Origin of the sequence: Serratia sp. CY74737 (assembly GCF_052166775.1) — a bacterium.
Lineage (GTDB): Bacteria > Pseudomonadota > Gammaproteobacteria > Enterobacterales > Enterobacteriaceae > Serratia > Serratia ureilytica.
The window spans coordinates 114,094-171,550 of record NZ_JBJNOF010000007.1 but is presented as its reverse complement, the minus strand read 5'-3'; the positions used below and the strand labels follow the sequence as shown (position 1 = coordinate 171,550).

The 57,457-nt window shown below is 60.9% G+C and carries 48 protein-coding genes and 1 riboswitch (2 of these 49 running past the window's edge); of the genes, 26 read left to right on the top strand and 22 right to left on the bottom strand.

Annotated features, from left to right (window positions below; translation table 11 throughout):
• Positions 1–1,620, top strand: partial view of a glutathione-regulated potassium-efflux system protein KefC gene (gene kefC, locus ACJ8PE_RS12125; protein ID WP_033651689.1) — the 3' portion only. It extends 234 nt beyond the left edge of the window; the window shows 1,620 of its 1,854 coding nt (coding positions 235–1,854); its start codon lies beyond the left edge, outside the window; its stop codon occupies positions 1,618–1,620.
• Between the two features lie 34 nt (positions 1,621–1,654).
• On the opposite strand, the gene ACJ8PE_RS12120 is transcribed toward kefC, so the two are convergent.
• Entirely contained in the window at positions 1,655–2,269 is a 615-nt protein-coding gene (locus ACJ8PE_RS12120; protein WP_015376619.1) for a LysE family translocator, read from the bottom strand.
• 128 nt (positions 2,270–2,397) lie between these two features.
• Between ACJ8PE_RS12120 and ACJ8PE_RS12115 the strand changes: the two genes are divergently transcribed.
• From ACJ8PE_RS12115 to ACJ8PE_RS12100, 4 genes are all read left to right on the top strand, one after another.
• Positions 2,398–3,198 (top strand): threonine/serine ThrE exporter family protein, encoded by an 801-nt coding sequence (locus ACJ8PE_RS12115; protein ID WP_197793041.1) that lies wholly within the window; start codon positions 2,398–2,400, stop codon positions 3,196–3,198.
• The gene (locus tag ACJ8PE_RS12110; protein ID WP_033651687.1) at positions 3,195–3,659 is read left to right on the top strand and encodes a threonine/serine exporter; all 465 of its coding nucleotides are present in this window, start codon (positions 3,195–3,197) and stop codon (positions 3,657–3,659) included. The genes ACJ8PE_RS12115 and ACJ8PE_RS12110 overlap by 4 nt, the downstream gene beginning before the upstream one ends.
• A 143-nt stretch (positions 3,660–3,802) precedes the next feature.
• Positions 3,803–4,285 (top strand): type 3 dihydrofolate reductase, encoded by a 483-nt coding sequence (gene folA / locus ACJ8PE_RS12105; RefSeq protein ID WP_033637073.1) that lies wholly within the window; start codon positions 3,803–3,805, stop codon positions 4,283–4,285.
• 180 nt (positions 4,286–4,465) lie between these two features.
• Positions 4,466–6,355, top strand: a complete 1,890-nt coding sequence (locus tag ACJ8PE_RS12100) for a PhoX family protein (RefSeq protein WP_197760855.1) — start codon at positions 4,466–4,468, stop codon at positions 6,353–6,355.
• A 46-nt stretch (positions 6,356–6,401) separates the two neighbouring features.
• Here the strand turns inward: ACJ8PE_RS12100 and apaH are convergent, their stop codons facing one another.
• The 6 genes from apaH to lptD form a co-directional block, all read right to left on the bottom strand.
• Entirely contained in the window at positions 6,402–7,253 is an 852-nt protein-coding gene (gene apaH / locus ACJ8PE_RS12095) for a bis(5'-nucleosyl)-tetraphosphatase (symmetrical) ApaH (RefSeq protein ID WP_033641832.1), read from the bottom strand.
• Between the two features lie 2 nt (positions 7,254–7,255).
• Entirely contained in the window at positions 7,256–7,633 is a 378-nt protein-coding gene (gene apaG, locus ACJ8PE_RS12090) for a Co2+/Mg2+ efflux protein ApaG (protein ID WP_015376624.1), read from the bottom strand.
• A 12-nt stretch (positions 7,634–7,645) separates the two neighbouring features.
• Complete coding sequence (rsmA, locus tag ACJ8PE_RS12085) at positions 7,646–8,464, bottom strand: 16S rRNA (adenine(1518)-N(6)/adenine(1519)-N(6))-dimethyltransferase RsmA (RefSeq protein WP_033641833.1); 819 nt, start codon at positions 8,462–8,464, stop codon at positions 7,646–7,648.
• On the bottom strand, positions 8,457–9,449 hold the full coding sequence (pdxA, locus tag ACJ8PE_RS12080; protein WP_197793052.1) for a 4-hydroxythreonine-4-phosphate dehydrogenase PdxA: 993 nt from the start codon (positions 9,447–9,449) through the stop codon (positions 8,457–8,459). Before pdxA ends, rsmA begins: the two co-directional genes overlap by 8 nt.
• Complete coding sequence (gene surA / locus ACJ8PE_RS12075; RefSeq protein ID WP_033641834.1) at positions 9,436–10,737, bottom strand: peptidylprolyl isomerase SurA; 1,302 nt, start codon at positions 10,735–10,737, stop codon at positions 9,436–9,438. The genes pdxA and surA overlap by 14 nt, the downstream gene beginning before the upstream one ends.
• A 65-nt stretch (positions 10,738–10,802) precedes the next feature.
• A complete protein-coding gene (gene lptD, locus ACJ8PE_RS12070; RefSeq protein ID WP_021505352.1) occupies positions 10,803–13,163 on the bottom strand; it encodes an LPS assembly protein LptD in 2,361 nt (786 codons plus the stop codon).
• A gap of 228 nt (positions 13,164–13,391) precedes the next feature.
• Here lptD and djlA point away from each other — a divergent pair, with 228 nt between their 5' ends.
• Complete coding sequence (gene djlA / locus ACJ8PE_RS12065) at positions 13,392–14,213, top strand: co-chaperone DjlA (protein WP_025301546.1); 822 nt, start codon at positions 13,392–13,394, stop codon at positions 14,211–14,213.
• A gap of 45 nt (positions 14,214–14,258) precedes the next feature.
• Here the strand turns inward: djlA and rluA are convergent, their stop codons facing one another.
• The 3 genes from rluA to ACJ8PE_RS12050 form a co-directional block, all read right to left on the bottom strand.
• Positions 14,259–14,909, bottom strand: a complete 651-nt coding sequence (gene rluA / locus ACJ8PE_RS12060) for a bifunctional tRNA pseudouridine(32) synthase/23S rRNA pseudouridine(746) synthase RluA (RefSeq protein WP_099785583.1) — start codon at positions 14,907–14,909, stop codon at positions 14,259–14,261.
• 57 nt (positions 14,910–14,966) lie between these two features.
• Entirely contained in the window at positions 14,967–17,873 is a 2,907-nt protein-coding gene (gene rapA, locus ACJ8PE_RS12055; protein WP_197793038.1) for an RNA polymerase-associated protein RapA, read from the bottom strand.
• 247 nt (positions 17,874–18,120) lie between these two features.
• Positions 18,121–20,487 (bottom strand): DNA polymerase II, encoded by a 2,367-nt coding sequence (locus tag ACJ8PE_RS12050; RefSeq protein WP_197793037.1) that lies wholly within the window; start codon positions 20,485–20,487, stop codon positions 18,121–18,123.
• Between the two features lie 215 nt (positions 20,488–20,702).
• Here ACJ8PE_RS12050 and ACJ8PE_RS12045 point away from each other — a divergent pair, with 215 nt between their 5' ends.
• A complete protein-coding gene (locus tag ACJ8PE_RS12045) occupies positions 20,703–21,473 on the top strand; it encodes a DedA family protein (protein WP_046688224.1) in 771 nt (256 codons plus the stop codon).
• A 27-nt stretch (positions 21,474–21,500) separates the two neighbouring features.
• Here the strand turns inward: ACJ8PE_RS12045 and ilvN (ACJ8PE_RS12040) are convergent, their stop codons facing one another.
• From ilvN (ACJ8PE_RS12040) to sgrR, 7 genes are all read right to left on the bottom strand, one after another.
• The gene (gene ilvN, locus ACJ8PE_RS12040; RefSeq protein ID WP_033641839.1) at positions 21,501–21,794 is read right to left on the bottom strand and encodes an acetolactate synthase small subunit; all 294 of its coding nucleotides are present in this window, start codon (positions 21,792–21,794) and stop codon (positions 21,501–21,503) included.
• A gap of 3 nt (positions 21,795–21,797) precedes the next feature.
• Positions 21,798–23,492, bottom strand: coding sequence for an acetolactate synthase large subunit (ilvB, locus tag ACJ8PE_RS12035; protein ID WP_197760851.1), 1,695 nt, complete (start codon positions 23,490–23,492; stop codon positions 21,798–21,800).
• A 111-nt stretch (positions 23,493–23,603) separates the two neighbouring features.
• The gene (gene ivbL / locus ACJ8PE_RS12030) at positions 23,604–23,717 is read right to left on the bottom strand and encodes an ilvB operon leader peptide IvbL (protein WP_154747116.1); all 114 of its coding nucleotides are present in this window, start codon (positions 23,715–23,717) and stop codon (positions 23,604–23,606) included.
• Between the two features lie 88 nt (positions 23,718–23,805).
• Complete coding sequence (gene thiQ, locus ACJ8PE_RS12025) at positions 23,806–24,510, bottom strand: thiamine ABC transporter ATP-binding protein ThiQ (protein ID WP_047025195.1); 705 nt, start codon at positions 24,508–24,510, stop codon at positions 23,806–23,808.
• The gene (gene thiP, locus ACJ8PE_RS12020; protein WP_197793035.1) at positions 24,497–26,104 is read right to left on the bottom strand and encodes a thiamine/thiamine pyrophosphate ABC transporter permease ThiP; all 1,608 of its coding nucleotides are present in this window, start codon (positions 26,102–26,104) and stop codon (positions 24,497–24,499) included. Before thiP ends, thiQ begins: the two co-directional genes overlap by 14 nt.
• Positions 26,080–27,066 (bottom strand): thiamine ABC transporter substrate binding subunit, encoded by a 987-nt coding sequence (gene thiB / locus ACJ8PE_RS12015; protein WP_197793034.1) that lies wholly within the window; start codon positions 27,064–27,066, stop codon positions 26,080–26,082. The genes thiP and thiB overlap by 25 nt, the downstream gene beginning before the upstream one ends.
• A gap of 57 nt (positions 27,067–27,123) precedes the next feature.
• Positions 27,124–27,242, bottom strand: a riboswitch (TPP riboswitch).
• Between the two features lie 37 nt (positions 27,243–27,279).
• Positions 27,280–28,941, bottom strand: a complete 1,662-nt coding sequence (gene sgrR / locus ACJ8PE_RS12010; protein WP_047025197.1) for an HTH-type transcriptional regulator SgrR — start codon at positions 28,939–28,941, stop codon at positions 27,280–27,282.
• 90 nt (positions 28,942–29,031) lie between these two features.
• Here sgrR and sgrT point away from each other — a divergent pair, with 90 nt between their 5' ends.
• The 3 genes from sgrT to ACJ8PE_RS11995 all read left to right on the top strand — a co-directional run bounded on the left by sgrT (position 29,032) and on the right by ACJ8PE_RS11995 (position 32,175).
• Positions 29,032–29,205, top strand: coding sequence for a glucose uptake inhibitor SgrT (gene sgrT, locus ACJ8PE_RS12005; RefSeq protein ID WP_071883530.1), 174 nt, complete (start codon positions 29,032–29,034; stop codon positions 29,203–29,205).
• 156 nt (positions 29,206–29,361) lie between these two features.
• The gene (locus ACJ8PE_RS12000; protein WP_197793033.1) at positions 29,362–30,558 is read left to right on the top strand and encodes an MFS transporter; all 1,197 of its coding nucleotides are present in this window, start codon (positions 29,362–29,364) and stop codon (positions 30,556–30,558) included.
• A 144-nt stretch (positions 30,559–30,702) separates the two neighbouring features.
• On the top strand, positions 30,703–32,175 hold the full coding sequence (locus ACJ8PE_RS11995; protein WP_197793032.1) for a DASS family sodium-coupled anion symporter: 1,473 nt from the start codon (positions 30,703–30,705) through the stop codon (positions 32,173–32,175).
• A 37-nt stretch (positions 32,176–32,212) separates the two neighbouring features.
• Here the strand turns inward: ACJ8PE_RS11995 and leuD are convergent, their stop codons facing one another.
• From leuD to leuA, 4 genes are read right to left on the bottom strand one after another with little or no spacing between them, the layout of a single operon-like run.
• The gene (gene leuD / locus ACJ8PE_RS11990) at positions 32,213–32,815 is read right to left on the bottom strand and encodes a 3-isopropylmalate dehydratase small subunit (RefSeq protein ID WP_025159634.1); all 603 of its coding nucleotides are present in this window, start codon (positions 32,813–32,815) and stop codon (positions 32,213–32,215) included.
• 9 nt (positions 32,816–32,824) lie between these two features.
• A complete protein-coding gene (gene leuC / locus ACJ8PE_RS11985) occupies positions 32,825–34,225 on the bottom strand; it encodes a 3-isopropylmalate dehydratase large subunit (protein WP_197760837.1) in 1,401 nt (466 codons plus the stop codon).
• Between the two features lies 1 nt (position 34,226).
• A complete protein-coding gene (leuB, locus tag ACJ8PE_RS11980) occupies positions 34,227–35,318 on the bottom strand; it encodes a 3-isopropylmalate dehydrogenase (RefSeq protein ID WP_197793031.1) in 1,092 nt (363 codons plus the stop codon).
• 2 nt (positions 35,319–35,320) lie between these two features.
• On the bottom strand, positions 35,321–36,895 hold the full coding sequence (gene leuA, locus ACJ8PE_RS11975) for a 2-isopropylmalate synthase (RefSeq protein WP_033641848.1): 1,575 nt from the start codon (positions 36,893–36,895) through the stop codon (positions 35,321–35,323).
• A gap of 872 nt (positions 36,896–37,767) precedes the next feature.
• Between leuA and leuO the strand changes: the two genes are divergently transcribed.
• The 5 genes from leuO to cra all read left to right on the top strand — a co-directional run bounded on the left by leuO (position 37,768) and on the right by cra (position 44,741).
• A complete protein-coding gene (gene leuO / locus ACJ8PE_RS11970) occupies positions 37,768–38,715 on the top strand; it encodes a transcriptional regulator LeuO (RefSeq protein ID WP_033641849.1) in 948 nt (315 codons plus the stop codon).
• A 465-nt stretch (positions 38,716–39,180) separates the two neighbouring features.
• A complete protein-coding gene (locus ACJ8PE_RS11965) occupies positions 39,181–40,989 on the top strand; it encodes an AMP-dependent synthetase/ligase (protein WP_197793029.1) in 1,809 nt (602 codons plus the stop codon).
• A 316-nt stretch (positions 40,990–41,305) separates the two neighbouring features.
• Complete coding sequence (ilvI, locus tag ACJ8PE_RS11960) at positions 41,306–43,024, top strand: acetolactate synthase 3 large subunit (protein ID WP_028127857.1); 1,719 nt, start codon at positions 41,306–41,308, stop codon at positions 43,022–43,024.
• 2 nt (positions 43,025–43,026) lie between these two features.
• Positions 43,027–43,518 carry an acetolactate synthase small subunit gene (gene ilvN, locus ACJ8PE_RS11955; RefSeq protein WP_004932806.1) on the top strand — a complete coding sequence of 164 codons (492 nt, stop codon included), beginning with the start codon at positions 43,027–43,029 and terminating at the stop codon, positions 43,516–43,518.
• Positions 43,519–43,736: 218 nt separating this feature from the next.
• Positions 43,737–44,741, top strand: a complete 1,005-nt coding sequence (cra, locus tag ACJ8PE_RS11950) for a catabolite repressor/activator (protein WP_004932801.1) — start codon at positions 43,737–43,739, stop codon at positions 44,739–44,741.
• Between the two features lie 34 nt (positions 44,742–44,775).
• Here cra and ACJ8PE_RS11945 read toward each other — a convergent pair whose 3' ends face one another.
• Positions 44,776–45,216: an L-alanine exporter AlaE gene (locus ACJ8PE_RS11945; RefSeq protein WP_033651675.1), complete on the bottom strand. Its 441-nt coding sequence runs from the start codon at positions 45,214–45,216 to the stop codon at positions 44,776–44,778.
• 863 nt (positions 45,217–46,079) lie between these two features.
• Here ACJ8PE_RS11945 and mraZ point away from each other — a divergent pair.
• From mraZ to murC, 11 genes are all read left to right on the top strand, one after another.
• Positions 46,080–46,538 (top strand): division/cell wall cluster transcriptional repressor MraZ, encoded by a 459-nt coding sequence (gene mraZ, locus ACJ8PE_RS11940; RefSeq protein WP_004932796.1) that lies wholly within the window; start codon positions 46,080–46,082, stop codon positions 46,536–46,538.
• A gap of 2 nt (positions 46,539–46,540) precedes the next feature.
• Positions 46,541–47,482 carry a 16S rRNA (cytosine(1402)-N(4))-methyltransferase RsmH gene (rsmH, locus tag ACJ8PE_RS11935; protein ID WP_004932794.1) on the top strand — a complete coding sequence of 314 codons (942 nt, stop codon included), beginning with the start codon at positions 46,541–46,543 and terminating at the stop codon, positions 47,480–47,482.
• On the top strand, positions 47,479–47,799 hold the full coding sequence (ftsL, locus tag ACJ8PE_RS11930) for a cell division protein FtsL (protein WP_033651674.1): 321 nt from the start codon (positions 47,479–47,481) through the stop codon (positions 47,797–47,799). Before rsmH ends, ftsL begins: the two co-directional genes overlap by 4 nt.
• Positions 47,800–47,841: 42 nt before the next feature.
• On the top strand, positions 47,842–49,605 hold the full coding sequence (locus ACJ8PE_RS11925) for a peptidoglycan glycosyltransferase FtsI (RefSeq protein WP_004932790.1): 1,764 nt from the start codon (positions 47,842–47,844) through the stop codon (positions 49,603–49,605).
• A complete protein-coding gene (murE, locus tag ACJ8PE_RS11920; RefSeq protein WP_197793028.1) occupies positions 49,592–51,079 on the top strand; it encodes a UDP-N-acetylmuramoyl-L-alanyl-D-glutamate--2,6-diaminopimelate ligase in 1,488 nt (495 codons plus the stop codon). The genes ACJ8PE_RS11925 and murE overlap by 14 nt, the downstream gene beginning before the upstream one ends.
• A complete protein-coding gene (gene murF / locus ACJ8PE_RS11915) occupies positions 51,076–52,437 on the top strand; it encodes a UDP-N-acetylmuramoyl-tripeptide--D-alanyl-D-alanine ligase (RefSeq protein ID WP_197760820.1) in 1,362 nt (453 codons plus the stop codon). Before murE ends, murF begins: the two co-directional genes overlap by 4 nt.
• Positions 52,431–53,513, top strand: coding sequence for a phospho-N-acetylmuramoyl-pentapeptide-transferase (gene mraY / locus ACJ8PE_RS11910; RefSeq protein WP_004932782.1), 1,083 nt, complete (start codon positions 52,431–52,433; stop codon positions 53,511–53,513). The genes murF and mraY overlap by 7 nt, the downstream gene beginning before the upstream one ends.
• 2 nt (positions 53,514–53,515) lie before the next feature.
• Positions 53,516–54,835, top strand: a complete 1,320-nt coding sequence (gene murD / locus ACJ8PE_RS11905; protein ID WP_197793027.1) for a UDP-N-acetylmuramoyl-L-alanine--D-glutamate ligase — start codon at positions 53,516–53,518, stop codon at positions 54,833–54,835.
• A complete protein-coding gene (gene ftsW, locus ACJ8PE_RS11900; RefSeq protein WP_015376649.1) occupies positions 54,832–56,034 on the top strand; it encodes a cell division protein FtsW in 1,203 nt (400 codons plus the stop codon). Before murD ends, ftsW begins: the two co-directional genes overlap by 4 nt.
• 3 nt (positions 56,035–56,037) lie before the next feature.
• Positions 56,038–57,102, top strand: a complete 1,065-nt coding sequence (gene murG / locus ACJ8PE_RS11895; RefSeq protein ID WP_004932773.1) for an undecaprenyldiphospho-muramoylpentapeptide beta-N-acetylglucosaminyltransferase — start codon at positions 56,038–56,040, stop codon at positions 57,100–57,102.
• Positions 57,103–57,186: 84 nt separating this feature from the next.
• Positions 57,187–57,457, top strand: partial view of a UDP-N-acetylmuramate--L-alanine ligase gene (murC, locus tag ACJ8PE_RS11890; protein WP_094143818.1) — the 5' end (the start) only. It continues 1,205 nt past the right edge of the window; only the first 271 of its 1,476 coding nucleotides appear in the window; its start codon is at positions 57,187–57,189; its stop codon lies beyond the right edge, outside the window.

The following is a 57,457-nucleotide window of genomic DNA, read 5'->3' as shown; positions in this document are numbered from 1 at the left end:
CGGCTGTGGACGCTGCGCGCCTCGGTGTTCGGCGGCGGCAGCATTCAGATGGTGGGCTGCGGCCTGGCGCTGAGCGCCTTCTGCTACTTCCTCGGCCTCAACTGGAAGGTGGCGCTGCTGATCGGTTTGACGCTGGCGCTCTCATCGACCGCCATCGCCATGCAGGCGATGAGCGAACGCAATTTGACGCCGTCGCCGATCGGCCGCAGCGCGTTTGCGGTGTTGCTGTTCCAGGATATCGCGGCGATCCCGCTGGTGGCGATGATCCCGCTGCTGGCCAGCAGCGGCGCCACCACGACGCTGGGCGCTTTCGTACTGTCGGCGGCCAAAGTGGTGGGCGCGTTGACGATGGTGGTGCTGCTTGGCCGCTACGTCACCCGCCCGCTGCTGCACTTCGTCGCCCGTTCGGGCATGCGCGAGGTGTTCAGCGCCGTGGCGCTATTCCTGGTGTTCGGCTTTGGCATCCTGCTGGAGATGGCCGGGTTGTCGATGGCGATGGGGGCGTTCCTCGCCGGGGTGCTGTTGGCGAGTTCGGAATACCGCCACGCGCTGGAGAGCGATATTCAGCCGTTCAAAGGGTTGCTGCTGGGGCTGTTTTTCATCGGCGTTGGCATGTCGATCGACTTCGGCACGCTGTTCCATCATCCGTTGCTGATCGCCTCGTTGTTGCTGGGCTTTATGCTGATCAAGGCGGCGTTGCTGTGGCTGATCGGCCCGCTGCTCGGGGTGCCGAAGCGCCAGCGCGGCCTGTTCGCCATTCTGCTGGGGCAGGGCAGTGAGTTCGCCTTCGTGATCTTCAGCGCCGCGCAGCTGGCCGGCGTCTTGCCGGTTGAATGGGCCAAGTCGCTGACGCTGGCGGTGGCGCTGTCGATGGCGGCCACCCCGCTGCTGTTGGTGATCGCCGCGCAGCTGGAAAAAAATGCGCCGAAAGAGGATCGCCCGGCTGATGTCATTGATGACGAGAACGCCAGCGTGATCATCGCCGGCTTCGGCCGTTTCGGCCAGATCGCCGGTCGTTTACTGTTGGCCAACGGCGTGCACACCGTGGTATTGGATCACGATCCGGACCATATCGAAACGCTGCGTAAATTTGACACCAAGGTGTTCTACGGCGACGCCACGCGCGCCGATCTGCTGGAGGCGGCTGGCGCCGCTCACGCCAAGGTGCTGATCAACGCCATCGACGATGTGGAGGACAGCCTGGCATTAACCGAGCTGGCCAGGCAGCACTTCCCGCATCTGAAAGTGGTGGCGCGGGCGCGCGACGTCGATCATTGGTATCAGTTGCGGCAGTTGGGGGTGGAAAAACCGGAGCGCGAAACCTTCGAAAGCTCGCTGCGCGTCGGCCGTGAAACGCTGGAGCTGCTGGGGCTGGACGCCTATGAGGCGCGCGAGAAAGCGGACACTTTCCGCCGCTATAACCTGAAGATGCTGGAAGATACGCTGGATAATTACCAGGATACTGAATTCCGTATCGCCAGCCTGCAGCGGGCCAAGGAGATGCTCAGCGCGGCCATCGAGCAGGATCAGAATCGGCTGGCGCGGGTGCAGCAGACCGGCTGGCGCGGCAGTATCGACGGCAAGGCGCCGGAAGACGAAGTGGTGGAAGCCAAAGGATAAGGGGAGGGGCGCCGTGATGGCGCCCCTTTTTTGCTTAGCTCAGCGCGACCTTGATGCCTAAGGCGATCAACATGCCGCCCAGCAATTTGTCGACGATCTTCTGCGTCTTTTCCAGCCCGCGGCGCACCGGCCCGCTCTGGATCAAAAACACCAGCAGCGGCCACCAGATGACCGACAGGCCGAGAATAATCCCCGCGTACCACAGCTTGTCACCCAGACCGGAATCGATCTGCAACACCTGGGTGAAGACCGCCAGGAAGAACAGGGTGGCTTTCGGGTTCAGCAGGTTGCACAGGTAGCCTTGCGCAAAGGCGCTCTTCAGGCTGACCTGTTGCTGCGGCAGATTGCTGACGTTCATTTTGCCGCCGCCGCGCGACAGCAGCGCCTGGATGCCGATCCACACTAGATAGACCGCCCCGGCGTATTTCAGCAGGTTGAACAGCCACGGTGTGGTGGTGATCACCACCGCCAGCCCGGCGACGCAGTAGGACATGTGGGTGGCGACGCCGCAGATCACGCCGAAAGCGGTCATCATGGCGGCCAGACGCGGGTAGCGGGCGGCGTTTTTGATCACCAGGAAAAAATCCGGGCCGGGGGAAAGCATGCCGAGGGCGGCAATGCCGGCGACGAACAGTGAAGTTTCAAGCATGGGAGGCGTCTCGCGCAAAAGGCAGCATGTTGGCGATAATAACGCCGCTTCCTCTGATGCGCATCAACCCAATGAGGTATTGTTAGGCTCTATGATAATAATTCATCTATCGCCAGCGACGGAGCACCATGCAGCAGACTACCGCCACAGACAGGCCGGAACCGCACCGGCAACAGCGTGAAATCACCCGCTTGTGCATTCAATGCGCGCTGCTGCTGTTGCAGCACGGCGCCGAGAGCACGGTGGTGGAGCAGTTGTCCACCCGCCTGGGGTTGGCGCTGGGGATGGACAGCGTGGAAAGTTCAATCTCCGCCAATGCGGTGGTGTTGACCACCCTCAGCCACGGCGCCTGCCTGACCACGACCCGCAAGAATGTCGATCGCGGCATCAATATGCAGGTGGTGACGGAAGTGCAGCATATCGTGATCCTCGCCGAGCATCACCTGGCGGATACGCACGACGTGGCGCGGCGCTTCGAAAAGATCCGGCCGCTGCGCTATCCGCGCTGGCTGGTGGTGCTGATGGTGGGGTTGTCCTGCGGGTGTTTCAGCATGCTCAACGGTGGCGACGGCGACGCCTTCCTGGTGACCTTTATCGCCAGCGGCGCGGCGATGCTGGTGCGCCAGATCCTCACCGCCCGCCATATGAATCCGCTGATCAATTTTTGCCTGACGGCGTTTGTCGCTACGTCGATATCCGGGCTGCTGCTGCGCCTGCCGGTGTTTAAAGAGACCTCGAGCGTGGCGATGGCCGCCAGCGTGCTGCTGCTGGTACCGGGCTTCCCGCTGATCAACGCGGTGGCCGACATGTTCAAGGGGCACGTCAACACCGGGCTGGCGCGCTGGGCGATGGCCAGCCTGTTGACGTTGGCGACCTGTATCGGCGTGGTGATGGCGATGTCGCTGTGGGATCTGCGGGGGTGGTCATGAGTCTGCTGTGGGCATTGTTGCAGGAGATGCTGTTGGCGGCGGTGCCGGCGCTGGGCTTCGCCATGGTGTTCAACGTGCCGCTGCGCGCGCTGCGCTATTGCGCGTTGCTCGGGGCAATCGGGCGCGGCTCGCGCATGCTGATGATGCACGTGGGCATGAACATCGAGTGGGCGTCGCTGCTGGCGGCGATCCTGATCGGCATCATCGGTATCTATTGGTCGCGCTGGCTGTTGGCGCACCCGAAGGTGTTCACCGTGGCGGCGGTGATCCCGATGTTCCCCGGCATTTCCGCCTATACCGCGATGATAACTGTGGTGGAGATCTCGCATCTGGGCTACAGCGAGGCGTTGATGGAGACCATGATCACCAACTTCCTCAAGGCCAGTTTCATCGTCGGCGCGTTGTCGATCGGCCTGTCGTTACCGGGTCTGTGGTTGTACCGCAAACGCCCCGGCGTGTGAAATTCCCCGGCAAAAGAACGTTGGTTATTAGATATGCTGATAAGAGCTATCTTATATATTCATCTTGCTTGATTAGCCTATCGACGGCACTCAGGCCTTTACGTATAGTGTCACCAATTTTGCTGCCTACACAGGGTTAAACAATGATTATCAGCCTGATCGCTGCCTTGGCGGCGGATCGCGTTATTGGCATGGAAAACGCCATGCCGTGGCACCTGCCGGCGGACCTTGCGTGGTTTAAACGCAACACGTTGAATAAGCCGGTTATTATGGGCCGCAAGACCTTCGAGTCCATCGGCCGCCCGTTGCCGGGCCGCCACAATATCGTTTTGAGCAGCCGCCCAGGCAATGCCGCCGGGGTGACCTGGGTGACCTCGCTGGATGAGGCGCTGGCCGCCGCGGGTGAGGTGGAAGAAGTGATGGTGATCGGCGGTGGGCGCATCTATACCCAGCTGCTGCCGCGCGCCGATCGCCTGTACCTGACGCACATCGACGCCGAAGTCGGCGGCGATACTCACTTCCCGGATTACGAGCCGGACGAGTGGGAAACCACGTTCAGCGAATTCCACGACGCCGACGATCTGAACTCGCACAGCTACTGCTTCGAAATCCTGCAGCGCCGCTGATCTCAGCGCGTTAGCCAGTCATCCCCGGGGGCGCAAGCAATTGCGCCCCCGGTCTTTTTGCGCCGGTCATTCGTAACCTTTCCGTCACATTACCTGATTAGTATGAAGCCCAACTCCGAGCGTCACGGCAACTCTGGTGAATCTTGACCGCGGCGCCATAACTAAAAAGGTAACCACGTTATGACCAAGCAAATTGAGCAATTAGACGCCGACCGCCTGATCGATCCCACTCGCCGCAAGCTGCTGCTCGGCAGCGCCGGCGCCGTCGGCCTGGCCGGTTTTCTCGGCGGCGGCATCTGGTCGGTCTCCGCCGAGGCGTTAGCCGAGGATCTGCCGCCGAACACGCTGCTGGGCTTCCGGGGCATCGCCGCGTCTACCGCCGATGAAGTGACGATAGCGCCAGGCTACCGCGCCGAGGTGCTGATCTCCTGGGGCGAGCCGCTGATGGACGGCGCGCCGGCCTTCGATCCGCAGGGCAACAACAGCGCCGCCGATCAGGAAAAACAGTTTGGCGACAATAACGATGGCATGAGCTTTTTCCCTATCGATGACAATCACGGCGTGATGGCCATCAATAACGAATACGTTAACGAGCAGTACCTGTTCGCCCACGGCGGCGCCAAGGCCACCAGCCTGGAAGAGGTGCGCAAATCGCAGGCGGCGCACGGCGTCTCCATTGTCGCGGTCAAGCGGGTCGGCGACGGCCAGCGCTGGGAGGTGGAGCGCCCGTCGCGCTATAACCGCCGCATCACCGCCAACAGCGAGATGCAATTCAGCGGCCCGGCCGCCGGACATCCGTTGTTGCAGACCGCCGCCGATCCGAGCGGCCGCAAGGTGCTGGGCACCTTCGGCAACTGCGCCAACGGCAAGACGCCGTGGGGCACCTACCTGACCTGCGAGGAAAACTTCGACACCTATTTCGGCACCCGTCAGGCCGATTATCGCACCACGCCGGAACAGAAGCGCTACACGCTGAAGGTCAGCGAACCGGAACGCAACTGGCCGGACTATGACGAGCGTTTTGATGTGGCGAAGAATCCCAACGAATTCAACCGTCACGGCTGGATCGTCGAGATCGATCCGTTGAATCCGGCCTCGACGCCCATCAAGCACACCGCGCTGGGCCGCTTCAAACATGAAAACGCGGCGGTGACCGTGGCCAAAGACGGCCGTCTGGTGGTGTATATGGGCGACGACGAGCGCGGCGAACATATCTATAAGTACGTCTCCAAAGGCGTGGTCGACGCCGCCAATCCGGCCAACAATCGTACGCTGCTGGATGAGGGGACGCTGTACGTGGCGCAGTTTGACGGCGATGTAGCCGGCACGCCGCTGAAGGGCAAAGGGCGCTGGATTGCGCTTGAGTTCGGCAAGAACGGCCTGACGCCGGAGAACGGTTTCCGCGATGAGGCCGAAGTGCTGATCTTCGCCCGCAAGGCGGCGCAGCAGGTCGGCGCCACCAAAATGGATCGCCCTGAGTGGATCGCGGTGAACCCGCATGACGGGCGCGCGTACTGCACGCTGACCAACAACAGCAAGCGCGGCGAGGAAGGGATGCCGTTGAACGCCGCCAACCCGCGACCGAACAATATCTACGGCCAAATCATTCGCTGGGACGAGGGCGGCGACGCCACCGCCGACGTCTTCGCCTGGGACATCTATGCGCTGTGCGGCAACCCGATTGCCCACCCCGAAGGCGTCAACCGCGGCACGCCGAACATCACGGCGGAAAATACCTTCAACAGCCCGGACGGGCTGGGTTTCGATCGCGCCGGCCGTCTATGGATCCTCACCGACGGCAAGTACAGCAACAAGGGCGATTACGTCGGGCAGGGCAACAACCAGATGCTGGTGGGCGATCCGGTCAGCGGCGAGATCCGCCGTTTCATGGTGGGGCCGAAGTCCTGCGAACTGACCGGCATCACCTTCACCCCGGACTACAAGACGATGTTCGTCAACGTACAGCATCCCGGAGAAGAAGGCGATTCGCACTTCCCGAACAACAGCCCGCGCCCGCGTTCATCGGTGTTGATGATCACGCGTGAAGATGGCGGAGTGATTGGGGCGTAAGGTGGCAATACAGAACAAAGGCGGCCACCGGGCCGCCTTTATCGTTTCAGGATGCGGCTAATCTGCCGGCGTGGTCAGGCGCTTCGCCGCGATTGGCGGGCTGCGTGAAGTAACGGCGGTCTTCCCAGCGCAGCATCGTTAGATCGCCGCCCCAGCAGCAGCCGGTATCCAGCCCGATCACGCCCTCCGGCGTGCCCTTGCCTTCCAGCGAGGCCCAGTGGCCGAAGATGATGGTGTATTCCGGGTCCACCAGGCGCGGCAGCTCGAACCACGGTTTCAGCGGCGCCGGCGCGCTGCCCGGCGCATCTTTGCAGATCATGTCAAGCTGGCCGTTGGGGAAGCAGTAGCGCATGCGCGTCAGCGCATTGGTGCTGAAACGCAGGCGCGCCAGGCCGCTCAGCTCCGGCGCCCAGTTGTTCGGCATGTCGCCGTACATGGCGTCGAGGAACAGCGGATAGCTGTCGCTGCTCAATACCGCCTCCACTTCGCGAGCGCACATTTTCGCGGTGTCGATGTCCCACTGCGGGGTGATGCCGGCGTGGGCCATCACCAGTTTTTGCTCATCATCCACCTGCAGCACCGGTTGGCGGCGCAGCCAGTTGATCAGCTCGTCGGCGTCCGGCGCTTCCAGCAGCGGCGTGATGCGATCTTTGGGTTTGTTGCGGCTAATGCCGGCGTAAACCGCCAGCAGGTGCAGATCGTGGTTGCCCAGCACCATGCGCACCGCCGGGCCGAGCGAGCGCACATAGCGCAGCACGTCCAGCGAGGCGGGGCCGCGCGCCACCAGATCGCCGGTCAGCCACAGTTGATCGCGCTCGGGATCGAACGCAACCTGAGCCAGCAGCGACTTCAGTTCATCGAAACAGCCGTGAACGTCGCCGATAAGGTATGTCGACATAATTAATGGATCAGCGTTGGAATGGCTAAGCGGAACACGGGAATAGCGGTGCGGAACGGCTGACCCTGATGGTCAACCATTTCGTAATGGCCTTCCATGGTGCCCAGCGGCGTTTCCAGAATGGCGCCGCTGGTATACTGAAACTCTCCACCGGGCGGAATGACGGGCTGTTCGCCGATCACGCCTTCGCCCTGGACTTCGGTTTGGCGGCCGTTGCTGTTGGTGATCAGCCAGTAACGGCCCAGTAGTTGCACGTTGGTCCGCCCCAGATTGCGGATGGTAATGGTATAGGCGAAGACGTAACGCTCTTCTTCAGGGATCGACTGTGATTCCACATAGATGCTCTGAACCTGAATACACACGCGGGGCGAATCAATCATGACAACAACTCCTTATTGCTGCGGCGCCGGATTGGCTGACAGCCAGTTCGCCAGCTTGCAGTACTGCGCCACAGAAATATTCTCTGCTCTGAGCGAAGGATCGACGCCCAGCTCCGTCAGCTGCTCTGGCGTGAACAGATCGCCCAGGCTATTGCGGATGGTTTTCCGCCGCTGGTTGAACGCCTGCGTGGTGATGCGGCTCAGCATGCGCACGTCGCCCACCGGGTTCGGCAGCTCGGTGTGCGGGACCAGACGCACCACGGCGGAATCGACCTTCGGCGGCGGCGCGAACGCGGTAGGCGGCACTTCCAGCACCGGGATGACGTTGCAGTAGTACTGCGCCATCACTGTCAAACGCCCGTAGGCCTTGCTGTTCGGGCCGGCCACCAGACGGTTGACCACCTCTTTCTGCAACATAAAGTGCATGTCGCGGATTGCCTGAGTATAGCTGAAAAGGTGGAACATCAGCGGCGTCGAAATATTGTACGGCAGGTTACCAAATACGCGCAGCGGTTGGCCAGCCTCCTCGGCCAGTTCGGCGAAATTCACCGTCATGGCGTCCTGCTGGCGGATGGTCAGCTTGTCTTTCAGCTGCGGGTGATTCTCCAGCCGAGTGGCCAGATCGCGGTCCAGTTCGATCACCGTCATGCGGTCCATGCGCGCGCCGACCGGTTCGGTCAAGGCGCCGAGGCCGGGGCCGATCTCGACCACCGCTTCGCCCGGCTGCGGGTGAATGGCGGAGACAATGCTATCGATGACAAACTGATCGGTTAAAAAGTTTTGTCCAAAGCGTTTGCGGGCAAAGTGCCCTTGGTGGACTCTGTTATTCATTACAATTAATTATCATTTTAATGGCGAGATTCAGGGCCGTTTGGAAACTGCCGACATCGGCGGTGCCGGTGCCGGCCAGTTCCAGAGCGGTACCGTGGTCGACCGAGGTGCGTATGAAAGGCAAACCGAGGGTGATATTCACCGCGCGGCCGAACCCTTGGTATTTTAGCACCGGCAGCCCCTGATCGTGATACATCGCCAGCACCGCATCGGCATCTTGCAGATATTTGGGCTGGAACAGGGTGTCCGCCGGCAGCGGGCCGACAAGATGGATACCGTCAGCGCGCAGCGCGTCGAGCGCCGGGATGATGGTGTCTATCTCTTCGCGCCCCATATGGCCGCCTTCCCCGGCGTGGGGATTCAGACCGCAGACGTAAATGTGCGGCTGGGCGATGCCAAATTTGGTTTTCAGATCGTGGTCGAGGATGCGAATGACTTCGAACAGGCTCTGCTGCGTGATGGCGCCCGGCACCGCCAGCAGCGGCAGGTGGGTGGTCGCCAGCGCCACACGCAGCTCTTCGGTCGCGAGCATCATCACCACGCGATCGCAGCGGCTGCGATCGGCAAAGAATTCGGTATGGCCGATAAACGGCACGCCGGCGTCGTTGATCACGCCCTTGTTCACCGGGCCGGTGATCAGCGCAGCGAATTCGCCGTTCAGGCAACCGTCGCAGGCGCGTGCCAGGGTTTCCACCACGTAGGCGCTGTTGCCGACGTTCAGTTCACCGGCGGTGACCGGCTGAGCGAGCGGCACCGGCAGCACGGTCAGCGTGCCGGCGCGTTGCGCCTCGGCCGGCTGCTGCGGCTGGTAGTCGCGCAGCGTCAGCGGCAGGCCCAAACGTTGGGCGCGTTCAAGCAACAGGGCCGGATCGGCGCACACCACCAGCTCAACAGGCCAATCCTGTTGCGCCAGGGCGGCTACCAAATCCGGCCCCACCCCGGCGGGTTCGCCGGGGGTAATGACGACGCGTTTATTGCTGCGCATCGCTGCCATCGAGGATCTTCACGTAAGCCTGGGCGCGCTGTTCCTGCATCCAGGTCTGCGCCTCTTCGGCGAACTTACGGTTGAACAGCATGCGGTAAGCGCGATCTTTCTGCGCGGCATCGGTCTTATCCACCTGACGGGTATCCAGCAGCTGAATCAGGTGCCAACCGAAGGAAGAGTGCACCGGCGCGCTGATCTCACCTTTGCTCAGCTTGAGCAAAGCATCGCGGAAGGCGGGATCGTAGATGTCCGGGGAAGCCCAGCCCAGATCGCCGCCCTGCATGGCGGAACCCGGATCCTGCGACAGCTGTTTGGCTTCGTCGGCGAATTTGGCGCGGCCGCTCTTGATCGCTTCCGCGACGGATTGCAGTTTGGCGCGTGCCTGGTCGTCGGTCAGCACCACCGAAGGTTTCAGCAGGATGTGACGGGCGTGCACTTCGGTGACCGACACCGACTGGCTGGCGCCGCGGATGTCGTTGACTTTCAGGATGTGGAAGCCGACGCCGGAACGGATTGGGCCGACGACGTCGCCTTTCTTGGCGCTGACCAGGCGTTCAGCGAACAGGGTCGGGATCTCTTGCAGCTTGCCCCAGCCCATGTTGCCGCCTTTCAGCGCCTGAGAGTCGGCGGAGTAAGTGATCGCCAGCTTGCCGAAGTCGGCGCCGCTGTTGATCTCGCCCACCAGGCGTTTGGCCAGCTCTTCGGCTTTGTCGACCTGCTGCTGCGACGGGTTCTCCGGCAGCGGGATCAGGATGTGGCTGATGTTCATTTCGGTGTCGCTGCCGTTCTGCGCGCCCACCTGTTTGGCCAGCGCGTCCACTTCCTGCGGCAGGATGGTGACGCGGCGGCGCACTTCGTTGTTACGCACTTCGGAGATCAGCATCTCTTTGCGGATCTGCGCGCGGTAGGTGTTGTAGTTCAGCCCTTCGTACGACAGGCGGCTGCGCAGCTGATCGACGCTCATGCGGTTCTGCGCGGCGATGTTGGCGATCGCTTTGTCCAGATCGGCGTCGGAGACGGTGATGCCCATTTTCTTGGCCATCTGCAGCTGGATGTTGTCCATGATCAGACGTTCGATGATCTGATGGCGCAGCGTCTTGTCGTCCGGCAGTTGCTGACCAGCCTGCTGGGCGTTGAGCTTCACCGACTGCAACAGTCCGTTGACGTCGCTTTCGAGTACCACGCCGTTATCCACGACGGCGGCGACTTTATCCACTTCTTGGGGTGCTGCGAACGCGGCATTGGCGCAAACCACCAATCCGAGAATAAGCGTTCTCCAGTTCTTCATACATTTCCCATTATGTAATCCGCAAATGCGGGTGAAAGTTCTCGTTTTCAAAGTGTTGCAAAGCGTCAGAATGCGCGCTGATACGGCAGAATGCCGGAGCGCAGCATTTCTGCGGAGCCGAGACTATGATCGCTGCTCAGGCCGCGCAGTTCGACGTTGAACGAAACTCTGTTGTCGTAAACGCTGGTATTGTTGCTGTTGTTCCAGTCGGTGATCTTGCGCTCATAGCCCAGCGTCACCGCCCAGCAGCAGGTGTTGTACTTCAGCCCCACCAGCTGATCGGCGGATTGTTTGGCGCGGGTGTCGTAGTAGTACGCCCCGACCACCGCCCAACGATCGGCGATCGGCCAGCTGCCGGTGATGCCCACCTGCGAGATGCCGTCCTGGAAGGCCGGAACCGTTTTGGTGTTCAACGCCGTCTGGATATATTCCGGCGTGGCGTAACGGTAGTTCAGCTGCACTACGCGCTCGGCATCCTGGCGGTATTCCACCACGCCGTTGCCCAGCGAGACGCTGTTCAGGCGGGTGTCATACTGCAGGCCGCCGCGCAGGCCCCAACGATCGTCGATTTTCCAATAGGTATCGCCGGCCCAGGCCACGCTGCCGGTATCGTCGTTGTTGTCGTACCCGGTTACCCGATCGCCGGTACGCGAACGGCTGAAGTAGTAGATTTGACCCACGGAAGCGTTAAAACGTTCAACCAGCGCGTCATCATAAATGCGCGTGGTCAAACCGGTAGACACGCGGTTCTGCGAAGCGATGCGATCCAGGCCGCTGTAGGTGCGATCGCGGAACAGGCCGGAGTAGTCGGTTTGCAGCAGCGTGGTGTCGTAGGTGTAGATGTTGCTCTGGTCGCGGTACGGCACGTACAGGTACTGCACGCGTGGCTCCAGCGTCTGGGTGGCGCCTTCGGCCCAGATCATCGGCCGCTCGAACACCAGCTTGCCGTCGACTTTGAACTGCGGCAGTACGCGGTTGACCGAATCATCGAGCTCCGGCGCGGCAGCGTTTTTGCGGCTCTGGTAGTTGGCGGCGAAACCGTCAGGAATATCCTGCTGGTAATGGGTCGCCATCACCTTGGCTTCGGTGTTCAGGCTGGCCCAGCCGTTGGTGAGCGGCAGACTCAGCGTCGGTTCCATATGCAGACGGGTGGCGTCCGGGCTGTATGGGTTGACGCTGGTGAACTTGGCCGCCTGGCCGTAAATATGGAAGTCGAACGGACCGAGGTCGTTCTTGTAGTAGTTCAGATCCAGCTGCGGCTGGACTTTATACGAGTCCGACTGTGAGCGATCGGTATCGTCGTAAATCTGGAACTGCTTGGAGCTCAGCGTGGCGTTCCAGTTTTCGTTGGCGTAGCCGAGGCTAAATTTCTGCGTGGCGTAGCCGTCGGTGGTGGAGCCGTATTTGGAGTCCAGATCGGTGAAGTACTTGGAATCGCTGACCTTGGTGTAATCGACGTTGAAGCGCCACACCTGATCCATAACGCCGTTGTGGTTCCAGTAGAACAGCCAGCGTTTGTTGTCGTCATGATCTTTGCCGTATTCCTTGTCGTCCGGCAACCAGTCGAACTCCATCAGGCCGAGGCCCGGCTGCACCAGATAACGGAACTCGGTCTGCCACTGCAGGCCGCGCTTGGACATATAGTGCGGGGTAATGGTGGCGTCGTAGTTCGGCGCGATGTTCCAGTAGTACGGCAACATGAACTCGAAGCCGTTGTTGCTGCCGTACTTGGCGTTCGGGATCAGGAAGCCGGAACGGCGCTTGTCGCCGACCGGCAGCTGCAGGTACGGGCTGTAGAACACCGGCACGCCGCCGATGCGGAAGCGGGCGTTCCATATTTCCGCCACCTGCTCTTCGCGATCGTGGATCACTTCGGAACCGACCACGCTCCAGCTGTCGTCGCCCGGCAGACAGGAGGTAAAGGTGCCGTTTTCCAGGATGGTGTAACGGTTGGCGCCGCGCATTTTCATCTTGTCGGCGTCGCCGCGCCCCTGACGGCCTACCATCTGGTAGTCGCCTTCATAGACGTCGGTATCTTTGGTATTCAGGTTAGACCAGGCCTTTGGGCCTTTCAGTTTGATCTGATTGTCGCTGTAGTGCACGTCGCCGGTGGCGGTGACGGTACGCACCGGTTCCGTCTGGCCGGGGTTTTGCGTCTGATTCAGCTCAACTTCTTTGGCGGTCAGGGTGCTGTTGCCCTGCTCGATATGCACGTTGCCGCTGAACAGGGCGCTTTTCGGGTAGTCGGCGCGCGAGTCATCGGCATTGATGGTCACCGGCTGGCTGTTCGGATCGCCGCTGACCAAAGGCTTGTCGTAAACAGGAACGCCAAGCATGCATTGCTCGGCCAGATCAGCCAGCGCATGCTGACTGTAGAGTGCCGTCCAAATCATCGTGGCCAGCAGTGTTGGGAAACTTTTTTTCATACGCGGTTTTGGTGTTCCGTCATCAGAGGCGTCGTGTCCGGCAAACGGTCAGAGACTATATTACTCATCTGCGTTGCGCTAGTGCTAAATCCAGCCGTTTACTTGCGTCGTCGTTAGGCGCAAAGATAAATGACAGGTATGATAATCCAAATTCTAGGAAAAATCGCCTGCGCCCTTTCCTGAAACGGAGGAGAGCGGGCGGCTTTCGGCATGATAATTGAGGAGTATATGCAGTATTGGGGAAAACTGCTCGGCGTCATCGTCGCCATCTGGTCTGGCGCGGGATTCTGGGGTGTAGTTCTGGGGCTGATTATCGGTCATATGATCGATACGGCGCGCAGCAACAAGCGCAGCCGGGGGTTTTTCACCGACCAGCAAACGCGGCAAACGCTGTTTTTCCGCACCACTTTTCAGGTTATGGGCCACCTGACCAAATCCAAAGGACGCGTCACCGAGGCGGATATCCAGATCGCCAGCCTGTTCATGGATCGCCTGCAGCTGCATGGCGAAGCCCGCACTGCGGCGCAGCAGGCGTTCCGCGAGGGCAAACAGAGCCAGTTCCCGCTGCGTGAGACGCTGCAGCAGTTCCGCAGCATCTGTTTCGGCCGCTTCGATCTGATTCGGATGTTTCTGGAAATTCAGATTCAGGCGGCGTTCGCCGACGGCTCGCTGCACCCGAACGAACGTCAGGTGCTGTATGTCATCGCCGAAGAGCTGGGCATTTCGCGCGCGCAGTTCGATCAGTTCCTCAGCATGATGGAGGGCGGGCGTCAGTTCGGCGGCGGTCAGCAGGGCGGGTATTCGCAGGGCGGTTATCAGCAGGCTCAGCGCGGCCCGACGCTCGACGATGCGTGCAAGGTGCTCGGCGTGCGCAGCAGCGATGATGCCGCCACCATCAAACGCGCCTACCGCAAGCTGATGAGCGAACACCATCCGGATAAGCTGGTGGCGAAAGGCTTGCCGCCGGAGATGATGGAAATGGCCAAGCAGAAAGCGCAGGAGATCCAGGCGGCGTACGACCTGATCAAACGCGAGAAAGGTTTTAAATAAGCGATGAAAGCGGGCCCGGCATGCCGGGCCCGTTTAACATGGGGTTCAGAAATCCGGCTCGGCGCGAAAGTGCATCGGCGTCTGGAAGGCGGGGTGGGTGATGCGCAGCTCTTGCGCATGCAGCTGCAGCCGCGGCGCCATCGCTTTGGCTTCCGGCGGGGCGTAGAAACCGTCGCCGAGGATCGGGTGTCCCAGCGCCAGCATGTGCACCCGCAGCTGGTGCGAGCGGCCGGTGATCGGCGTCAGCTTCACGCGGGTGCTGCCGTCGGCGTCGCGCGACAGCACCAGATATTCCGTCTGCGCGGCTTTGCCGGTTTCAAAACACACCTTTTGCAGCGGCCGGTTCGGCCAGTCGCAGATCAGCGGCAAGTCCACCAACCCTTCGTCATGCGCCATATGCCCCCAAACGCGGGCGATATAGGATTTCTTCGGTTCGCGTTCGCGAAACTGACGCTTCAGCTCACGCTCGGCGGCCTTGTTGAGCGCCACCACGATCACCCCGCTGGTGGCCATATCCAGCCGGTGTACCGATTCGGCGGCCGGATGATCGGCCTGAATGCGGGTCATCAGGCTGTCTTTGTTTTCCGGCGCGCGGCCGGGCACCGACAGCAAGCCGCTGGGCTTGTTGACCACCATGATGTGTTCATCCTGATACAGGATGTGCAGCGGGTCCTGCGGGGGATTGTAGGGTTCCATCTTGGCTCCGCGAAAAGGGCCGAACGGGGAGGCAACCACCTCCCCGCGTCGCGCCGGTTACTGGTGGGTGACCACCACCAGACGAATGGCGTCGAGACGCCAGCCGGCTTCATTGAGGTTGGCCAGCACCTGACGGCGGTTGAACTCCAGCGTCTCGACTTCGTCGTCGCGGATGTTCGGGTTGACCGCCTTCAGCGCTTCCAGACGCGCCAGCTCGGCGCTCAGCTTGTCGTCCGCCTCTTGCTTCGCCTGTTCGATAAGCGTGCGTGCGTGCGCTTCCACCAGGCTTTCCGCCTGCTGCAGCATGGCGTGCACGTCTTGCTGCACGGCGTTGACCAGCTTGCTGGAGGTGTGGCGGTTGACCGCGTTCAACTGGCGGTTGAAGCTTTCGAACTCGACCTGCGCCGCCAGGTTGGTGCCCTTGCGGTCCATCAGCATGCGGATCGGCGTCGGCGGCAGGAAGCGGGTCAGCTGCAGGTGCTTCGGTGCCTGGGCTTCCACCACGTACACCAGCTCAACCAGCAAGGTGCCGACCGGCAACGCTTTATTTTTCAACAGGGACACCGCACAGCTGCCGGTATCGCCGGACAGGATAAGATCCAGACCGTTGCGGATGATCGGGTGTTCCCAACTGACGAACTGCGCGTCTTCGCGCGACAGCGCCCGATCGCGATCGAAGGTGACGGTGCAGCCGTCCTGCGGCAGGCCCGGGAAGTCCGGCACCAGCATATGGTCGGACGGTGTGAGCACGATCAGGTTGTCGCTGCGATCTTCCTGATTGATGCCGACGATGTCGAACAGGTTGAGCGCGAAGCCCACCAGGTTGACGTCGTTATCTTGCTCGGCGATGGCGGCGGCCAGCGCCTGGGCTTTGTCGCCGCCGTTGGAGTGCATCTCCAGCAGACGGTCGCGGCCTTGTTCCAGCTGCGTTTTCAACTGGTCATGCTGCTGGCGGCAGGCGTGGATGAATTCGTCCAGGCCTTCCTGCTCGGTCGGCGCGGCCAGATAGCCGATCAACTGCTCGTAGCAGCTGTCGTAGATGGTGCGGCCGGTCGGGCAGGTGTGTTCGAAGGCGTCGAGCCCTTCGTGGAACCAGCGGCCCAGCACCGCCTGTGCGGTGTGCTCCAGGTAAGGCACCATGATTTGGATATCGTGCATCTGGCCGATACGGTCCAGACGGCCGATGCGCTGTTCCAGCAGATCCGGGTTGAACGGCAGATCGAACATCACCAGTTGGCTGGCGAACTGGAAGTTGCGGCCTTCGGAACCGATCTCGGAACACAGCAGCACCTGCGCGCCTTCCTCTTCGGAGGCGAAGTAGGCGGCGGCGCGGTCGCGCTCGATGATCGACAGCCCTTCGTGGAACACCGCGGCGCGGATCGCTTCACGCTCGCGCAGCACCTGCTCCAGCTGCAGCGCGGTATCGGCTTTGGCGCAGATCACCAGCACTTTTTCGTTGCGGTTGGCCAGCAGGTAATCCAGCAACCATTCGACGCGCGGGTCGAAGTTCCACCAGGTGGCGTTTTCGCCTTCGAATTCCTGGTAGATCTGCTCCGGATACAGCATGTCGCGCGCGCGCGCTTCGACGGATTTCTTGGCGCCCATGATGCCGGACACTTTGATCGCGGTCTGATACTGGGTCGGCAACGGCAGCTTGATCTGGTGCAGGTTGCGGTGCGGGAAGCCCTTCACGCCGTTGCGGGTGTTGCGGAACAGCACGCGGCTGGTGCCGTGGCGATCCATCAGCATGGCCACCAGCTCCTGGCGCGCCTGCTCGGCATTGTCGCCTTCGCTGTTGGCCGCTTTGAGCAGCGGTTCGATGTCCTGCTCGTCGATCAGCTCGCCCAGCAGGTTCAGCTTGTCGTCGGCCAGGCGTTCACCGCTCAGCAGCAGGGTGACGGCGTCGGCCACCGGACGGTATTTCTGCTGTTCGGCGACGAACTCGCCGTAGTCGTGGAAACGGTTCGGATCGAGCAGGCGCAGGCGCGCAAAGTGGCTCTGTTGGCCCAGCTGTTCCGGGGTGGCGGTCAGCAGCAGCACGCCGGGGATATGCTCGGCCAGCTGTTCGATCACCTGATATTCGCGGCTCGGCGCTTCTTCACTCCAGGCCAGGTGGTGCGCTTCATCGACCACCAGCAGATCCCACTGGGCGTCCGCCAGCTCTTCCAGGCGCTGCTTGTTGCGGCGCACGAAGTCCAGCGAGCAGATCACCAGCTGTTCGGTCTCGAACGGGTTGCTGCTGTCGAGCTTGGCTTCGGCGTAGCGGCTGTCGTCGAACAGCGAGAAGTAGAGGTTGAAGCGGCGCATCATCTCCACCAGCCACTGGTGCTGCAGCGTTTCCGGCACCACGATCAGCACGCGCTCGGCGCGGCCCGCCAGCAGTTGCTGGTGGATGATCATGCCGGCTTCGATGGTTTTGCCGAGGCCGACTTCGTCCGCCAGCAGAACGCGCGGCGCATGGCGCTGACCGACTTCATGAGCGATGTGCAGCTGGTGCGGGATCAGGCTGGCGCGCATGCCGCGCAGGCCGGCGAACGGCAGGCGATACTGCTCGCTCTGGTATTTGCGGGCGCGAAAACGCAGCGCGAAACGATCCATGCGGTCGATTTGGCCGGCGAACAGGCGATCCTGTGGCTTGCTGAAGGTCAGTTTGCTGTCCAGCAGCACTTCGCGCATCGCCACGCCGCTTTCCTGGGTGTCCAGGCGGGTGCCGATATAGGTCAACAGACCGTTTTCCTCTTTCACCTCTTCCACCTGCAGCTGCCATCCCTCGTGGCTGCTGACGGTATCGCCCGGGTTGAACATCACGCGGGTGATCGGCGAATCGTTTCTGGCATAGAGGCGGTTTTCACCGGTGGCGGGGAAAAGCAGGGTAATCATGCGCGCATCCAGCGCCACGACGGTGCCCAGTCCTAATTCGCTTTCCGTGTCGCTGATCCAGCGTTGACCAAGAGTAAAAGGCATATATTGTCGGCTCGATTCTTTGTAAGTAAGTCTTGTTACCGGGCGGGAAGGGCCGCGGCACCTGTACTGAACATCGGTTAATCCCGGTTTGTTTTAAATTTGACGGGCAATAGCCGTTCACGCCATGCAGACGTCGCGAGACGGCAGGGCTAAGCGTGGTTCAGTTTTGGGAAGGGCGCTATGGTAATGGAAGGCGGCGCGTTCGTCACCTGCAAAACCGGATGATTTTTCTTAACCTGGCGCAATCTCAAAACAGCCCCATCTGCCCGGTGACCAGCGTGGTGAAGTCGTCGTGCAAGAAAGGGAGTATAGCGTCTGCCACCGGTTGCAGCTGACGTTCGAGGTAGTGCTGATAATCGATGGGCGAATGGCGGGTTTCCAGCGGTTCCGGCCCGGCGACGGTCATCACGTAGCTGATCCAGCCGCCGTTCTGATACTGCAGCGGCCGCCCCTGACTGCGGTTGTAGTCGTCGGCGATGCGCGCGGCGCGGGCGTGCGGCGGCACGTTGCGCTGATAGTCGTCGAGCTTTCTGCGCAGCCGTTTGCGGTACACCAATTGATCGTCGAAGTCGCCGTTCAGGGTTTTGCCGACGTAGTCGCGCACATAGTCCTGGTAGGGCTGTTGTTTGAAGATGCGCTGATAGAGCTGCTGCTGGAACTGCTGCGCCAGCGGCGTCCAGTCGGTGCGCACCGTTTCCAGGCCTTTGTACACCATCTCTTCCTGGCCGTCGGCGCGCGCGATCAGGCCGGCGTAGCGTTTCTTGCTGCCTTGCTCGGCGCCGCGAATGGTCGGCATCAGGAAGCGGGAATAGTGGGTTTCGAACTCCAGCTCCAGCGCGTTCTCCAGCCCGAACTGCTGCTGCAGATGCTGCTGCCACCAGGCGTTGACCCGTTGCACCAGCGCCCGGCCGATCTGCGCCGCCTGTTGCTCGTCATGCGGCTGTTTCAGCCAGACGAAGGTGGAGTCGGTGTCGCCGTAAATCACCTGATAGCCGTCGGCTTCGATCAGCTCGCGGGTTTGGCGCATGATCTCGTGGCCGCGCAGGGTGATCGACGACGCCAGCCGCGGATCGAAGAAGCGGCAGCCGCTCGATCCCAGCACGCCGTAAAGCGCGTTCATGATGATCTTCAGCGCCTGCGACAGGGGCTTGTTGTGCTGGCGTTTGGCGGCCTCGCGCCCCTGCCAGATCTGTTCGACGATCGCCGGCAGGCAGTGTTTGCTGCGCGAGAAGCGGGCGTTGCGAAAGCCGGGCACCGAGTCGGCGTCGTTTGGGTGGCGCATGCCTTCCACCAACCCGACCGGATCGATCAAGAAGGTGCGGATGATCGACGGGTACAGACTTTTATAGTCCAGCACCAGCACCGAGTCGTACAGGCCGGGCCGGGAATCCATCACAAAGCCGCCGGGGCTGTGTTCCTCCGGCTGTTCGCCGAGGTTGGGGGCGACAAAGCCCAGGCGATGCATGCGCGGCATATAGAGGTGGCTGAAGGCCGCCACCGATCCGCCGCTGCGATCGGCCGCCAGCCCGGTGACGGTGGCGCGCTCCAGCAGGAAGTTGAGCAGGTCGGCCTTGGCGAAAATCCGCGTCACCAGCTCGCAGTCTTTCAGGTTGTAGCGGGCCAGCGCCGGCTTGTCTTCGGCGAAGCGCCGGTCGATCTCCGCCATGCGCTGATAAGGGTTGTCGATCGCCTTGCCTTCGCCCAGCAGTTCCTGCGAAACGTATTCCAGGCTGAAGGAGGGAAAATTCCAGGTGGCGGATTTCAGCGCCTCGATGCCGTCGATGATCAGGCGGCCGGCGGCGGCGGCGAAAAAGTGATTCTGCTTGAAACCATGCTCGCGCCACTCCAGCAGGTTGCCGCCGCGCCCCAGCCGCAGCGGGATTTGGTAGCGCTCGGCGTGCTTTTGCAGCATCCGCAGATCGAACTGCACCAGGTTCCAGCCGATGATGGCGTCGGGATCGTGACGCTCCAGCCACGCGTTCAGCCGTTCCAGCAGTTGAGGGCGGCTGGCGCAGTATTCCAGATCGAAATCCAGCGGCTCATCGCCGCCGTTGGCCGGCCCCAGCATGTAGACCTGCCGCTGGCCGCAGCCTTCCAGCGCGATGGAGTAAAGCTCGCCGTGGGCGGTGGTTTCGATATCCAGCGACACCAGTTTTAGCGTTGGGCGGTACTCCGGCGCCGGCTTCATTTGGCCGCTGAGCAACGGCCCATTGCCGTCGCCCAGGCCGTTGAACCATACCGGCGCGGTGATGAAGCGTTCCATCAGGTAGCGCTCGGGCGGGCGAATGTCGGCCTCGTAGACCGCAACGCCGCCTTCCCGCAGCAGTTTTTCCAGCTTGATGAGCTGACGGTGCTGGCGGCAGTACAGCCCCAGCATCGGGCGGTGATGAAAATCCGTCAGCGCCAGCGGTTTCAGTTCGACTTGCCGCTCTTCGCGCAGCAGCAGTTCCGCGCGCTGCCTTTGTTCGGCGGGGATAAACGCCACCGAGGTTTGCGGCGGCAGACGCAGCTGGCGCGGGCCCGCGTCGGTCGCCAGCCAAAATTCGACCTCGGTGCCGGCGGGCGTGTCGCGCCAGTGGCGAGTGAGCAGGAACCCCTGTTGCAGTGCTGTCATAACCCCTTCGTTTTCCGCCGGGCGGCGTGTGCGACGTTCAGCGTGATGTCGGTTTTGGCGCTAATATAGATAAATTACAGTATGGGTTTTTATACAGTCATTGTCCATTGCCGCGCGGCGTTGCCAAATACGCATACAATTCATCGATTGACTCGCCAGCGGCGGCGCTGGAAAATCCTCGGCCCCGTTTGGCCCGAATAATCCACAGAGGTGTAATGGAAGCCTATTTACAAGATTTGATCACCCAGTCACTGGCTTTCACTCTGATGGTCGTTCTGCTGGTCGCTTTTCTGGAGTCGTTGGCGCTGGTGGGGCTGCTGTTGCCCGGCACGGTGATGATGGCCAGCATCGGCGCGCTGATCGGCAGCGGCAAGGTGGATTTTTACTACGCCTGGGCGGCGGGCATCGTCGGCTGCCTGCTCGGCGATTGGATCTCCTATTTCGTCGGTCGCGCCTTTAAGGGGCCTTTGCACCGCTGGTCGTTCCTGAAGAAGAACAAAGCGCTGCTCGACAAAACCGAACATGCCTTGCACCAGCACAGCATGGCGACCATTTTGATCGGCCGCTTCGTTGGCCCGACGCGCCCGCTGGTACCGATGGTGGCTGGCATGCTCGATTTGCCGCCGTACAAGTTCGCGCTGCCGAACATCATCGGTTGCCTGACCTGGCCGCCGGTCTATTTCTTCCCCGGCATTCTGGCGGGGGTGGCGATCGATATCCCCGCCGACGCCAACAGCGCGACGTTCAAGTGGCTGTTGCTCGCGGCGGCGCTGCTGGTCTGGCTGGCGGTGTGGCTAAGCTGGCGCTGGTGGCGCGAGGGCAAGCGCAACGCCGATCGGCTGAGCCGTTGGCTGACGCCGCTGCGGCTGCGCGTGGTGTGCGGATTGAGTTGGCTGGCGGCGTTGGCGGTCGGCTATTTGCTGAGCCAACAGCCGCTGATGCCGGTGTACCGGCATCTGTTGTGGCAGGTGCTGTCCGGGCAATGATTGCGGGGGCATTAGCCCCCGTTCGCCTTACTGGAAGAACGCTTCCAGCTGTTCAAATACCCGCACGTCTTCGCTGTGGCGCTTCACCCGCAGCACGTCTTCCAGCTTTTCCACCTGGCTTATCATTTGTTCCAGCCGTTGATCGTCGGCGACCAATAGCCAAATGCGGCTCTGTTGGCCGTCTTTCAACGGCAGACACAGAATGCCTTCGACGTTGAACGCGCGGCGGGCGAACAGCCCGCAAACGTGCGACATCACGCCGGGATGGTTGCGCACCGCCAGCTCCAGGATCACCTGTGGTTTATCTTGTGGTTGCAGCATGGCTTATTCTCCAATCATGTCGATGTTGGCGGCGCCCGGCGGCACCATCGGGAACACTTTTTCGTTGATATCGATCAGCGCGTGGATCAGGCAGGGGCCCGGGTGCTGGATCGCCTCAGCCAGTGCCGCCTGAGGATCTTCCGCGGCGTTCAGATCGCAGGTATCCAGCCCGAATCCGGCGGCGATTTTCAGGAAGTCGGTACGCTTCGGATAGGCGGCGGCGAAGATGCGCTGTTGGTAGAACAGGGTTTGCTGCTGGTGCACCAGCCCCAGCGCCTGGTTGTTCATCAAAATGATTTTCACGTCCAGATCGTGCTCGACCGCGGTGGCCATTTCCTGAATGTTCATCATCAGGCTGCCGTCGCCGGAGAAGCACAGCACTTTACGTTCGGGCTCCGCCAACGCCGCGCCGATCGCCGCCGGCAGACCGAAGCCCATGGTGCCCAGGCCGCCCGACGTCAGCCACTGGCGCGGCCGGCTCAGCGGATAGGCCTGCGCTACCCACATCTGATGCTGACCCACGTCGGTGGTGATGATGGCGCTGTCGTCCACGCAGCGCGCGGCGGCCAGCACCAGGCCGTAATGGCTCAGCGGATCGTCGGCGTTCGGCATGTTGAACGGGAATTCGCGTTTCAGGTCGTTGACGGTGTTCAGCCACGCGCTGCGCGGCTGCGTGTCGATCTGCGGCAGCAGCTGTTGCAGCACCTGGCCGACGTCGGCATGGATCGCCACGTTGGCCTGTTTGACCTTGCCCAGCTCGGCGCGGTCGATATCTACGTGGATGATGGCGGCGTTAGGGCAGAACTGCTCGGTTTTACCGATCGCCCGATCGTCGAAGCGCGCGCCCAGCACGATCAGCAGATCGGCCTCCTGCAGAATGAAGTTGGTGCTGCGCGCGGCGTGCATGCCCAGCATGCCCAGCGACAGCGGGTGTTCCACCGGCATCGCGCCCAGCGCCATCAGCGTCATGGTGGTGGGCAGACCGGCGCGCTCGGCCAGCTCCAGCGCCTGCCGGTGAGCGTCGGCGCAGATGATGCCGCCGCCCAGGTAGAGGATGGGGCGTTTCGCCTGATTGATCATCGCGGCGGCCTGCGAAACCAGCGCCGGATCGAAGCTCGGGGCGGCGTCCGGCACGGCGATCGGCGGCAGCTCTTCCAGGGTGATGGTGGCGGTCTGCACGTCTTTCGGCACATCGATCCAGACCGGGCCGGGACGGCCGGACTCGGCGATGCGGAACGCGTCGCCAATCACCTGCGGCAGCTCGCGGATATCGCGCACCAGATGGTTGTGCTTGGTGATCGGGATGGAAATGCCGTAGGTGTCCACTTCCTGGAAGGCGTCGGTGCCGATCATCGAGGAAGGCACCTGCCCGGTGATGCACACCAGCGGAATGGAGTCGAGCTTGGCGTCGGCGATGGCGGTGACTAGGTTGGTGGCGCCCGGCCCGCTGGAGGCGATGCACACCGCCGCTTTGCCGTTGGCGCGCGCCATGCCTTGCGCCATAAAGCCCGCGCCCTGTTCGTGGCGCGCCAGCACGTGGTGAATGCGGGTGCTTTGGCTCAGCGCGTCATACAGCGGCAGCGCGGCGCCGCCAGGGATGCCGGCGACGGTGGTTATGCCCTGACGCTCCAGCAGATGAACGATCAATTGTGCGCCGGTGAAACTGGTGCCCGGTTGAGGCGTGCCCGAAGTTGCCATGTTCCTGTCCTTTCTCAAGGCCGGTGAGCTTTTCTGGGCAGGGTGCTAAAACAAGAAACCCCGCCCGGTTTGCGCCGGCGGGGTTTGGGAATCGATGCGTTGATTCGGACCCTACGGCGCATTGCCGACGACCACCACCACACGCACGACGACCACCGCGGCTGGTAGCGCGGTAACTAGTAGGGTCGAAGTCAGCGAGGATGCGATCACAGGGAACCTTATCATCAGTAAAAAAAGTCAGGTTTTTATAAAAACACAGGCGCAAAATTCGCACAACAGGTTTATTGGCGCAGCATAAAAAACGCGCGTCAGATCACGCTTTACCCGAAATGCCCAGCACGCGCGCTTCCGGTGCGCTGCCGTCCAGCAGGGCCTGCGTCGGGCCGTCGTAGTAGATGCGGCCGTCGACCACCAACAGCGTGCGCGGCGCGATGCGCGCGGCGTCGTCGAGGTTGTGCGACACCATCAGCAGCGTCAGGTCGCGCTGTTCGCACACCGTCTGCAGCAGTTGCAGCATCTCGTTGCGCAGCGCCGGGTCGAGCGCCGAGAAGGGTTCGTCGAGCAGCAGGATCGGCCGCCGGCGAATCAAACAGCGCGCCAGCGCGGCGCGCTGACGCTGACCGCCGGAAAGCTGCGACGGCAGGCGATCCAGGTGTTCTTCCAGGCCGACCTGACGGGCGATGTGTTCTCGCTGTTGACGCTGCTGCGCAGTCAAGCGCAGACCGGGATCCAACCCCAACCCGATGTTCTGCGCCACCGTCAGGTGAGCGAACAGGTTGTTTTCCTGAAACAGCATCGACACCGGCCGTTTGGCCGGCGGCGTGGCGGTGTGGTCTTCGCCGTTCAGCAGCAGCCGGCCGCTGGCCGCCGGCAGAAAACCGGCGATCAGGCTCAGCAGGGTGCTTTTACCGGCGCCGCTGGGGCCGAGCACCGCGACGCGCTCGCCCGGCTGGATGCGCAGATCAAAGCGCATCGGCAGGTGTTCATACAGATAGGTCAGTTTTTCAAGCGTCAGCATGGCGGCCCGGTAAGCGTTCAATCAGGGTAAACAGCAGGAAGCACAGCAGCAGCAACAGCAGCGCGGTCACCGCTCCGTCTTGGCTGCGGTAGGCGCCAATCTGCTGATACAGGTAAAAAGGCAGGGTACGGAAATGCTCGTTGCCAAACAAGGCGACCACGCCGAAATCGCCGATCGACAGCACGCAGGCGAAGGCCAGCGCCTGCGCCAGCGGGCGGCGCAGGGCGCGCAGTTCAATCAGCCGCAGCCGTCGCCAGCCGCGGATATCCAGCGACAGGCACAGCGGGTTGTAACGTTCGGCGAGGTCGCGCATCGGGTTCTCCAATACCTTCAGCGCATAGGGCACCGCCATCAGCGCATTGGTGAGGATCACCAGCGCATAGGGCGACTGCGGCAACCCGATCGTATCGTTCAGCAGCAGGAAGAACCCGGTGGCCAGCACGATGCCCGGCATCGCCAGGATCACCATGCCGCTCAGCTCCAGCGCTTGGCCGCCGCGCAGCTGCTGCCGCAGTTTCAGCTCGCGGCTGCTCCACAGCAGCATCATCGTGAGCGCCACGCACAGCGCTCCGGCGCCAAGGGCGATGCGCAGCGACGTGAACAGCGCCTGCCACAGCACCGGCTGGCGCAGCACGCTGATGATAGCCTGATTGGCGCCGTCGGCGATCACCGCCAGCAGAGGCGGCAGCAGCAGCAACAGCGCGGCGGCGATCAGCAGAAAATCGCTGATGCGCCGCCACAGGCTGTCTTCCGGGTTGCGCCAGCGCTGGGCGTGGGTATGCCCTACCGGCAATGCCTGGCTCAGGCGTTGGCTGATCAGCACCAGCCCCAGACAACAGCCCAGTTGGATCAGCGCCAGCAGGGCGGCGCGGCTCAGATCGTAGTCGTAACTCAGCGCCTGGTAGATCGCCAGCTCGATGGTGGTGGCCTGCGGCCCGCCGCCCAGTGACAGCACGGTGGCGAAGCTGGCGAAGCACAGCATGAAGATCAGCGCGCCGCTCGGCAGGATTTGGCGGCGCAGCGCCGGCCATTCGACGAAGCGGAACTGCTGCCAGCCGTTCATGCCCAGCTGGGCGGCCAGCTGGCGCTGTTCCACCGGAATATTCTCCAGCGCTTGCAACAACAGGCGGGTAGCCAGCGGCAGGTTAAAGAACAGGTGCGCCAGCAGAATGCCCTGCAGCCCGTAGGGCGAGAAATCATACTCGACGCCCAGCCAGCCGCACAGCGTCGCCAGCCAGCCCTGGCGCCCATAGACGCTGAGCAGGCCGAACACCGCCACCAGCACCGGCAGCACCAGCGTCATGGCGCACAGCCGCAGCAGCTGCTGCCGGCCGGGGAAACGACGCCGGTAGAGCGCGCGCGCCAGCAGAATGGCGGGCAGCACCGAAATCAGCGCCGACAGCAGCGCCTGCAGGAAAGTGAAGCGCACCACGTGCCACAGGTAGCTGTCCTGCCACAGGCCGCGCCAGTCGCTGTCCGGCGCGTGACGCCACAGCGAGCCCATCGCCAGCGCGGCGACCAGCAGGATCATGCCGGCGGCCAGCAGCCCCGGCCAGAGCCAGCGGGGGATCAGCGGCTGACGGCGGTTTGCCATGCCCGGATCCAGCCGCCGCGTTGTGTGGCCACCTCTTCGGCGCTGTATTGCAGCGCGGTATGCGGCACGTTCATCTGTTCAAAGCCGACGGGCAGCGGGGTGTTGATCACCGGGTACATCCAGTTGCCGGTCGGGATGGTGTTCTGGAACGCCGGCGTCACCATGAACTGCATGAAACGCTCCGCCAGCTCAGGCTGTTTGGCGGCCTTCAGTTTGCCGGCCACTTCCACCTGCAGGTAGTGGCCTTCGCTGAACGTGGCGGCGGCGTAGCGGTCTTTTTTCTCGGCGATCAGATGATAGGCGGGGGAGGTGGTGTAGCTGAGCACCAGATCGCCTTCGCCTTTCAGGAACAGGCCGTAGGCTTCGCTCCAGCCTTTGGTGACGGTCACGGTCTTTTTCGCCAACTGCTGCCAGGCGGCCGGCGCCTTGTCGCCATACACTTTTTGCATCCACAGCAGCAGGCCGAGGCCCGGCGTGCTGGTGCGCGGATCTTCGTAGATCACCTTCCAGTCACGATCGCTGCTGACCAGCTCCTGCAGGCTTTTCGGCGGGTTCTTCAGTTTTTCCTTGTCGTAGACGAAGGCGAAGTACCCGTAGTCGTAAGGCACGAAGGTCGCGTCCTGCCAGCCGCCCGGCACCGTCAGTTTGGTAGTGTCCACGCCGCTCGGCGCGAACAGGCCGGTTTGCTGCGCCGCCTGCAGCAGGTTGTTGTCCAGCCCCAGCACCACGTCGGCGGCGCTGTTCTTGCCTTCCATGCGCAGGCGGTTCAGCAGTGAGACGCCGTCTTCCAGCGCCACGAACTTCAGCTCACAGTCGCACTCGGCTTCGAAGGCTTTTTTCACCGCCGGGCCTGGGCCCCAGTCGGCGGCGAAGGAATCGTAGGTGTAAACCGTCAGCGTCGGCTTGGCGAACACCGGTGCGGCGCACAGCAGCAATAAGCAGGGCAGATATTTTTTGACCACGTTGCACTCCTGAAAAATAAGGGGGCAAGGGCATCTGAGGGGGCGAGGCGGCGTCGCCGGTTCGCTGGGCTCAAATCCCTCCGCCGGTATTGACCGGATCAGGTTCGACGGGTGTGCTCTCAGCGGAAAATCGGGCTTATCACGCGGCCCGACTCTCCGCACCCCGTTGAGACGGCGCTATTGTAAAGATTAACCGACCCGGGCGAAAGGCGCTTATGCCTCCGGCGGGGCAAACCAGGCTGACTTGAAGTCGAACCAGCCGAGGGTGTTCATTCGCACGCCGCGCATGCTGCGCTGGCCGTGCAACTGCAGCCAGTGGTGGAACAGCGGATGCAGTTGGTGATTGCTGACCAGGCGCTGGCAGAACTCCGCCAGCGGCAGACGGTTGGCGCGCCACAGCGCCGCATCCTGCGCCAGGTCCTCGCTCATGCAATGCTGCATCAGCGGCAGCTCGTACAGCGTGGCGAACAGCGAAAACTCCAGCGGCAGATAGAAGTTGGCGCTGCCGAGCCACAGATCGCTGCGCGCGTCGCCCTGGTGCCAGGTCGCGTAATCCACGCTTTGCACGATCAGGCGGATGCCGTGCTGCGCCAGCAGCGGCTCGATCGCCTGGCGGATGGCGTGGAACTCCGAATGCTCATTGAAGTGAGTCAGCGTCAGTTCGGTCAGCCCCGCCGGTTTGGGCTGCTGCGCCAGCGCGCGGTTGTGGTGCCAGCGCGGCAGCAGGCCGTACGCCGGCGACCAATAGCGCTGGTAGAGCGGCCCGGCGTGGCTCAGCAGCGAAATGGGGTTGATCAATTCGCACAGCCAGCTGCGCATGGCGGGATCGGCCGCCAAGGGAGAGCGCTGATCGAACAGCAGGAAGTAGCAGCCTTCTTCCAGCCGGCTTTCCAGCTCGCTGTTGCCGGTTTCATCGCCCTGCAGCTGTACGCCGGAGTGCACCAGTTCTTCGGAGAACTCCGGCAGCACCCAGATGTTGACCTCATCGATCAGCGCCCGGTAGCCGAAATAGTCGTCGAAGGCGTGGATCTTCATCTGGCTGGGAAGGTTGCGCACCACGCGGTAGGGGCCGGTGCCGATCGGATGGCGGGTGAAGTCCGGCAGATCGCGCCATTCGCGCGGCAGGATCATGGCGTGCACGCTGCCCAGCAGCCAGGGCAGCCAGTGGTCGGGGCTGTGCAGATGCACGTCGACAACGAACGGCGTCGGCGAGGTGACGCTTTCGATATGCGAGAACAGCGGTTGTGAGGTCAGACGCGAAAGCGAGCTGATGACGTCCGCCATCTCCAGCTCGCGGCCATGGTGAAAATGGATCGCCGGGCGCAGGTAAAACCGCCAGTGCAGCGGCGTCAGCGCCTGCCAATGGTGGGACAGATCGGATTCGAGTTCCCCGTTTTCCTCATTTATGCGCGTCAGGCCGTTGAAGATCTGACGCGCCAAATGGGTCTCGGAACGCCGCAGCGCCGAGCCGGGCAGCAGGTTGTACAACTGCCGATAGTAGAGCACCCGCAGGATATGTTTCCCCTGACGGAAGCTGCGCCCCAGCTGCGACAGCAGCATTTGGCGCACCACGTTTTTGTCGCCCACCAGCTGCACCAACTGATCGATGCGATCCTGCTCCAGCAGCTCCTCGGCCCGCTGTTGCTGCAGCGCCAGGCCGGTGTAATGAAAGGTTAGCCGCGAACGCTTGCCGCGTCCCGACTCCGCCTGCCAGGTGAGCCAGCCCTCCCGCTGCATGGCGCTCAACAGGGAGCGCACGTGGCGCCGCGAGCAGCTCAGCGCCTCCGCCAGTGCCTGCAGCGTGGTGTCGGTGGTTTCACCGTGGCAGCGTTGCCACAGACGGATGAACTGCTGCTGCAATCTGGACGTGGACATAAAAGAGGAACACTCCTGTCTCAACTCGTCAATTTTTCTTTCCCTATATTACGCCGATAATTTTCATCAATGAAAGGGGAGGGCGTAATCATGAAAGCTTTCTTATCCAAATCGTTCTATCAGCGCTATTTCAGCGCGGTGCGTCGGCAGCACGCCGACTGGCTGAGCGTGGTGCCCGAGCAGGCGCGGCTGGCAATATTGGCGCACCTGACGCAATGGGATATCAAAGAGATGAGCGACAAGCAGTATCGCGAGCACCTGTAAGGCGCTGCGGCATAAAAGTTTCTGAGTAATGGTGCTGTTTCACCAGCCAGTGGGTCGCCCCACTGGTTTTTTTATTTGCGGTTAGGGCGATAGACTTGCATTTTCCTCGCCGTGACCTAAGGTTTTTGCTTCTGCTTTGGGATCAGGGAAGAGGATATGGAACGCCTGAGACGGTTATCACTGCGCATCAACCCCATCTTTGCCGCCTTCCTGCTGATCGCTTTTCTCTCCGGCATCGCCGGCGCGTTGCTGACGCCGACGCTGAGCCTGTTTCTGACCACCGAAGTTAAGGTGCGGCCGCTGTGGGTCGGGTTGTTTTACACCGCCAACGCGGTGGCCGGCATCGTCGTCAGCTTCCTGCTGGCCAAACGTTCCGACACCCGCGGCGATCGGCGCAGGCTGATCCTGCTGTGCTGCCTGATGGCGGTCGGCAACTGCCTGCTGTTCGCTTTCAACCGCGACTACCTGACGCTGATCACCGCCGGGGTGTTGATGTCCGCCGTTGCCAACACCGCCATGCCGCAGATCTTCGCGCTGGCGCGGGAATACGCCGACAGCGAGGCGCGTGAAGTGGTGATGTTCAGTTCGGTGATGCGCGCCCAGCTTTCGCTGGCGTGGGTGATAGGCCCGCCGCTGTCGTTTGCGCTGGCGCTGAATTACGGCTTTACCGTGATGTTCCTGATCGCCGCCGCCACCTTCGCTATCTGCGTGCTGCTGGTCGGGTTCATGCTGCCTTCGGTGCCGCGCGCGGCGGACGGCGACGGGCTGCGGGACGGTGCTTCCGCGCCGATTGCGCCCGCCAGCGCCTGGCGCAATCGCGACGTGCGTCTGCTGTTTATCGCCTCGATGCTGATGTGGACCTGCAACACCATGTATATCATCGACATGCCGCTGTATATTACCGCCGATCTCGGCCTGCCTGAGGGGCTGGCCGGGGTGCTGATGGGCACCGCTGCCGGGCTGGAGATCCCGGCGATGCTGCTGGCCGGTTACTACGTCAAACGTTTCGGCAAGCGCAACATGATGCTGCTGGCGGTGGCGGCGGGCGTGCTTTTTTACCTCGGGCTGACGGTGCTGGCGACCAAGCCGACCCTGATCGCGTTGCAGCTGCTCAACGCGGTGTTTATCGGCATCGTCGCCGGTATCGGCATGCTCTATTTTCAAGATTTGATGCCGGGCCGACCGGGCGCCGCTATCACGCTGTTCACCAACAGCATCTCGACCGGGGTGATCCTGGCCGGGGTGCTGCAGGGCGCGCTGGTGGAGAACCTCGGTCATGGCTCGGTGTATTGGATGGCGGCGCTGCTGGCGCTGGCGGCGCTCTGGATGAGCGCCAAAGTGCGTGAAGTGTGAGGTCAAACGACGGCATTCTTGATGCAAGTCATTGAGAAGGCTGAAGCGGACGCCCAAGCTGAAGGCATATGGAGCGCGATCGTTGCGTCCACGCCCGTCTCGCTATTGAGATGCCGCCTTGTTGTTTAGAACAGTGGGAACGTTATGGATAAACTCACACCGCTCAAACCGCTTCCTTCCCTGTGCGCCCTTGCCGCCACGCTGATCATCTGGTTCCTCATTCCCGTGCCGGAGGGCGTTGCGCCCAACGCCTGGCAGCTGCTGGCGCTGTTTATCGGCACCATCATCGCCATCATCGGCAAGGCGATGCCGATCGGCGCGGTCTCGGTGATCGCCATCGCCCTGGTGGCGGTGACCGGCGTCACCAACCCCGGCAAGCCGGGCGCCGCGCTGGACGACGCGCTCAGCGGTTTTTCCAACCAGCTGATCTGGCTGATCGGCTTTTCTATCATGATCTCCCTCAGCCTGAACAAAACCGGGCTGGGCGCGCGCATCGGCTACTACTTTATCTCGCTGTTCGGTAAAAAAACGCTCGGCATCGCCTATGCATTGACGTTGGCGGAAACCACCCTGGCGCCGGTGACGCCGAGCAACACCGCGCGCGGCGGCGGCATCATTCACCCGATCATGAAATCGATCGCCGACAGCTTTGGTTCCAAACCCGAGCTCAATACCTCCGGCAAGATCGGCCGCTATCTGTCGCTGGTGAACTACAACATTAACCCGGTCACCTCGGCGATGTTTATCACCGCCACGGCGCCTAACCCGCTGATTGTCAGCCTGATCGCCAAAGGCACCCACGGCAGCTTCGAACTGTCCTGGTCGATGTGGGCGATTGCCGCCCTGGTGCCGGGGCTGTGTTCGCTGATCGTGATGCCGCTGGTCATTTATCTGCTGTACCCGCCGGAGGTGAAAAGCACCCCGGACGCGCCGCGTTTCGCCTGCGAAAAGCTGCAGGCGCTGGGGCCGGTGACGCTGCCGGAGAAAATTACTCTCGCGGTGTTCGCGCTGCTGTTGGTGCTGTGGGCCGGCATTCCGGCGATGATTTTCGGCCCGGCGCTGGCGGTCAATCCTACCACCGCGGCGCTGATCGGCCTGGCGGTGCTGCTGGCTACCGGGGTGTTGAGCTGGGAGGATGTGCTGAAGCATAAAGGGGCCTGGGATACCGTCGTGTGGTTCTCGGCGCTGGTGATGATGGCCAGTTTCCTCGGCAAGCTGGGGCTGATCGGCTGGCTGTCGCAGACCGTCGGCAACGGCATCGACCATATGGGCATGAGCTGGGTGGGCGGCACGATCTTGCTGACCCTCATTTATCTGTATTCTCATTATTTCTTCGCCAGCACCACCGCACACGTAACGGCGATGTTCGCCGCCTTCTTCGCTGCCGGCATCGCGCTCGGCGCGCCGCCGGCGCTGCTGGGCCTGATCCTGGCGTTCTCTTCTTCGTTGATGATGTCGCTGACGCATTACGGGACCGGCACCGCGCCGATCATCTTTGGCTCCGGCTATGTGACGTTGGGGGAGTGGTGGAAAGCGGGGTTGGTGATGAGCGTGGTTAACTTGCTGATCTGGATAGTGATCGGCGGCGCATGGTGGAAGCTGCTGGGCTACTGGTGAGGAAAAAATTCACCCGCCGGGCGGCGGGTGAAGGGGATTAATTCAGAAACGCCGGCTGCTGCGCTTCGTAGCGGGAGATGTCCGCTTCATGCTGCAGCGTCAGGCCGATGCTGTCCAGCCCGTTGATCATGCAGTGGCGGCGGAAGCTGTCTATTTCGAACGGATAGCTTTTGCCACCGGCGTTGACCGTCTGGTTCTCCAGATCCACCACGAACTCCGTACCTTCATTGGCGTCCACCAGTTTGAACAGCTCGTCCACCTGCTGCTCGCTCAGCGTGACCGGCAACAGCTGGTTGTTAAACGAGTTGCCGTAGAAGATATCGGCGAAGCTCGGCGCGATCACCACTTTGAAACCGTAGTCGGTCAGCGCCCATGGGGCGTGTTCGCGCGAGGAGCCGCAGCCGAAGTTCTCCCGCGCCAACAGGATGCTGGCGCCTTTATAGCGCGGTTTGTTCAGCACGAACTCCGGGTTGGGTTGCTGGCCGGCATCGTCGAGGAAGCGCCAGTCGTTGAACAGGTGCTGGCCGAAACCGGTCCGGGTCACCTTCTGTAAGAACTGTTTGGGAATAATGGCGTCGGTGTCGACGTTGGCCGCATCCAAAGGCACCACTAAGCCGGTATGTTGAGTAAATTTAGCCACGTTAGCCCCTTAGTGAATATCACGGATGTCAGCGAAGTGACCGGCGACGGCGGCCGCGGCGGCCATTGCCGGGCTGACCAGGTGGGTGCGCCCACCGCGGCCCTGGCGCCCTTCGAAGTTACGGTTGCTGGTGGACGCGCAGCGCTCGCCCGGATTCAGACGGTCGTTGTTCATCGCCAGGCACATCGAGCAACCCGGCAAGCGCCATTCGAAACCGGCTTCAATAAAGATTTTGTCCAACCCTTCGGCTTCCGCCTGGGCCTTCACCGGGCCGGAGCCCGGCACCACGATGGCCTGCACGCCGTTGGCGACCTTGCGCCCCTTGGCGATCGCCGCCGCCGCGCGCAGATCTTCGATGCGCGAGTTGGTGCAGGAACCGATGAACACTTTGTCGATCGGTACTTCGGTCAATTTGATGCCCGGCTTCAAATCCATGTAGGCCAGCGCTTTCTCGGCGGAGGCGCGCTCAACCGGATCGTTAAACGATTCCGGCGCCGGGATCGCCTGATTGACGGCGATCACCTGGCCAGGGTTGGTGCCCCAGGTGACCTGCGGCGCGATCTCTTCGGCGCGCAGCGTCACCACGGTATCGAACTGGGCGTCGGCGTCGGACTTCAGCGTGCGCCAGTAAGCGACCGCCTGCTCCCAGTTTTCACCGGTCGGCGCGAACTGACGCCCCTTCAGGTAGGCGAAGGTAGTGTCGTCCGGCGCGACCAACCCGGCTTTGGCGCCCATTTCGATCGCCATGTTGCACAGGGTCATGCGGCCTTCCATGCTCAATGCCTCGATCGCCTTGCCGCAAAACTCCACCACGTGGCCGGTGCCGCCGGCGCTGCCGGTTTTGCCGATCACCGCCAGCACGATGTCTTTGGCTGTAATGCCCTCGGCGGCGTTGCCGGTGACCTCAATCTTCATGGTTTTGGCCCGACCCTGCTTCAGGGTCTGGGTCGCCAACACGTGCTCCACTTCGGAGGTGCCGATGCCGAACGCCAGCGAGCCGAAGGCGCCGTGGGTCGCGGTGTGTGAATCGCCGCAGACGATGGTCATGCCCGGCAGCGTCATGCCTTGCTCCGGCCCGATCACGTGCACGATGCCCTGGAACGGGTGGTTCAGGTCATACAGCGAAACGCCGAATTCCGCGCAGTTCTTGATCAGCTCCTGCATCTGGATGCGAGCCATCTCGCCGCTGGCGTTGATGTCCTTGGTCTGGGTCGACACGTTGTGATCCATGGTGGCGAAGGTTTTGCCGGGCTGGCGCACCTTGCGGCCCATGGCGCGCAGGCCGTCGAACGCCTGCGGCGACGTGACTTCGTGCACCAAGTGACGGTCGATATACAGCAACGGCGTCTCGTTCGGCGCTTCGTGCACCACGTGGGCGTCGTACAATTTCTGGTATAAGGTCTTGGCCATGTTATACCCCCTGAGCTACAAAGCGAGCGATGATGTCGCCCATTTCATCGGTGCTGACGGCTTTGCCGTCACCGGCCAGATCGGCGGTGCGGTAGCCCTGTTCCAACGCCTGGTTGATGGCGCGCTCCACGGCGTCGGCCGCTTCATCGGCGCCCAGGCTGTAACGCAGCAGCAGGGTGGCGGACAGGATCTGCGCAATCGGGTTGGCGATGCCTTTGCCGGCGATATCCGGCGCGGAACCGCCCGCCGGTTCGTACAGGCCGAAGCCTTGCTCGTTCAGGCTGGCGGACGGCAGCATGCCCATCGAGCCGGTAATCATCGCGCACTCGTCGGACAGGATGTCGCCGAACAGGTTGGAACACAGCAGCACGTCGAACTGGGACGGATCCTTGATCAGCTGCATGGTGGCATTGTCGATATACATGTGCGACAGCGACACGTCCGGGTAATCCTTGGCGACCTGATTGACCACTTCACGCCACAAGATGGAGCTTTGCAGCACGTTGGCCTTGTCGATCGACGTCACCTTGTGGCGGCGCTTGCGGGCGGATTCGAAGGCGATGCGCGCGATGCGTTCAATCTCGAAACGGTGATACACCTCGGTGTCGAAGGCGCGCTCCTGCATGCCTTGGCCTTCGCGGCCTTTCGGCTGGCCAAAATAGATGCCGCCGGTCAGTTCGCGCACGCACAGAATGTCGAAGCCGCGGGCGGCGATATCGGCGCGCAGCGGGCAGAACGCCTCCAACCCTTGATACAGGCGGGCCGGGCGCAGGTTGCTGAACAGTTTGAAGTGCTTGCGCAGCGGCAACAGCGCGCCGCGTTCCGGCTGCTCGGCCGGTGGCAGGTGTTCCCATTTCGGGCCACCCACCGAACCGAACAGGATGGCGTCGGCCTGCTCGCAGCCGGCGACGGTCGCCGCCGGCAACGGACTGCCGTGGCGATCGATGGCGATGCCGCCGACGTCGTACTCGGCGGTGGTGATGCGAATGTCAAAGCGTTGACGCACCGCGTCCAACACTTTGCGCGCCTGAGCCATTACTTCCGGGCCGATACCGTCTCCGGGCAAGACGGCAATGTGATAAGTCTTCGTCATGTTCACACCGTTTCCTGATTATTTTGATGTTTGTTTTGCTGCAGACGCTGTTTTTCTTTTTCTACCTGCTGTGAGCGCCAAATATTGTTCAACACGTGCACCATCGCCTTGGCGGAGGATTCGACGATGTCGGTCGCCAGACCCACGCCATGGAAACGACGGCCGTTATAAGAGACGACGATATCCACCTGGCCCAGCGCATCGCGCCCATGGCCTTTGGCGGTCAACTGGTACTTCACCAGTTCGATCGGGTAATCGGTGATGCGATTGATCGCCTGATAGACCGCATCAACCGGGCCGTTGCCGGTGGCGGCTTCGGCTTTCTCTTCGCCGCCGCAGATCAGTTTCACCGAGGCGGTGGCCATGATGCTGCTGCCGGACTGCACGCTGAAGTAACCCAGGCTGAAGTGTTCCGGTTCTTCCTGTTGTTTGTTGATGAAGGCCAGCGCCTCCAGGTCATAGTCGAATACCTGGCCTTTTTTGTCGGCCAGCTTCAGGAAGGCGGCGTACAGGGTATCCAGGTTGTAGTCCTGCTCCTGGTAGCCCATCTCTTCCATGCGGTGTTTCACCGCCGCGCGGCCGGAGCGGGAAGTCAGGTTCAACTGCACATCTTTCAGGCCGATCGACTGCGGGGTCATGATTTCGTAGTTTTCGCGGTTCTTCAGCACGCCGTCCTGGTGAATGCCGGAGGAGTGGGCGAAGGCGTTGGCGCCGACGATCGCCTTGTTGGCCGGGATCGGCATGTTGCACAGCTGGCTGACGATCTGGCTGGTGCGGAAGATTTCCTGATGATTGATGTTGGTGTGCACGTTCATGATGTCCTGGCGCACCTTAATCGCCATGATCACCTCTTCCAGCGAACAGTTGCCGGCGCGCTCACCGATGCCGTTCAGGGTGCCTTCCACCTGACGGGCGCCGGCCTGGACCGCGGCAATGGAGTTGCCGACCGCCATGCCCAAATCGTCGTGGCAGTGTACGGAGATGATGGCTTTGTCGATGTTCGGCACGCGGTCATACAAGGTGGTGATGATGCCGCCGAACTGGTTCGGCGTGGTGTAGCCGACGGTGTCCGGAATATTGATGGTGGTGGCGCCAGCGTTGATGGCGGCTTCGACCACGCGGCACAGATTGTCGATCGGCGTGCGGCCGGCGTCTTCGCAGGAGAATTCCACGTCGTCGGTATAGTTGCGGGCGCGTTTGACCGAGCGTACTGCCATCTCCAACACTTCGTCGAACGAGCGCTTCAGCTTCGATTCGATGTGCAGGGTGGAGGTGGCCAGGAACACGTGGATACGGAACGCTTCAGCGACGCGCAACGCTTCGGCGGCCACGTCGATGTCTTTGTCCACGCAGCGGGCCAGGCCGCAGACACGACTGTTCTTGATCTGGCGAGCGATGGTTTGCACCGATTCGAAATCGCCCGGCGAAGAGACCGGGAAGCCGACTTCCATCACGTCAACGCCCATTCTTTCCAGCGCCAGCGCAATCTGAATCTTCTCTTTTACGCTCAGGCTGGCCTGCAATGCCTGTTCGCCATCACGCAGCGTGGTATCGAAAATAATGACTTGTTGGCTCATCGGTGCATTCCTTATCGTGTTGATTTCACGCTAAGCGGGCAAAAAAAAACCCGCGCAGTAGCGCGGGTTTCTTATGGGTGATCGGCTGAGTCAGCTCCGAACTTCGTCCACAGGCATACCGCGCAAACAAGATGCGTTGAGTAGTAGGCCTAGTAGACGGTGAGTACGGATCATAATGGTTCAGCTTCTCTTAAATTGGGTGTCTGCCTAATTTGATACGTGATTGGCCTGGCGATGTCAACACCTGATTGAATGCGGGGACAATGCACCGGCTATGCGTCCAAACAGAGGATCATTCGGTAAAAATGCAGCGCTATAGAGAAAAAATGGGAGCAGTTTGCGTGCTGCTTAGCATAAACGAATCGAATATATACTGCGCTAATTGCTTCTGGATTTTGTTGGGTTAAGATTTGTGATGAAAAAATAAGGAGGATTAATCACGGGAGGAAACAAAATAACATTTTTAATGCGAATGATTTAAATTGAATTCATATGATTAATTGATTGTTTTAGTCATAATATAACAAAATAATGCGATTTTACACAAAGCGATTGATGTTTTTAGATGGTTTGATTGCTTATGATGTGTTTTTATAGTTTGTCTCATACAGTGGGGTTACGTTGTTTAATTGTATTAATCATTGTTAATACCTAATTATTAGTACCACCCAGGTGGCATTCTTCCTGCTGACGGTAGAAGTGACTGATATGCATTCCATATACGACTTAAATCGTGTCGATAACACGAGGTTTTTTATCGGCTGATGACGGTAATGGCAGGATTTGTCGTGCAAAGATAAGACAATGCGGCGTTTCATTGTTTGTCGAGCATAAGGATTAGATTATCTACACAGGATTTAGTGGAGTGAAATATGGCTGAATATGATTCAGAAATCGCCATGGTCAAAGAGCCGGCGGACATCCATTTGCGCAGCGTCGATCTTAATTTGCTGACGGTGTTTGACGCCGTGATGCAAATGCAAAATATTACGCGAGCCGCTAATTCGTTAGGGATGTCGCAGCCGGCGGTGAGCAACGCGGTAGCGCGTCTGAAGGTGATGTTCAACGACGAGCTGTTCGTGCGCTGCGGGCGCGGGATCCAGCCCACCATGCGGGCCAGGCAGCTGTTCGGGCCGGTGCGGCAAGCGCTGCAGCTGGTGCAAAATGAGTTGCCGGGATCTGAGTTTGAGCCGCTGACCAGCACGCGAGCGTTCTCCCTGTCGCTGTGCAGCCCGCTCGATTTGCGTCTGGGCGCCGGGATAATCAATCACGTCAAACAGATAGCGCCGCAGCTTAACCTGCAAATAAAGTCATACATTAACAATAATATTGAACATCAATTACGTTATCAGGACGTCGAATTTGTCATCGGCTACAGCCGTTTCGAGTCGGCGGAGTTTCGCAGCCTGGCGATGTTCGACGACGAATTAGTGCTGGCGGTTGCGCAGGCGCACCCGCGAATAGGGGAGGAGGTGACGCCGGAACACATGTTGGCCGAACAGCACGCGGCGGTTTCCCTGGAAAGTTTTGGATCGTTCAGTAAACCTTTCTATTTAGAGGAGCCGATGCTGCGCGCCGTGACACAACAGTGCACGGATCTCTACAGCGTGTTGAATATGGTGTCGCAAACGGAAATGGTGGCGATTGCGCCCGCCTGGTTGGTGCGGCAACAGACGGAGGCGTTGAAAATAAAGGCGGTTCCTTTGTGCGCCAATCACAATAAAGCGACCTGCTATCTTTCCTGGCATGAATCCTCCGAACGGGATAAAGGGCACCAGTGGATGAAGTCCGTCCTGATTGAGGCGGGTAACCCAAAGTAAAGCGATAAAAAATGGGGATATATAAAGATAATATTCAACTGAGCGTTTTTTTCTCATGATAAAAACTAAGAACTATCTGGGTTTTTATTAAGATGTTTCTTGGTTTTGCGGCGATTAAATAACTTATTTTCAGGGTGAGTTGGTTCGTTTACCAAAAATAATTAATATAAATTAATATTCTGATTTTTACTTTACGACTGGTATTTTAAACTAACTCGATGCGGCGGCCCAGATGGGCCGCGTTTTATTGCCGCCAGCAAACCTTTTCCTTCCCGTTCTGTCCAACCCATGAAAGCGCGAAAGCCGGCCTGAGTTTTGGCTCACACTTCTACGCTGAAATCGCTTTTCCCCCTGCCTGAGAGTAGGTAGACTGCGCGGAAAAAAGTAAACACGTGTAAGCTGAGATGAGGGCCGTAAGGCGTCGTTCAGGCTTAACTGTATGATTCATTTCAGGCTTAGAGCACTATGATCACTAATCTGCTGCAATACCATTTGATCCATCGTATACAGCATCAAATCACCCACCGAGCCGATCGCACAGCTTTTCGCCAATGGTCGCCCAACGGCGAGTTTCAATTGACCTGGGAAGAGGCCGCCGTTCGCATCGATCGCATTGCCGCCGGGCTGTTGGCCCTGGGGGCCGAAGTGCAAGAGCGCATCGGCATTTTCGCCAATAACGGCATGGCCTGGTCGCTGGCCGATCTCGCGATTCTCAACCTGCGCGGCGTCAGCGTGCCGCTCTATTCCACCAATACGCCGGCGCAGGCGGCCTTCGTCATCAACGACGCCGACATTCGCATACTGTTCGTCGGCGAACAGGCGCAGTTGGATGCGGCCATCGCGCTGCGCGGCGTTTGCCCACAGCTGCGCCATATTATCGTGTTTGACCAAGATGCCGATCTGCGCGGCTGCGAGATAGCGCGACACCTGAGCGCCTTCGAACATGCCGCCGATCCGGCGGCTTTTATCGCTCAACGTCGGCAGCGCATTGAAGAGTGCGACCTGCAGGACCTCTTCACCCTGATCTATACCTCGGGCACCACCGGCGAGCCGAAAGGGGTGATGCTGGATTACCGCAACCTGGCGGCGCAGCTCTACCTGCATGATGAGAGACTGACGGTCGGCGAAGAGGATGTGTCGCTCAGTTTCCTGCCGCTGTCGCATGTGTTCGAGCGTGCCTGGAGCTTCTTTGTCATGCATTCCGGCGCGCAGAACGTTTTCTTGCCGAACACCGACTGGGTGCGGGAAGCGATGGGGCAGGTTCGCCCGACGCTGATGTGCGCGGTACCGCGTTTCTACGAGAAGATTTTCAGCGCGGTGCATGAAAAAGTGGCGCGCGCGCCTTGGCTGCGCCGCGCGCTGTTCCACTGGGCGATCGTCTGCGGGGAGCGCAAGTTCCTTCAGGAGCGGGCCGGCAAACCGTTGGGCAAACTGTTCGAACTCTCTCATCGCTGGGCCGACAAGCTGGTATTGAGCAAGCTGCGCGGCATCCTCGGCGGCCGGGTGCGCTTCCTGCCGGCGGCGGGCGCCAAGCTGGATGACAATGTGATCCTGTTTTTCCAGGCGATGGGCGTCAACATCAAGTACGGCTATGGCATGACCGAAACCTGTGCGACCGTGTCCTGCTGGGAAGAAGGGCATTTCCGCTTCGGCTCTATCGGCAAACCGCTGCCGGAGGTCGAGGTGCGCATCGGTGAAGAAAATGAAATCCAGGTGCGCGGGCCGATCGTGATGCGCGGCTATTTCAACAAACCGTTGGAAACCGCCGCGACCTTTACCGCAGACGGCTGGCTGAAAACCGGCGATGCCGGGGCGATCGATGAAGAGGGCAATCTGTTCATCACCGAGCGCCTTAAGGATTTGATGAAAACCTCCGGCGGCAAATACATCGCGCCGCAGATGCTGGAAGGCACGCTGGCGCAGGACCGCTTTATCGAGCAGGTGGCGATCATCGCCGATGCGCGCAAGTTCGTTTCCGCGCTGATCGTGCCGTGCTTTGAGTCGCTGGAAGAGTACGCGAAGTCAGTCAACCTGAAGTATCAGGATCGCCTGGAGCTGCTGCGCAACGGTGAAATCCTCGAGATGTTCGAAAAGCGTCTGCGTGAGATGCAAAAGGAGCTGGCGCGCTTCGAGCAGGTGAAGAAGTTCACGCTGCTGCCGGCGGCCTTTTCCATGGAGCTGGGGGAGCTGACGCCAACGCTGAAGCTGCGCCGCAAAGTGATCCTGCAGCGCTATCAGCGTGAAATCGACTCCATGTACCAGGAACAGGGCTGAGGCCGCCGGCGGACCGCGCGTTCGGCGAAAAAAACGGCATATTCTTCGCCTGATTTAGTTCTGTAATTTCCCCTCTGTTCGAAACAATGCCTAGCCTGACGCCCCTGGGGCTAGCGCATTGTTTTTATAAAGTCGCGATCTCCAGCCGCTTGGCAATAACCCCGCCGCCGTTAAGCCATTTTGCCGTTTGCCTGCCCCATATTCTGACGTTATGTTAATTCGATAGCGACAACCCATAAAAATTTAGGGGCATTGCCCCGCAGCAGGCGCTACGTTCCGGCGCCAGAGAAGAATAAGCAAGCCTGGAGGCAAACCCATGGAGATGTTGTCAGGAGCCGAGATGGTCGTCCGATCGTTGATCGATCAGGGCGTTAAACATGTATTCGGCTACCCCGGCGGGGCGGTGCTCGATATCTACGACGCCCTGCATACGGTCGGAGGGATCGATCATATTCTGGTGCGCCACGAGCAAGGTGCGGTGCACATGGCCGACGGTTATGCGCGCGCCACCGGCGAAGTGGGCGTGGTGCTGGTGACCTCCGGCCCCGGTGCCACCAACGCCATTACCGGTATCGCTACCGCTTATATGGACTCGATCCCGATGGTCGTCCTGTCGGGGCAGGTGCCCAGCTCGCTGATCGGCTACGACGCCTTCCAGGAGTGCGATATGGTGGGAATTTCTCGGCCGGTGGTGAAACACAGCTTCCTGGTGAAACGCACCGAAGACATCCCGGCGGTGTTGAAGAAGGCCTTTTACCTGGCCTCCAGCGGCCGCCCCGGCCCGGTGGTGATCGATCTGCCGAAAGACATCGTCGGCCCGGCGGTGCGGATGCCTTATGCCTATCCGCAGGACGTGAGCATGCGTTCTTACAACCCGACGGTGCAGGGCCACCGCGGGCAAATCAAACGCGCGCTGCAAACCATTCTGGCGGCCAAAAAGCCGGTGATGTACGTCGGCGGCGGCGCGATCAACGCCGGCTGCGAAGCCGAACTGTTGGCGTTGGCGGAGCAGTTGAACCTGCCGGTGACCAGCAGCCTGATGGGGTTGGGGGCCTTCCCCGGTACCCACCGCCAGAGCGTCGGCATGCTCGGCATGCACGGCACCTATGAAGCCAATAAAACCATGCACCATGCCGACGTGATCTTCGCCGTCGGCGTGCGTTTCGACGATCGTACGACCAACAATCTGGCCAAATACTGTCCGGATGCCACCGTGCTGCACATCGATATCGATCCGACCTCGATCTCCAAAACGGTGGACGCCGATATCCCGATCGTCGGCGATGCCAAGCAGGTGTTGGTGCAGATGCTGGAGCTGCTGGCGCAGGACGAGAAAGCGCAGGATCACGATGCGCTGCGCGATTGGTGGCAGTCTATCGAGCAGTGGCGCGCCCGCGACTGCCTGGGCTACGACAAAAACAGCGGCACCATCAAGCCGCAGGCGGTGATTGAAACCCTGCATCGCCTGACCAAAGGCGACGCCTATGTGACCTCGGACGTCGGCCAGCACCAAATGTTCGCCGCGCTCTATTATCCGTTCGACAAACCGCGCCGTTGGATCAACTCCGGCGGCCTCGGCACCATGGGCTTCGGCCTGCCGGCGGCATTGGGCGTCAAACTGGCGCTGCCGGAGGAAACCGTGGTGTGCGTGACCGGCGACGGCAGCATTCAGATGAATATTCAGGAGCTGTCCACCGCGCTGCAATATAACCTGCCGGTGGTGGTGGTGAACCTCAACAACCGCTATCTGGGCATGGTCAAGCAGTGGCAGGACATGATTTATTCCGGCCGTCATTCGCAGTCTTACATGGATTCACTGCCGGACTTCGTCAAGCTGGCCGAGGCTTACGGCCATGTCGGCATCGCCATCCGCACGCCGGATGAGCTGGAAAGCAAGCTGGCGCAGGCGCTGGCGGAAAAAGAGCGGCTGGTGTTCGTCGACGTGACCGTCGATGAAACCGAACATGTCTACCCGATGCAGATCCGCGGCGGAAGCATGGACGAAATGTGGCTTAGCAAAACGGAGAGGACCTGATCATGCGCCGTATTTTATCTGTCTTGCTGGAAAACGAATCCGGCGCCCTGTCGCGCGTGGTGGGGTTGTTCTCCCAGCGCGGTTACAACATCGAGAGCCTGACGGTGGCGCCGACCGACGATCCGACGCTGTCGCGCATGACTATCCAGACCGTCGGCGACGAGAAAGTGCTGGAGCAGATTGAGAAGCAGTTGCACAAGCTGGTGGACGTGTTGCGCGTCAGCGAGCTGGTGCAGGGCGCTCACGTTGAACGCGAGATCATGCTGGTGAAGCTGCAGGCCAGCGGCTACGGCCGTGAAGAGGTGAAACGCTGCGCCGATATTTTCCGCGGCCAGATCGTCGATGTGACGGCGACGCTGTATACGGTGCAACTGGCCGGCACCAGCGACAAGCTGGACGCCTTCCTGAGCGCGGTGCGTGAAGTGGCGGAGATCGTGGAAGTGGCCCGTTCCGGCGTGGTTGGCGTGTCGCGCGGCGACAAAATTATGCGCTGAGCGCGGTCTGGCGGCGAATAATCGGGGGCGCGGCGTGGCTGCGCCCTTTGTTTTTCGGCCTTTTTTGCCCGATTGCCGGCACCTTTCGGCAAAAGCGGTTGCTAGGTAGTGTTTTCTGCTGTTAGATCGCAGAGGCTGGATTGAATAACCGCACGGGATGCCATGGTTAATCCGAGCACAGCCTTCACTTCTATTTTCAGCGTCATTAAGGGGTTAATGTGAAACTGGATGAAATCGCGCGTCTCGCGGGCGTTTCGCGCACGACGGCCAGTTATGTCATCAACGGCAAGGCGAAGCAGTATCGTGTCAGCGATAAAACCGTCGAGAAAGTGATGGCCGTGGTCAGGGAGCATAACTATCACCCGAATGCCGTCGCGGCGGGGCTGCGCGCCGGGCGCACCCGTTCTATCGGCCTGGTGATCCCGGATCTGGAAAATACCAGCTATACCCGCATCGCCAACTACCTGGAGCGCCAGGCGCGCCAGCGTGGCTACCAATTGCTGATCGCCTGTTCCGAAGATCAGCCGGACAACGAAATGCGCTGCATTGAGCACCTGCTGCAGCGTCAGGTGGACGCCATCATCGTCTCCACCGCCTTGCCGCCGGAGCATCCTTTCTATCAACGCTGGGCCAACGATCCGCTGCCGATCATCGCGCTGGACCGCGCGCTGGATCGCGAGCATTTCATCAGCGTTGTGGGCGCCGATCAGGAAGACGCTTTTGCGTTGGCGCAGGAGCTGCGCACCTTCCCGGCGGAGTCGGTGCTGTACCTGGGCGCCTTGCCGGAGCTTTCGGTCAGCTTCCTGCGTGAGCAGGGCTTCCGCCAGGCCTGGCAAGAGGATCCCCGCCACGTCGATTACCTGTACGCCAACAGCTACGAACGCGAAGCCGCCGGCGCGCTGTTTGCCGAATGGTTGAAAACGCACCCGATGCCGCAGGCGCTGTTTACCACGTCGTTCTCTTTATTGCAGGGCGTGATGGACGTGACGCTGAAGCAACGCGGCCGCTTGCCGACCGATCTGGCGATCGCCACCTTCGGCGATCATGAACTGTTGGATTTCCTTGAGTGCCCGGTATTGGCGGTTGCGCAGCGCCATCGCGACGTGGCCGAGCGCGTGCTGGAACTGGTGCTGGCCAGCCTGGACGAACCGCGTAAACCCAAGCCGGGGCTGACGCGCATTCGCCGCAATCTGTTCCGCCGCGGCAGTCTGAGCCGCAAGTAGTTTGGCTGACAGGGGCCCGCGTTGGCGGGCTCCTTTAGACGTAACCCGCTACCCGAAACAGCCGCCGGCAGTACTCCAGGAAGTAACCATACACCACGCCCATCGCCATGGAGACCAGCGCATTGCTGGTTACCGCCGCCAGCATTTGTTGGCCGTCGGCGCCCACGCTCCATAAAATTGCAGCATAAACCGGCGACTGGAAGCTGACATAGGCCAGCAGATCGGCGAGATTGCGCAGTAGGAACTGGCCGTGCGGGCAACGACGCGCCGTGCGGATAAACAGATCGCGATAGCGGCCATAAGGCCAGGCGATCAGAATGTTGACCGGGATCGACAACAGGCGTGAAGAGAGGGATTGCTGGAAGCTCATGCCGGAGATCAACACTTCAATCGCCATACCGGCGATAAAACAGTACACCACCAGTGCAAACGTATCGGCAGCGGCGCTGCGCCAGTGTGCGGCGGGCGAAAGCATGCATCTCTCCTTTTGTGTTAATGTGCTGTTAATTTTATAATTTGTAGTTGTTAGTTATGGTTTTTTGCTTTTTATATAGTTTACTGCTCTGGTTTGTGTTTTTTAACTAGGTTTATATTTTTATTTTTAACATTTGTTCGGTTTTTGTCCCGCAGGGCCGGGGCGCAGGAAGGGATGGAGAGATTAAAATCGGTGTTTTTAAATAAACCTATTAAAAACATGCTGTTGCGATTTTTTGTGTCCGCAGGGGGATTTTTCCGGCAAAAATTGTGGAAATAAAGGTGTAAGAAAATGAAACCATAATTGTAAACAGGTGTTTTGGGAATAATCTTACCAAATTGATTTAAATCGAAATTACTTCTGCTCGTAATATCCGAGCCATTTATTTTCGCCGTGCTCTCATCACGGCGGTGCAAATTGAAGTAAAATAGCGCGCAGTTTCACGGTGAATAACGATTGAGCGTTATTAACTCAAGGAGTTATGGCCTTATTCTGCGGTCGACTCGTCAGGCGCCGAGCCTTGGCGCGCGCGGGGCGGCAGCGGTTACAGCCCTGAGATTGCCGAGCTGAAAAATGAGACATGGCTTGCAGAAGGAAGTAATGAGTTAATTAATCGCCAGTTCGTCAGGTTTTTAATCAGATTCTTTCCGCTTAGAAAATTCTCTCCGTTTATCATGGTGTTAATTTTTAATCGTCGAATAATCAGAGTTTCTTTCGCGAGTCAGCTCCCAAAATGACCAGAGAAATATTGCCAAAGCGCTGGCGCTCTGGCTTGACAAGGTTTTCATACCCTCCGTAAACTCCATTGTGTGGGAATTTGTGGGGTAAAGTGGTGAAAACGGTCACTAAGGGGTAGCTCAGGAATGTTCCGTGGAGCGACGATGGTCAACCTCGACAGTAAAGGGCGGCTCGCCGTACCTACCCGATATCGGGAATTGCTCAACGAGGAATCGCAAGGCCAAATGGTCTGTACCATTGACCTCCATCAGCCCTGCCTGCTGCTTTATCCTTTGCCCGAATGGGAAATTATTGAACAAAAATTATCACGTCTGTCGAGCATGAATCCCGCCGAGCGCCGCGTTCAGCGCCTGCTGTTGGGACATGCCAGTGAGTGTCAGATGGATAGTGCCGGTCGTTTGCTGTTAGCCAGTACGCTGCGGCAACACGCCGGGCTCACGAAAGAAGTGATGCTGGTCGGTCAGTTCAACAAGTTTGAACTGTGGGATGAACAGACCTGGTATCAACAAGTCAAGGATGATATTGACGCTGAACAGTCGACTCAGGAACCGTTGTCTGAGCGGCTACAGGACTTGTCGCTATAAGCATGTTGGAAAACTATAAACACACCACCGTCCTGCTGGACGAAGCCGTCAACGGCCTCAATATCCGCAGCAACGGCATATATATCGACGGTACTTTTGGTCGCGGTGGCCATTCTCGTCTGATTCTGTCCCAACTGGGGCCGGAAGGGCGCTTGCTGGCAATTGACCGTGACCCTCAGGCGATTGCAGCCGCCAAATCTATTGAAGATCCTCGTTTTACCATCGTACACGGCCCATTTTCCGAGTTGTCGCACTATGTGCGGGAGCGCGAGCTGGTGGGCAAGATCGACGGCGTTCTGCTCGATCTGGGCGTTTCCTCGCCGCAGCTTGACGACGCGGAGCGCGGGTTCTCCTTTATGCGCGACGGTCCGCTGGACATGCGCATGGATCCGTCCACCGGCCTGTCTGCCGCAGAGTGGCTGATGAAGGCCGAAGCGGACGACATCGCCTGGGTGCTGAAAACCTTCGGCGAAGAGCGTTTCGCCAAGCGCATCGCGCGCGCCATCGTCGAAAGAAACCGCGTGGAGCCGATGACGCGCACCAAAGAGCTGGCGGATCTGATCGCCGATGCCAGCCCGTTCCGTGAAAAGCACAAGCATCCGGCGACGCGCAGCTTCCAGGCGATCCGCATTTATATCAACAGCGAGCTGGAAGAGATCGAGCGTGCGCTCGACGGCGCGCTGGAAGTGCTGGCCCCGCAGGGCCGTTTGTCGATTATCAGCTTCCACTCGCTGGAAGACCGCATCGTCAAACGCTTTATGCGACACCACAGCCGCGGCGCCCAGGTGCCGGCCGGCATTCCGTTGACCGAGGAGCAACTGCGCGGCATGGGCGGGCGAACGCTGAAAGCGCTGGGCAAAATGATGCCGTCGGAAGCGGAAGTAGCGGACAACCCGCGTGCGCGCAGCTCGGTGCTGCGCATTGCTGAGAGGATGCCCGCGTGATTGGCAACGAACGTCACGGCCTGGTCGGGGTGATTGGCGGCGATCTGCTGCGCAACGCCAAGATCCCCATGATTTTACTGATTGCGTCACTGGTCTCCGCGATTTTCGTGGTGACCACCGCGCACCGCACCCGCCTGCTGACCGCCGAACGCGAGCAGCTGGTTCTGGAGCGCGATGCGCTGGATATCGAGTGGCGCAACCTGATTTTAGAAGAGAACGCCCTCGGCGATCACAGCCGGGTTGAACGTATCGCGACAGAAAAACTGCAGATGCAACACGTTGATCCATCGCAGGAAAATATCATCGTTAAACAATGAATGGTTTAACCGGAATAATGACACGGAGTAGAAAGGAAACGCATGAAAGCAGCGCGCCCCGGTAAGTTGAGACGCCAGGAAGATCAGGCCAGCTTTGTCAGCTGGCGTTTTGCGTTGCTGTGCGGCTGCATTTTGCTGGCGATGGTTGGCCTGATGCTGCGCGTCGCGTACCTGCAGGTCATCAACCCCGATCGTCTGGTGAAAGAAGGCGACATGCGTTCGCTGCGCGTGCAGGAAGTGCCGACCGCGCGCGGCATGATCAGCGATCGCGCCGGCCGTCCGTTGGCGGTCAGCGTGCCGGTGAATGCGGTGTGGGCCGATCCGAAAGAGCTGAACGAACGCGGCGGCATTACGCTGGACAGCCGTTGGAAAGCGCTTTCCGATGCGCTCAACATCCCTCTGGACCAGCTTTCCAACCGCATCAACGCCAACCCGAAAGGGCGCTTCGTTTACCTGGCGCGCCAGGTTAACCCGGCGATCGGCGACTACATCCACAAACTCAAGCTGCCGGGGATCTACCTGCGGCAGGAGTCGCGCCGTTACTACCCGGCGGGGCAGGTGACGTCGCACATCATCGGCGTGACCAACATCGACGGGCAAGGCATCGAAGGCGTCGAGAAGAGCTTCGATCGCTGGCTGACCGGGCAACCGGGCGAGAGAACGGTGCGCAAGGACCGCTTCGGCCGAGTGATTGAAGATATCTCCTCCGTTGACAGCCAGGCGGCGCATAACCTGGTGCTGAGCGTCGATGAGCGACTGCAGGCGCTGGTGTATCGCGAGCTGAACAACGCCGTGGCGTTCAACAAGGCCGAATCGGGCACTGCGGTGCTGATCGACGTGAACACCGGCGAAGTGCTGGCGATGGCCAACAGCCCGTCTTACAACCCGAACAACATGGCCGGTACGCCGAAAGAAACCATGCGTAACCGTGCTATCACCGATATTTTTGAACCCGGTTCAACCGTGAAGCCAATGGTGGTGATGACCGCGCTGCAAAACGGCGTGGTGAGAGAAAACAGCGTGCTGAACACCATCCCGTACCGCATTCAGGGCCACGAGATCAAAGACGTGGCGCGGTACTCGGAGCTGTCATTGACCGGGATCTTGCAGAAGTCGAGTAACGTCGGTGTTTCAAAGCTGGCGTTAGCGATGCCGTCCTCAGCGTTAGTAGATACTTACTCTCGTTTTGGGCTGGGAAAAGCGACCAATTTGGGGCTGGTCGGAGAAAGCAGTGGCATATACCCAAAAAAACAACGGTGGTCTGACATAGAGAGGGCCACCTTCTCTTTCGGCTACGGGCTGATGGTAACTCCGTTACAGTTGGCGCGAGTCTATGCAACGATCGGCAGTCTGGGCGTGTATCGCCCATTGTCGATCACCAAGGTTGACCCTCCGGTCGCCGGCGAACGCGTTTTCCCTGAACCTCTGGTGCGTACCGTGGTGCACATGATGGAAAGCGTGGCCTTGCCGGGCGGCGGCGGCGTGAAAGCCGCCATCAAGGGATACCGTATCGCCATCAAAACCGGTACCGCGAAAAAAGTGGGCCCGGACGGCAAATACGTCAACCGATACATCGCTTATACCGCCGGCGTCGCGCCGGCAAGTAACCCCCGTTTTGCCCTGGTGGTCGTCATCAACGACCCGCAGGGTGGGAAATACTATGGTGGCGCAATCTCCGCGCCGGTGTTCGGCGCCATCATGGGCGGCGTATTGCGCACCATGAACGTCGAGCCTGACGCGTTGCCCACCGGTGACAAAAGCGAATTAGTGATTAACAAGAAAGAGGGTTCAGGTGGCAGATCGTAATTTGCGCGACTTACTCGCCCCGTGGGTGCCGACGGCGCCCGGGCGCGCGCTGCGGGAAATGACATTAGACAGCCGTGTGGCGGCTGCCGGGGATCTGTTTGTCGCCGTGGTCGGCCATCAAACGGATGGACGCCGCTATATTCCGCAGGCCATTGCGCAGGGCGTCGCCGCCGTGATCGCCGAAGCTGACGGTCAGGCCGAAGACGGTGCCATCGTTGAGATGCACGGCGTGCCGGTGATCTATCTGAGCCAACTGAACCAGCGCCTTTCCGCGCTGGCCGGGCGTTTTTACCATCAGCCGGGCGAGCGTCTGTGCCTGGTCGGCGTGACCGGCACCAACGGTAAAACCACCACCACGCAGTTGTTGGCGCAGTGGAGCCAACTGCTGGGCGAAACCAGCGCGGTGATGGGCACCGTCGGCAACGGTCTGCTGGGCCAGGTCTGCCCGACCGAGAATACCACCGGTTCTGCGGTGGATGTTCAACACGTATTAAACGACTTGGCGGAACAGGGCGCGACCTTCGCCGCGATGGAAGTCTCATCCCACGGTTTGGTGCAACACCGGGTGGCGGCGCTGCCGTTCGCTGCCGCGGTCTTCACCAACCTGAGCCGCGATCACCTGGATTACCACGGTGACATGGCCAATTACGAAGCGGCCAAATGGTCGCTGTTCGCCGCCCACAATGTGGGGCAGGCGATCATCAACGCCGACGATGAAGTCGGCCAGCGCTGGCTGAGCAAGCTGCCGGATGCGGTGGCGGTGACGATGCAGGGCAATCTGCAGCCGGGCTGTCACGGCCGCTGGCTGAAAACCACGGCGGTCGATTATCACGACAACGGCGCCACGGTTCGGTTCAGCTCCAGCTGGGGCGACGGCGAGATCGAAAGCCGCCTGATGGGCGCTTTCAACGTCAGCAATCTGCTGTTGGCATTGGCGACGCTGCTGTCGCTGGGCTACCCGCTGGAGGCGCTGGTGGAAACCGGCAACCGTCTGCAGCCGGTCTGCGGCCGCATGGAAGTGTTTAACGCGCCGGGCAAACCGACGGTCGTGGTGGATTACGCCCACACGCCGGATGCGCTGGAGAAAGCGCTGGAAGCGGCGCGCCTGCACTGCCAGGGGCAGCTGTGGTGCGTCTTCGGCTGCGGCGGCGATCGCGACAAGGGCAAGCGTCCGCTGATGGGCGGCATCGCCGAGCAGTTCGCCGATCGCGTGGTGATCACCGATGACAACCCGCGTACCGAAGAGCCGCGCGCGATTATCAACGATATCCTGACCGGATTACTGGATGCCGGGCAGGCGCTGGTGATCCACGGCCGCGCCGAAGCGGTGACCAGCGCCATCATGCAGGCGCAGGAGCAGGATGTGGTGTTGGTGGCGGGCAAAGGCCACGAAGATTATCAGCTGGTGGGCAACCGCCGCCTGGATTACTCCGACCGCACGACGGTCGCCCGACTGCTGGGGGTGCTGGCATGATCCCTGTCTCTCTTCAGACACTGGCTGAGGTATTGAGCGCTGAACCGATCGGCGCCGATTGCCAAATTGTCGAGGTGACGACAGACACCCGCAAGGTGACCGCCGGTTGCCTGTTTGTGGCGCTGAAAGGCGAGCGTTTCGACGCTCACGACTTTGCGGCGGATGCCGTAGCCGCAGGCGCCGGGGCGTTGCTGGTCAGTAAGCGCTTATTGGTGGACGTGCCGCAGCTGGTGGTGAAAGACACTCGTCTGGCGCTGGGGCAGCTTGGCGCCTGGGTGCGCCAGCAGGTGCCGGCGCGCGTGGTGGCGCTGACCGGCTCCTCGGGCAAGACATCGGTGAAAGAAATGACCGCCGCCATTCTGCGTGAATGCGGCGAAGTGCTATATACCGCCGGCAACTTCAATAACGACATCGGCGTGCCGTTGACGCTGTTGCGTCTGGAGCCGCAGCATGATTTTGCCGTGATAGAGCTGGGCGCTAACCACATTGGCGAAATTGCTTACACCACCGCATTGACGCGTCCGCAGACCGCTTTGGTGAACAACCTGGCGGCGGCGCACCTGGAAGGCTTCGGCTCGCTGGCTGGCGTCGCTCAGGCGAAAGGTGAAATCTTTACCGGCCTGCCGGCCGACGGCGTGGCGATCATCAACGCCGATAACAACGACTGGCCGCACTGGCAGAGCATGCTGGGCGGCAAAACCGTCTGGCGCTTCTCGCCGCAGGCGGCCGAAGGCGTGGACTTCTTCGCGCACGACGTGCGGGTGAACGGCGCAGGCACGCAGTTTTCGCTGCACAGCCCGTTCGGCACCGCCGAGATCGCGCTGCCGCTGCCGGGGCGCCACAACGTGGCCAACGCGCTGGCGGCCACGGCGCTGGCGATGTCGGTGGGCGCCACCCTCGAAGCGGTGCGTCAGGGGTTGAAACAATTGCAGGCGGTGCCGGGGCGTTTGTTCCCGGTGGCGCTGGCCGAAGGCAAGCTGCTGCTGGACGACAGCTACAACGCCAACGTCGGGTCGATGACTGCGGCGGCGCAGGTGCTGGCGGAGATGCCGGGCTACCGCGTGATGGTGGTCGGCGATATGGCCGAGCTGGGCGCAGAAGCGGAAGAGTGCCACCGTCAGGTGGGTGAAGCCGCCCGCCAGGCCGGGGTCGATAAAGTGATCAGCGTCGGCGGGTTGAGCCGCGTGCTGAGCGAGGCTTCCGGCAATGGCGAACATTATCAGGACAAGACAGCAGTGATCGCGCGCGTGGCGGAATTACTGTCGGAACATGCGGTCATCACCGTGTTAATCAAAGGTTCACGTAGTGCCGCAATGGAGCAGGTAGTACGCGCGTTACAGGAGAAAGCACCATGTTAGTTTGGCTGGCCGAGCATTTGGTCAAGTATTACTCAGGCTTCAACGTCTTTTCTTATCTGACGTTCCGAGCCATTGTCAGCCTGCTGACCGCGCTGTTCCTGTCGCTGTGGATGGGCCCGCGGGTGATCAAGCGTCTGCAAGAAATGTCCTTCGGCCAGGTGGTGCGTAACGACGGCCCCGAGTCGCACTTCAGCAAGCGCGGCACGCCGACCATGGGCGGCATCATGATCCTGACCTCCATCACCATTTCGGTGCTGATGTGGGCCTACCCGTCCAACCCGTATGTCTGGTGCGTGCTGTTTGTGCTGGTGGGTTACGGCATCGTCGGTTTCGTCGATGACTACCGCAAGGTGGTGCGTAAGGACACCAAAGGACTGATCGCCCGCTGGAAGTATTTCTGGCAGTCGGTGATTGCGCTGATTGTCGCATTCGCCATGTACGCCGTAGGAAAAGACACGCCAGCCACCGAGCTGGTTGTGCCGTTCTTTAAGGACGTGATGCCGCAGCTGGGCCTGCTGTACATCCTGCTGGCCTATTTCGTCATCGTCGGCACCAGCAACGCGGTCAACCTGACCGACGGCCTGGACGGCCTGGCGATTATGCCGACGGTATTCGTGGCGGCCGGTTTCGCGCTGGTGGCCTGGGCGACCGGTAACATGAACTTCGCCAACTACCTGCATATTCCGTATCTGCGTCATGCCGGTGAGTTGGTGATCGTCTGCACCGCCATCGTCGGCGCCGGCCTTGGGTTCCTGTGGTTCAACACCTACCCGGCTCAGGTATTTATGGGCGACGTCGGTTCGCTGGCGCTGGGCGGCGCGCTGGGCACCATCGCGGTGCTGCTGCGCCAAGAGTTCTTGTTGGTGATCATGGGCGGCGTATTCGTGGTAGAGACGCTGTCGGTGATCCTGCAGGTGGGATCGTTCAAGCTGCGCGGACAACGCATTTTCCGCATGGCGCCGATTCACCACCACTATGAATTGAAAGGCTGGCCGGAGCCGCGCGTGATCGTGCGCTTCTGGATCATTTCGCTGATGCTGGTGCTGATTGGCCTGGCAACGCTGAAGGTGCGTTAATCATGGCAGACTATCAGGGTAGAAAAGTCGTCATCATCGGGTTGGGCCTCACCGGCCTGTCCTGTGTCGATTTCTTCATGGCGCGCGGCGTGACGCCGCGCGTGATGGATACCCGTATCGCGCCGCCAGGGTTGGACAAACTGCCTGAAAGCGTGGAGCGCCATCTGGGCGATCTGAACCAGGACTGGCTGCTGGCGGCGGATCTGATCGTCGCCAGCCCGGGCGTCGCGCTGGCGACCCCGGCATTGAGCGCCGCGGCTGACGCCGGCGTGGAAATCGTCGGCGACGTCGAACTGTTCTGCCGCGAGGCGCAGGCGCCGATCGTGGCGATTACCGGCTCCAACGGCAAGAGCACCGTCACCACCCTGGTGGGCGAGATGGCGAAAGCCGCCGGTTGGGCGGTGGGCGTGGGCGGCAATATCGGCCTGCCGGCGCTGAGCCTGTTGCGCCAGGAATGTCAGCTTTATGTGCTGGAGCTGTCCAGCTTCCAGCTGGAAACGACGCATAGCCTGCGGGCGGCGGCGGCGACCATCCTGAACGTGACCGAAGATCATATGGATCGCTATCCGTTCGGCCTGCAGCAGTATCGCGGCGCCAAGCTGCGCGTGTATGAAAACGCCGCGGTGTGCGTGGTGAACGCGGACGATGCGCTGACCATGCCGTTGCGCGGCGCCGACGAACGCTGCGTTAGCTTCGGGGCGGACGTGGGCGACTATCACCTGAACCGTCAGCAGGGCGAAACCTGGCTGCGGGTGCGCGGTGAGAAGGTGCTGAACACGCGCGAGATGAAGCTGACCGGCCGCCACAACTACACCAACGCCCTGGCGGCGCTGGCGTTGGCGGATGCGGTCAATATCCCGCGTGCCTCCAGCCTGAAGGCGTTGACCACCTTCACCGGCCTGGCGCACCGCTTCCAGCTGGCCTGGGAGAACAACGGCGTGCGTTGGATCAACGATTCCAAAGCCACCAACGTCGGCAGCACCGAAGCGGCACTGAACGGCCTGCAGGTGGACGGCACGCTGCATCTGCTGCTGGGCGGCGACGGCAAGTCCGCCGATTTCTCGCCGCTGGCGCGCTATCTGCAGGGCGACAACGTGCGGCTGTATTGCTTTGGCCGCGACGGCGCCCAACTGGCGCAGCTGCGGCCGGAAGTGGCGACGCTGACCGAGACCATGGAGCAGGCGATGCGCACCATCGCCGGCCGCGTACAGCCCGGCGATATGGTGCTGTTGTCGCCGGCCTGCGCCAGTCTCGATCAGTTCCGTAATTTTGAAGTGCGCGGCGATGAGTTCGCCCGCCTGGCGCAGGAGCTTGGCGGATGAAACTACGCTTGCCGAACTTCGGGCTGACAGAACGGCTGAAAGACTGGGTGACCGGCGCGCGCGACAACGACGCGGTCAACATGGTGCTGTACGATCGCACCCTGCTGTGGCTGACCTTCGGGTTGGCGATCATCGGCTTCGTGATGGTGACCTCGGCGTCGATGCCGATCGGCCAACGCCTGGCGGACGATCCGTTCTTGTTCGCCAAACGCGATGCGCTGTACCTCGGCCTGGCGTTCGGCCTGTCGTTGGTGACGCTGCGCATCCCGATGGAAGTTTGGCAGCGCTACAGCAACGTGATGCTGCTGATGTCGATCGTGATGCTGCTGATCGTCCTGGTGGTGGGGAGCTCGGTGAACGGGGCCTCGCGCTGGATCGCGCTCGGCCCGCTGCGTATTCAGCCAGCGGAGCTGTCCAAGCTATCGCTGTTCTGCTACCTGGCGAGCTATCTGGTGCGCAAGGTGGAAGAGGTGCGCAGCAACTTCTGGGGCTTCTGTAAGCCGATGGGCGTCATGGTGGTGCTGGCGGTGCTGCTGCTGGCGCAGCCGGATCTCGGCACCGTGGTGGTGCTGTTCATCACCACGCTGGCGATGCTGTTCCTGGCCGGCGCGAAAATGTGGCAGTTCCTGGCGATCATCGGCTCCGGCGTGTTCGCCGTGGTGCTGCTGATTATCGCGGAACCGTACCGTATGCGCCGCGTGACCTCGTTCTGGAACCCGTGGGCCGACCCGTTCGGCAGCGGCTACCAGTTGACCCAGTCGCTGATGGCGTTCGGCCGCGGCGAGTTCTGGGGGCAGGGGCTCGGCAACTCGGTGCAGAAACTGGAGTATTTGCCGGAAGCGCACACCGACTTCATCTTCTCCATTTTGGGTGAAGAACTGGGCTATATCGGTGTGGTTTTAGCCCTGTTAATGGTATTCTTCGTCGCTTTTCGCGCGATGTCCATCGGGCGCCGCGCGCTGGAGATCGACCAACGCTTCTCCGGCTTCCTGGCCTGCGCGATCGGCGTGTGGTTCAGCTTCCAGGCGCTGGTTAACGTCGGCGCCGCCGCGGGCATGCTGCCGACCAAAGGTCTGACGCTGCCGCTGATCAGTTACGGCGGCTCGAGCTTGCTGATTATGTCGACGGCGATTGTGCTGTTGCTGCGAATTGATTATGAAACGCGCCTGACCAAGGCTCAGGCGTTTGTGAAGAGGTAAGGGATGAGCGGGAAACCTAAGCGTTTAATGGTGATGGCAGGCGGTACCGGCGGGCACGTGTTCCCGGGGCTGGCGGTCGCGCATCATCTGATGGCGCAGGGCTGGCAGGTGCGCTGGCTCGGAACCGCAGACCGAATGGAAGCCGATCTGGTGCCGAAGCACGGGATCGAGATTGATTTTATCCGCATCTCCGGCCTGCGCGGCAAGGGCCTGAAGGCCCAGTTGACGGCGCCGCTGCGGATCTGGCAGGCGGTGCGGCAGGCGAAAGCCATCATGCGCAGCTATCAGCCGGATGTGGTGCTGGGGATGGGCGGTTACGTTTCCGGCCCCGGCGGCCTGGCGGCCTGGCAGTGCGGCATCCCGGTGGTGCTGCACGAGCAGAACGGCATCGCCGGCTTGACCAACCGCTGGCTGGCGCGCATCGCCGCCAAAGTGATGCAGGCCTTCCCCGGCGCGTTCCCGAACGCCGAGGTGGTGGGCAACCCGGTGCGCACCGACGTGTTGGCGCTGCCGTTGCCGGCGGAGCGGTTGCAAGGGCGCGAAGGCCCGATCCGCGTGCTGGTGATTGGCGGAAGTCAGGGCGCCCGCGTGCTGAATCAGACAGTTCCTGAAGTCGCGGCGCGTTTGGGCGATAGAATTACGCTCTGGCATCAGGTTGGCAAGGGCGCGCTGGAAACGGTGCTGCGCGACTACGAGAGGGTAGGGCAGACGCAGCACAAGGTGACCGAGTTCATCGACGACATGGCCGCCGCCTATGCCTGGGCCGACGTGGTGGTCTGCCGCTCCGGCGCGTTGACCGTCAGCGAAATCGCGGCGGCGGGGCTGCCGGCGATCTTCGTGCCGTTCATGCACAAGGATCGTCAACAGTACTGGAACGCACGCCCGCTGGAAGAAGCCGGCGCGGCGAAGATTATCGAACAGCCGCAGTTCAACGCCGATGTGGTGGCCGAACTGCTGGCGAGCTGGGATCGCAAGACGCTGCTGGCCATGGCCGAGAAAGCGCGCGCGGTCGCCATTCCGGACGCCACCGAGCGCGTGGCGGCGGAGCTGGTGCGGCTCGCCAAGTAACGAGTGCAGGGGTTCGGCGCGCCGAACCTGAATAAAAGCAATGTGATGTAGGGCCGGGGTACCGGATCCGGATTAGAGAGAGTGATGAATACACAACAACTGGCGAAACTACGTACTATCGTGCCCGAGATGCGTCGCGTCCGGCACATTCACTTTGTCGGCATCGGTGGCGCCGGCATGGGTGGTATCGCCGAAGTGTTGGCAAACGAAGGGTATCAGATCAGCGGCTCCGACCTGGCGCCGAATCCGGTGACCCAGCAGTTGAGCGCGCTCGGGGCGACGATTTATTTCAATCACCGTCCGGAAAACGTGCTGGATGCGAGCGTGGTGGTGGTATCTACCGCCATCTCCGCCG

What these genes read in the sequence shown, in the direction of transcription:
- ACJ8PE_RS12120 (WP_015376619.1), bottom strand. Translation starts at nt 2,269, where the DNA reads ATGCTTGAAACTTCACTGTTCGTCGCCGGCATTGCCGCCCTCGGCATG.
- ACJ8PE_RS12115 (WP_197793041.1), top strand. Translation starts at nt 2,398, where the DNA reads ATGCAGCAGACTACCGCCACAGACAGGCCGGAACCGCACCGGCAACAG.
- ACJ8PE_RS12110 (WP_033651687.1), top strand. Translation starts at nt 3,195, where the DNA reads ATGAGTCTGCTGTGGGCATTGTTGCAGGAGATGCTGTTGGCGGCGGTG.
- folA (WP_033637073.1), top strand. Translation starts at nt 3,803, where the DNA reads ATGATTATCAGCCTGATCGCTGCCTTGGCGGCGGATCGCGTTATTGGC.
- ACJ8PE_RS12100 (WP_197760855.1), top strand. Translation starts at nt 4,466, where the DNA reads ATGACCAAGCAAATTGAGCAATTAGACGCCGACCGCCTGATCGATCCC.
- apaH (WP_033641832.1), bottom strand. Translation starts at nt 7,253, where the DNA reads ATGTCGACATACCTTATCGGCGACGTTCACGGCTGTTTCGATGAACTG.
- apaG (WP_015376624.1), bottom strand. Translation starts at nt 7,633, where the DNA reads ATGATTGATTCGCCCCGCGTGTGTATTCAGGTTCAGAGCATCTATGTG.
- rsmA (WP_033641833.1), bottom strand. Translation starts at nt 8,464, where the DNA reads ATGAATAACAGAGTCCACCAAGGGCACTTTGCCCGCAAACGCTTTGGA.
- pdxA (WP_197793052.1), bottom strand. Translation starts at nt 9,449, where the DNA reads ATGCGCAGCAATAAACGCGTCGTCATTACCCCCGGCGAACCCGCCGGG.
- surA (WP_033641834.1), bottom strand. Translation starts at nt 10,737, where the DNA reads ATGAAGAACTGGAGAACGCTTATTCTCGGATTGGTGGTTTGCGCCAAT.
- lptD (WP_021505352.1), bottom strand. Translation starts at nt 13,163, where the DNA reads ATGAAAAAAAGTTTCCCAACACTGCTGGCCACGATGATTTGGACGGCA.
- djlA (WP_025301546.1), top strand. Translation starts at nt 13,392, where the DNA reads ATGCAGTATTGGGGAAAACTGCTCGGCGTCATCGTCGCCATCTGGTCT.
- rluA (WP_099785583.1), bottom strand. Translation starts at nt 14,909, where the DNA reads ATGGAACCCTACAATCCCCCGCAGGACCCGCTGCACATCCTGTATCAG.
- rapA (WP_197793038.1), bottom strand. Translation starts at nt 17,873, where the DNA reads ATGCCTTTTACTCTTGGTCAACGCTGGATCAGCGACACGGAAAGCGAA.
- ACJ8PE_RS12050 (WP_197793037.1), bottom strand. Translation starts at nt 20,487, where the DNA reads ATGACAGCACTGCAACAGGGGTTCCTGCTCACTCGCCACTGGCGCGAC.
- ACJ8PE_RS12045 (WP_046688224.1), top strand. Translation starts at nt 20,703, where the DNA reads ATGGAAGCCTATTTACAAGATTTGATCACCCAGTCACTGGCTTTCACT.
- ilvN (WP_033641839.1), bottom strand. Translation starts at nt 21,794, where the DNA reads ATGCTGCAACCACAAGATAAACCACAGGTGATCCTGGAGCTGGCGGTG.
- ilvB (WP_197760851.1), bottom strand. Translation starts at nt 23,492, where the DNA reads ATGGCAACTTCGGGCACGCCTCAACCGGGCACCAGTTTCACCGGCGCA.
- ivbL (WP_154747116.1), bottom strand. Translation starts at nt 23,717, where the DNA reads ATGATAAGGTTCCCTGTGATCGCATCCTCGCTGACTTCGACCCTACTA.
- thiQ (WP_047025195.1), bottom strand. Translation starts at nt 24,510, where the DNA reads ATGCTGACGCTTGAAAAACTGACCTATCTGTATGAACACCTGCCGATG.
- thiP (WP_197793035.1), bottom strand. Translation starts at nt 26,104, where the DNA reads ATGGCAAACCGCCGTCAGCCGCTGATCCCCCGCTGGCTCTGGCCGGGG.
- sgrR (WP_047025197.1), bottom strand. Translation starts at nt 28,941, where the DNA reads ATGTCCACGTCCAGATTGCAGCAGCAGTTCATCCGTCTGTGGCAACGC.
- sgrT (WP_071883530.1), top strand. Translation starts at nt 29,032, where the DNA reads ATGAAAGCTTTCTTATCCAAATCGTTCTATCAGCGCTATTTCAGCGCG.
- ACJ8PE_RS12000 (WP_197793033.1), top strand. Translation starts at nt 29,362, where the DNA reads ATGGAACGCCTGAGACGGTTATCACTGCGCATCAACCCCATCTTTGCC.
- ACJ8PE_RS11995 (WP_197793032.1), top strand. Translation starts at nt 30,703, where the DNA reads ATGGATAAACTCACACCGCTCAAACCGCTTCCTTCCCTGTGCGCCCTT.
- leuC (WP_197760837.1), bottom strand. Translation starts at nt 34,225, where the DNA reads ATGGCCAAGACCTTATACCAGAAATTGTACGACGCCCACGTGGTGCAC.
- leuB (WP_197793031.1), bottom strand. Translation starts at nt 35,318, where the DNA reads ATGACGAAGACTTATCACATTGCCGTCTTGCCCGGAGACGGTATCGGC.
- leuA (WP_033641848.1), bottom strand. Translation starts at nt 36,895, where the DNA reads ATGAGCCAACAAGTCATTATTTTCGATACCACGCTGCGTGATGGCGAA.
- leuO (WP_033641849.1), top strand. Translation starts at nt 37,768, where the DNA reads ATGGCTGAATATGATTCAGAAATCGCCATGGTCAAAGAGCCGGCGGAC.
- ACJ8PE_RS11965 (WP_197793029.1), top strand. Translation starts at nt 39,181, where the DNA reads ATGATCACTAATCTGCTGCAATACCATTTGATCCATCGTATACAGCAT.
- ilvI (WP_028127857.1), top strand. Translation starts at nt 41,306, where the DNA reads ATGGAGATGTTGTCAGGAGCCGAGATGGTCGTCCGATCGTTGATCGAT.
- ilvN (WP_004932806.1), top strand. Translation starts at nt 43,027, where the DNA reads ATGCGCCGTATTTTATCTGTCTTGCTGGAAAACGAATCCGGCGCCCTG.
- ACJ8PE_RS11945 (WP_033651675.1), bottom strand. Translation starts at nt 45,216, where the DNA reads ATGCTTTCGCCCGCCGCACACTGGCGCAGCGCCGCTGCCGATACGTTT.
- mraZ (WP_004932796.1), top strand. Translation starts at nt 46,080, where the DNA reads ATGTTCCGTGGAGCGACGATGGTCAACCTCGACAGTAAAGGGCGGCTC.
- rsmH (WP_004932794.1), top strand. Translation starts at nt 46,541, where the DNA reads ATGTTGGAAAACTATAAACACACCACCGTCCTGCTGGACGAAGCCGTC.
- ACJ8PE_RS11925 (WP_004932790.1), top strand. Translation starts at nt 47,842, where the DNA reads ATGAAAGCAGCGCGCCCCGGTAAGTTGAGACGCCAGGAAGATCAGGCC.
- murF (WP_197760820.1), top strand. Translation starts at nt 51,076, where the DNA reads ATGATCCCTGTCTCTCTTCAGACACTGGCTGAGGTATTGAGCGCTGAA.
- mraY (WP_004932782.1), top strand. Translation starts at nt 52,431, where the DNA reads ATGTTAGTTTGGCTGGCCGAGCATTTGGTCAAGTATTACTCAGGCTTC.
- murD (WP_197793027.1), top strand. Translation starts at nt 53,516, where the DNA reads ATGGCAGACTATCAGGGTAGAAAAGTCGTCATCATCGGGTTGGGCCTC.
- ftsW (WP_015376649.1), top strand. Translation starts at nt 54,832, where the DNA reads ATGAAACTACGCTTGCCGAACTTCGGGCTGACAGAACGGCTGAAAGAC.
- murG (WP_004932773.1), top strand. Translation starts at nt 56,038, where the DNA reads ATGAGCGGGAAACCTAAGCGTTTAATGGTGATGGCAGGCGGTACCGGC.